50 protein-coding genes (1 of these 50 running past the window's edge) are annotated in these 57,671 nt (G+C 61.5%); 38 read left to right on the top strand and 12 right to left on the bottom strand.

What is annotated here, in order from left to right; translation table 11 throughout:
* The 3 genes from C0Z18_RS08040 to C0Z18_RS08030 all read left to right on the top strand — a co-directional run.
* On the top strand, positions 1-686 hold the 3' portion of the coding sequence (locus C0Z18_RS08040; RefSeq protein ID WP_102644879.1) for an autoinducer 2 ABC transporter substrate-binding protein. Its footprint begins 319 nt before the window's first position; 686 of the gene's 1,005 nt are visible here — the last part of the coding sequence; its start codon lies off the left edge, out of view; its stop codon occupies positions 684-686.
* A 61-nt stretch (positions 687-747) separates the two neighbouring features.
* Complete coding sequence (locus C0Z18_RS08035) at positions 748-2,283, top strand: sugar ABC transporter ATP-binding protein (RefSeq protein WP_102644878.1); 1,536 nt, start codon at positions 748-750, stop codon at positions 2,281-2,283.
* Between the two features lie 19 nt (positions 2,284-2,302).
* A complete protein-coding gene (locus C0Z18_RS08030) occupies positions 2,303-3,337 on the top strand; it encodes an ABC transporter permease (RefSeq protein ID WP_408646980.1) in 1,035 nt (344 codons plus the stop codon).
* A 20-nt stretch (positions 3,338-3,357) separates the two neighbouring features.
* Here C0Z18_RS08030 and C0Z18_RS08025 read toward each other — a convergent pair whose 3' ends face one another.
* The 3 genes from C0Z18_RS08025 to C0Z18_RS08015 all read right to left on the bottom strand — a co-directional run bounded on the left by C0Z18_RS08025 (position 3,358) and on the right by C0Z18_RS08015 (position 5,594).
* Positions 3,358-4,086 carry a DeoR/GlpR family DNA-binding transcription regulator gene (locus C0Z18_RS08025; RefSeq protein WP_102644876.1) on the bottom strand — a complete coding sequence of 243 codons (729 nt, stop codon included), beginning with the start codon at positions 4,084-4,086 and terminating at the stop codon, positions 3,358-3,360.
* 156 nt (positions 4,087-4,242) lie between these two features.
* On the bottom strand, positions 4,243-5,079 hold the full coding sequence (locus C0Z18_RS08020) for an anti-sigma factor family protein (RefSeq protein WP_102644875.1): 837 nt from the start codon (positions 5,077-5,079) through the stop codon (positions 4,243-4,245).
* Positions 5,076-5,594, bottom strand: a complete 519-nt coding sequence (locus tag C0Z18_RS08015) for a sigma-70 family RNA polymerase sigma factor (RefSeq protein ID WP_102644874.1) — start codon at positions 5,592-5,594, stop codon at positions 5,076-5,078. Before C0Z18_RS08015 ends, C0Z18_RS08020 begins: the two co-directional genes overlap by 4 nt.
* A 262-nt stretch (positions 5,595-5,856) precedes the next feature.
* Between C0Z18_RS08015 and C0Z18_RS08010 the strand changes: the two genes are divergently transcribed.
* The 5 genes from C0Z18_RS08010 to C0Z18_RS07990 all read left to right on the top strand — a co-directional run bounded on the left by C0Z18_RS08010 (position 5,857) and on the right by C0Z18_RS07990 (position 9,903).
* The gene (locus tag C0Z18_RS08010) at positions 5,857-6,198 is read left to right on the top strand and encodes a DUF305 domain-containing protein (RefSeq protein ID WP_233217249.1); all 342 of its coding nucleotides are present in this window, start codon (positions 5,857-5,859) and stop codon (positions 6,196-6,198) included.
* Between the two features lie 8 nt (positions 6,199-6,206).
* On the top strand, positions 6,207-7,676 hold the full coding sequence (locus C0Z18_RS08005) for a YncE family protein (protein ID WP_102644872.1): 1,470 nt from the start codon (positions 6,207-6,209) through the stop codon (positions 7,674-7,676).
* 268 nt (positions 7,677-7,944) lie between these two features.
* A complete protein-coding gene (locus tag C0Z18_RS08000) occupies positions 7,945-8,313 on the top strand; it encodes a response regulator (RefSeq protein WP_102644871.1) in 369 nt (122 codons plus the stop codon).
* Positions 8,306-8,935 carry a chemotaxis protein CheC gene (locus tag C0Z18_RS07995; protein ID WP_102644870.1) on the top strand — a complete coding sequence of 210 codons (630 nt, stop codon included), beginning with the start codon at positions 8,306-8,308 and terminating at the stop codon, positions 8,933-8,935. Before C0Z18_RS08000 ends, C0Z18_RS07995 begins: the two co-directional genes overlap by 8 nt.
* A 17-nt stretch (positions 8,936-8,952) precedes the next feature.
* The gene (locus C0Z18_RS07990) at positions 8,953-9,903 is read left to right on the top strand and encodes a sensor domain-containing diguanylate cyclase (RefSeq protein WP_102644869.1); all 951 of its coding nucleotides are present in this window, start codon (positions 8,953-8,955) and stop codon (positions 9,901-9,903) included.
* 86 nt (positions 9,904-9,989) lie between these two features.
* Here the strand turns inward: C0Z18_RS07990 and C0Z18_RS07985 are convergent, their stop codons facing one another.
* Both C0Z18_RS07985 and C0Z18_RS07980 read right to left on the bottom strand, forming a co-directional pair.
* A complete protein-coding gene (locus C0Z18_RS07985; RefSeq protein WP_102644868.1) occupies positions 9,990-10,520 on the bottom strand; it encodes a TIGR00645 family protein in 531 nt (176 codons plus the stop codon).
* 199 nt (positions 10,521-10,719) lie between these two features.
* Positions 10,720-12,453: a PQQ-binding-like beta-propeller repeat protein gene (locus tag C0Z18_RS07980; RefSeq protein WP_102644867.1), complete on the bottom strand. Its 1,734-nt coding sequence runs from the start codon at positions 12,451-12,453 to the stop codon at positions 10,720-10,722.
* 371 nt (positions 12,454-12,824) lie between these two features.
* Here C0Z18_RS07980 and C0Z18_RS07975 point away from each other — a divergent pair, with 371 nt between their 5' ends.
* The 6 genes from C0Z18_RS07975 (at position 12,825) to C0Z18_RS07950 (ending at position 18,532) form a co-directional block, all read left to right on the top strand.
* Positions 12,825-13,118 carry a hypothetical protein gene (locus C0Z18_RS07975; protein WP_102644866.1) on the top strand — a complete coding sequence of 98 codons (294 nt, stop codon included), beginning with the start codon at positions 12,825-12,827 and terminating at the stop codon, positions 13,116-13,118.
* Between the two features lie 251 nt (positions 13,119-13,369).
* On the top strand, positions 13,370-14,227 hold the full coding sequence (locus C0Z18_RS07970) for a M48 family metallopeptidase (protein ID WP_102644865.1): 858 nt from the start codon (positions 13,370-13,372) through the stop codon (positions 14,225-14,227).
* 83 nt (positions 14,228-14,310) lie between these two features.
* Entirely contained in the window at positions 14,311-16,065 is a 1,755-nt protein-coding gene (locus C0Z18_RS07965; protein ID WP_102644864.1) for a SulP family inorganic anion transporter, read from the top strand.
* A 126-nt stretch (positions 16,066-16,191) separates the two neighbouring features.
* The gene (locus C0Z18_RS07960; protein ID WP_102644863.1) at positions 16,192-16,731 is read left to right on the top strand and encodes a cytochrome b; all 540 of its coding nucleotides are present in this window, start codon (positions 16,192-16,194) and stop codon (positions 16,729-16,731) included.
* 143 nt (positions 16,732-16,874) lie between these two features.
* Positions 16,875-17,516 (top strand): hypothetical protein, encoded by a 642-nt coding sequence (locus C0Z18_RS07955; protein WP_102644862.1) that lies wholly within the window; start codon positions 16,875-16,877, stop codon positions 17,514-17,516.
* Positions 17,517-17,587: 71 nt separating this feature from the next.
* Positions 17,588-18,532: a cation diffusion facilitator family transporter gene (locus C0Z18_RS07950; RefSeq protein ID WP_102645051.1), complete on the top strand. Its 945-nt coding sequence runs from the start codon at positions 17,588-17,590 to the stop codon at positions 18,530-18,532.
* A 32-nt stretch (positions 18,533-18,564) separates the two neighbouring features.
* Here C0Z18_RS07950 and C0Z18_RS07945 read toward each other — a convergent pair whose 3' ends face one another.
* The 5 genes from C0Z18_RS07945 to C0Z18_RS07925 are packed head-to-tail and all read right to left on the bottom strand — an operon-like array spanning position 18,565 to position 22,264.
* Positions 18,565-19,908: an ATP-binding protein gene (locus C0Z18_RS07945; protein ID WP_102644861.1), complete on the bottom strand. Its 1,344-nt coding sequence runs from the start codon at positions 19,906-19,908 to the stop codon at positions 18,565-18,567.
* Positions 19,905-20,582: a response regulator gene (locus C0Z18_RS07940; RefSeq protein WP_102645050.1), complete on the bottom strand. Its 678-nt coding sequence runs from the start codon at positions 20,580-20,582 to the stop codon at positions 19,905-19,907. The genes C0Z18_RS07945 and C0Z18_RS07940 overlap by 4 nt, the downstream gene beginning before the upstream one ends.
* Positions 20,583-20,607: 25 nt before the next feature.
* Complete coding sequence (locus tag C0Z18_RS07935; protein ID WP_102644860.1) at positions 20,608-21,342, bottom strand: cytochrome b/b6 domain-containing protein; 735 nt, start codon at positions 21,340-21,342, stop codon at positions 20,608-20,610.
* The gene (locus C0Z18_RS07930) at positions 21,314-21,802 is read right to left on the bottom strand and encodes a diheme cytochrome c (protein ID WP_102645049.1); all 489 of its coding nucleotides are present in this window, start codon (positions 21,800-21,802) and stop codon (positions 21,314-21,316) included. Before C0Z18_RS07930 ends, C0Z18_RS07935 begins: the two co-directional genes overlap by 29 nt.
* Before the next feature lie 45 nt (positions 21,803-21,847).
* Entirely contained in the window at positions 21,848-22,264 is a 417-nt protein-coding gene (locus C0Z18_RS07925) for a DUF1924 domain-containing protein (protein WP_102644859.1), read from the bottom strand.
* Positions 22,265-22,539: 275 nt separating this feature from the next.
* On the opposite strand from C0Z18_RS07925, the gene C0Z18_RS07920 reads away from it, so the two are divergent.
* From C0Z18_RS07920 to C0Z18_RS07880, 9 genes are all read left to right on the top strand, one after another.
* The gene (locus C0Z18_RS07920) at positions 22,540-23,088 is read left to right on the top strand and encodes a YbhB/YbcL family Raf kinase inhibitor-like protein (protein WP_233217235.1); all 549 of its coding nucleotides are present in this window, start codon (positions 22,540-22,542) and stop codon (positions 23,086-23,088) included.
* A 181-nt stretch (positions 23,089-23,269) separates the two neighbouring features.
* On the top strand, positions 23,270-25,249 hold the full coding sequence (locus C0Z18_RS07915; RefSeq protein WP_102644858.1) for a sigma-54-dependent Fis family transcriptional regulator: 1,980 nt from the start codon (positions 23,270-23,272) through the stop codon (positions 25,247-25,249).
* Between the two features lie 226 nt (positions 25,250-25,475).
* Entirely contained in the window at positions 25,476-26,597 is a 1,122-nt protein-coding gene (locus C0Z18_RS07910) for an ATP-NAD kinase family protein (protein ID WP_102644857.1), read from the top strand.
* 43 nt (positions 26,598-26,640) lie between these two features.
* Positions 26,641-27,630, top strand: coding sequence for a thiamine pyrophosphate-dependent dehydrogenase E1 component subunit alpha (locus C0Z18_RS07905; RefSeq protein ID WP_102644856.1), 990 nt, complete (start codon positions 26,641-26,643; stop codon positions 27,628-27,630).
* Between the two features lie 35 nt (positions 27,631-27,665).
* On the top strand, positions 27,666-28,685 hold the full coding sequence (locus C0Z18_RS07900; protein WP_102644855.1) for an alpha-ketoacid dehydrogenase subunit beta: 1,020 nt from the start codon (positions 27,666-27,668) through the stop codon (positions 28,683-28,685).
* A complete protein-coding gene (locus C0Z18_RS07895; RefSeq protein WP_102644854.1) occupies positions 28,685-29,806 on the top strand; it encodes an acetoin dehydrogenase dihydrolipoyllysine-residue acetyltransferase subunit in 1,122 nt (373 codons plus the stop codon). The genes C0Z18_RS07900 and C0Z18_RS07895 overlap by 1 nt, the downstream gene beginning before the upstream one ends.
* Before the next feature lie 140 nt (positions 29,807-29,946).
* On the top strand, positions 29,947-31,020 hold the full coding sequence (locus C0Z18_RS07890; protein ID WP_199189416.1) for a 2,3-butanediol dehydrogenase: 1,074 nt from the start codon (positions 29,947-29,949) through the stop codon (positions 31,018-31,020).
* 22 nt (positions 31,021-31,042) lie between these two features.
* Complete coding sequence (locus tag C0Z18_RS07885; RefSeq protein ID WP_408646976.1) at positions 31,043-31,816, top strand: lipoate--protein ligase family protein; 774 nt, start codon at positions 31,043-31,045, stop codon at positions 31,814-31,816.
* A 412-nt stretch (positions 31,817-32,228) separates the two neighbouring features.
* Entirely contained in the window at positions 32,229-32,501 is a 273-nt protein-coding gene (locus C0Z18_RS07880; protein WP_102644852.1) for a type II toxin-antitoxin system TacA family antitoxin, read from the top strand.
* Positions 32,502-32,934: 433 nt separating this feature from the next.
* On the opposite strand, the gene C0Z18_RS07875 is transcribed toward C0Z18_RS07880, so the two are convergent.
* Positions 32,935-33,306, bottom strand: a complete 372-nt coding sequence (locus C0Z18_RS07875) for a hypothetical protein (protein WP_332888204.1) — start codon at positions 33,304-33,306, stop codon at positions 32,935-32,937.
* A 205-nt stretch (positions 33,307-33,511) separates the two neighbouring features.
* On the opposite strand from C0Z18_RS07875, the gene C0Z18_RS07870 reads away from it, so the two are divergent.
* The 10 genes from C0Z18_RS07870 (at position 33,512) to C0Z18_RS07820 (ending at position 47,882) form a co-directional block, all read left to right on the top strand.
* Positions 33,512-35,071, top strand: coding sequence for a class I SAM-dependent DNA methyltransferase (locus tag C0Z18_RS07870; protein ID WP_102644851.1), 1,560 nt, complete (start codon positions 33,512-33,514; stop codon positions 35,069-35,071).
* A gap of 475 nt (positions 35,072-35,546) precedes the next feature.
* Positions 35,547-36,386 carry a restriction endonuclease subunit S domain-containing protein gene (locus C0Z18_RS07865; RefSeq protein ID WP_146013971.1) on the top strand — a complete coding sequence of 280 codons (840 nt, stop codon included), beginning with the start codon at positions 35,547-35,549 and terminating at the stop codon, positions 36,384-36,386.
* A gap of 7 nt (positions 36,387-36,393) precedes the next feature.
* Entirely contained in the window at positions 36,394-39,528 is a 3,135-nt protein-coding gene (locus C0Z18_RS07860) for a type I restriction endonuclease subunit R (protein ID WP_102644849.1), read from the top strand.
* A gap of 102 nt (positions 39,529-39,630) precedes the next feature.
* Positions 39,631-40,191: a hypothetical protein gene (locus tag C0Z18_RS07855; RefSeq protein WP_102644848.1), complete on the top strand. Its 561-nt coding sequence runs from the start codon at positions 39,631-39,633 to the stop codon at positions 40,189-40,191.
* 2 nt (positions 40,192-40,193) lie between these two features.
* On the top strand, positions 40,194-41,585 hold the full coding sequence (locus tag C0Z18_RS32665) for a hypothetical protein (RefSeq protein ID WP_146013970.1): 1,392 nt from the start codon (positions 40,194-40,196) through the stop codon (positions 41,583-41,585).
* A 1-nt stretch (position 41,586) separates the two neighbouring features.
* Entirely contained in the window at positions 41,587-42,753 is a 1,167-nt protein-coding gene (locus C0Z18_RS07840; RefSeq protein WP_102644845.1) for an ImmA/IrrE family metallo-endopeptidase, read from the top strand.
* Positions 42,737-43,312 carry a hypothetical protein gene (locus C0Z18_RS07835; protein ID WP_146013969.1) on the top strand — a complete coding sequence of 192 codons (576 nt, stop codon included), beginning with the start codon at positions 42,737-42,739 and terminating at the stop codon, positions 43,310-43,312. Before C0Z18_RS07840 ends, C0Z18_RS07835 begins: the two co-directional genes overlap by 17 nt.
* Positions 43,313-43,441: 129 nt before the next feature.
* Complete coding sequence (locus tag C0Z18_RS07830; RefSeq protein ID WP_102644843.1) at positions 43,442-44,608, top strand: hypothetical protein; 1,167 nt, start codon at positions 43,442-43,444, stop codon at positions 44,606-44,608.
* A gap of 4 nt (positions 44,609-44,612) precedes the next feature.
* Positions 44,613-46,859, top strand: a complete 2,247-nt coding sequence (locus tag C0Z18_RS07825; protein WP_102644842.1) for a hypothetical protein — start codon at positions 44,613-44,615, stop codon at positions 46,857-46,859.
* A 78-nt stretch (positions 46,860-46,937) separates the two neighbouring features.
* Complete coding sequence (locus tag C0Z18_RS07820) at positions 46,938-47,882, top strand: PIN domain-containing protein (RefSeq protein WP_146013968.1); 945 nt, start codon at positions 46,938-46,940, stop codon at positions 47,880-47,882.
* Positions 47,883-47,908: 26 nt separating this feature from the next.
* On the opposite strand, the gene C0Z18_RS07815 is transcribed toward C0Z18_RS07820, so the two are convergent.
* Positions 47,909-48,586, bottom strand: a complete 678-nt coding sequence (locus C0Z18_RS07815; protein WP_146013967.1) for a hypothetical protein — start codon at positions 48,584-48,586, stop codon at positions 47,909-47,911.
* 602 nt (positions 48,587-49,188) lie between these two features.
* Between C0Z18_RS07815 and C0Z18_RS07810 the strand changes: the two genes are divergently transcribed.
* The 5 genes from C0Z18_RS07810 to C0Z18_RS07790 are packed head-to-tail and all read left to right on the top strand — an operon-like array spanning position 49,189 to position 57,623.
* A complete protein-coding gene (locus C0Z18_RS07810) occupies positions 49,189-49,371 on the top strand; it encodes a hypothetical protein (protein WP_146013966.1) in 183 nt (60 codons plus the stop codon).
* Between the two features lie 12 nt (positions 49,372-49,383).
* Positions 49,384-51,726 (top strand): anti-phage ZorAB system protein ZorA, encoded by a 2,343-nt coding sequence (gene zorA, locus C0Z18_RS07805; RefSeq protein WP_102644838.1) that lies wholly within the window; start codon positions 49,384-49,386, stop codon positions 51,724-51,726.
* Positions 51,727-52,452, top strand: coding sequence for a flagellar motor protein MotB (locus tag C0Z18_RS07800; RefSeq protein WP_102644837.1), 726 nt, complete (start codon positions 51,727-51,729; stop codon positions 52,450-52,452).
* Positions 52,452-54,269 (top strand): EH signature domain-containing protein, encoded by a 1,818-nt coding sequence (locus C0Z18_RS07795; protein WP_102644836.1) that lies wholly within the window; start codon positions 52,452-52,454, stop codon positions 54,267-54,269. The genes C0Z18_RS07800 and C0Z18_RS07795 overlap by 1 nt, the downstream gene beginning before the upstream one ends.
* An 18-nt stretch (positions 54,270-54,287) precedes the next feature.
* Positions 54,288-57,623, top strand: coding sequence for a DEAD/DEAH box helicase (locus tag C0Z18_RS07790; RefSeq protein ID WP_102644835.1), 3,336 nt, complete (start codon positions 54,288-54,290; stop codon positions 57,621-57,623).
* The last annotated feature ends 48 nt before the right edge of the window (positions 57,624-57,671 follow it).

Genomic DNA, 57,671 nt, shown 5'->3' with positions numbered 1-57,671 from the left:
CGATGGACCGCGGCATCAAGGTGGTCACGCACGAGGCCGACAACGAGAAGAACACGATGGTCGACGTGGAGGCGTTCGACAACAGTGCCTACGGCGCCGCGCTGAACGACCGCCTCGCGAGTTGCATGCACGACGAGGGTAAGTGGGCGACCTTCGTGGGCTCGCTCGGTAGCCGCTCGCAGGTGCAATGGGCCGATGGCGGCATCGACAACGCGAAGAAGAAGTTCCCGAAGATGCAGCTCGTCGAGACCAACATCGAGACGAACAACGACGGCGAGCGCGCGTACCAGCAAGCGAAGGAAGTGCTGCGCAAGCATCCGGACATCAAGGGCTTCCAAGGTTCGTCCTCGCTCGACGTGCTCGGTATCGGCCGCGCCGTGGAGGAAGCCGGTCTCGTCGGCAAGGTTTGCGTGTACGGCACCGGGTTGCCGGCCGAAGCCGGCAAGTACTTGGAAAGCGGCGCGATCGACGGCATTGCGTTCTGGGATCCGAAGCTCGCCGGCTTGGCGATGAACAAGATCGCGAAGATGCTGCTCGACGGTAAGACGGTGCACAACGGCGACAACCTCGGTTTGCCCGGCTACGAGAAGGTGACGGTGACCAAGGGACCGGGCAAGGGTGTCATCGTGCGCGGACAAGGCTGGGTCAGCGTCGACAAGTCGAACTACAAGCAGTACAACTTCTGATACGGCCGAGGGCGCGGGCGGCTTACCGCCCGCGCTTCGAGGCAGGCCTGGACGCAGAACGATGAACGACGAAGCGGTTCCGAATCCCTTGCTGCAAGTGATCGACGTGCACAAGCGCTTCACCGGCGTGTACGCGCTGCGCGGCGTGACGTTGACCTTCGCGCGCGGTCAGATTTATCACCTGCTCGGCGAAAACGGCTGCGGCAAGAGTACGCTGATCAAGATCATTTCGGGCGCGCAGCCGCCCGACGCGGGCGAGCTCGTCGTTCAAGGCGAGCGCCACGCGCGGCTGACCCCGCTCGAAGCGCTGGCGGCCGGTATCGAAACGGTCTACCAAGACCTCTCGCTGCTGCCGAACATGAGTGTCGCCGAGAACGTCGCGCTGACCTCCGAGTTGGCCGAACACGGCGGGCGCCTCGCGCGCACGTTCGACCGGCGCGAAATGGCGCGGCGCGCGGCGCGCGCACTGGAATCGGTCGGCTTGCCGTTCGATGCCGAGTTTCAAGCGACGATCGTCGAGATGCTGCCGTTGGCCACGCGGCAACTCGTGGCGATCGCGCGCGTGATCGCGAGCGAGGCGAAGTTCGTCATCATGGACGAACCGACGACCTCGCTCACGCAAAAGGAAGTCGCCAATCTGATCGCCGTCTTGACCAGCTTGCGCGCGCAGGGCGTGACGGTGCTCTTCGTGAGTCACAAGCTCGACGAATGCTATGCGATCGGCGGCGAGGTCATCGTGCTGCGCGATGGCCGCAAGGTTGCGCAAGGGCCGATCGCCGATTACACGAAAGCGCAATTGAGCGAACTGATGACGGGCCGCGAGTTGGCGCACGCACGCTACCGGACGCAAGCGCCCGAGGCCGCCGATGTGGTGCTCGCCGTGCGCGGGCTCGGCCGCGGCCGTCAATTCAAAGATGTGTCGTTCGCGCTGCGACGCGGGGAGATCGTGGGCGTCACCGGGCTACTCGACTCGGGGCGCAACGAACTCGCGCGCGCGCTTGCCGGCGTCGCGCCCGCCGATACGGGTTCGATCGCGCTCGACGGTGTGCCGATCACACTGGCCACGCCCGCGGACGCGAAGCGGCATCGGATCGGTTACGTCCCGGAAGACCGCTTGAGCGAGGGTCTTTTTCTCGACAAGTCGATCCGCGACAACGTCGTGACGGCGATGATCTCGAGCTTGCGCGACCGCTTCGGCGGATTGGATCGCAAGCGCTCGCGCGCGCTCGCCCAGAAGACGGTGACCGACCTTCAAATCGCCACCCCCGATATCGACAAGCCCGTGCAATCGCTCTCGGGCGGGAACCAGCAGCGCGTGCTCATCGGCCGGTGGCTCGCGATCGATCCGCGCGTGCTGATCCTGCACGGTCCCACGGTGGGTGTCGACGTGGGTTCGAAAGACATCATCTATCGGATCATGCAGTCGCTGTCCGAGCGCGGCATCGGCATCGTGCTGATCAGCGACGACTTACCCGAGTTGCTGCAAAACTGCGATCGAATCTTGATGATGAGCAAAGGGCGCGTGACGGGCGAATACGCCGCGCCCGGTCTCACCGAAGCCGACTTGTATCGTGCGCTGCTCGCGCAAGCCGCTTGAATCGAAGGGCATGACTGAGATGAATCAGACGATGAGTTCAACCGATTCCGTCGACGTGGCCGGCCGGCGCCGGTCCCCCGACTGGCGCGCGAAGCTCGCGCGCCGCCCCGAGTGGCTGCCCGCCGGCTTGATCCTAATTTCGTGCGTCGTCATCGCGGCGATCAATCCGCGCTTTCTTCAATGGGCGACGCTGTTCGATCTGCTCCATTCGGCGACGACGACGTCGCTGTTCGCGCTCGGCACGCTGGTGGTGCTGGCATCGGGCGGCATCGACGTGTCGTTCACCGCGATCGCGGCATTGACGATGTATTCGATTACGAAGGCCGTGTTCGCCTGGTGGCCCGATGCGCCGTTCGGGTTGATCCTGCTCACGGGCGCGGTCGGGGGCGTGGTGCTCGGCGTCATCAACGGGTTGCTCGTGCATCGGCTCAAGGCGCCCTCGCTGATCGTGACGATCGGCACGCAATACCTGTATCGCGGCATCTTGTTGACGTTCGTCGGCACGACCTTCTTCATGAACATCCCGCACAGCATGGACCGCTTCGGACGCATTCCGCTACTCGCCTATCGCACCGTGGATGGTCTCGACGCCGTGCTGCCCGTGTCGGTGCTCGCGCTGGCGGCGGCGGCCGTGACGACTTGGTGGCTGCTCAACCGGACGATGATGGGGCGCGCGGTGTATGCGATGGGCGGCAGCCTCACGATCGCGCAGCGGCTCGGCTACAACGTGCGCGCTGTGCATTTGTTCGTGTTCGGCTATACGGGCTTGCTGGCCGGTATCGCGGGCATCTTGCACGTGTCGACCAATCGGCTCGCGAATCCGTTCGATCTCGTGGGCTCGGAGCTCGACGTGATTGCCGCCGTGATCCTGGGCGGCGCGCGCATCACGGGCGGCAGCGGGACCGTGCTCGGCACGCTGCTCGGCGTGGCGCTCGTGACGCTGGTCGATAACACGCTGATTCTGGTCGGCGTGCCCAGCACGTGGCAGAAAGTGATCGTGGGCGCCTTTATTCTCGTGGCGGGCGTGCTGTTCGCCTTGCGCCGGCGCGGCTGATCGGGGTTTATCGAGAAAGATCAAGCGCCGCGCTTGCGGGGCTCTTGCCCCTTCTCGGTGATGACCGAGTCGAACGCGTCGACCTGCGAGAACCGCACGGCTTTGACGACACCGAACTTGCTCGTATCGGCGACGAGGTGACTCTCGACGGCGTTCGCCATCGCCGCTTGCTTGATCGCCACCTCGTGGAAATTCCAGCACGTGACGCCACGCGCGCTATCGATGCCGCCCGCCGAGATGAATGCCTTGTTGATCCCCATGCGCCTGAGCATCTCGAGGCTTTCGTCGCCCGTGAACGAATCGGACGACGGCACATAGACGCCGCCCAGCAGGATCATCCGCACGTTGGGCATGCGGCGCAAAATCTCCGCGATATTGAGCGAATAGCAGACGACGGTGATTTGCATGTCCGCCGGGATCAGGCGTGCGAGCGTCGTGAGCGTCGTGCCGCAATCGATGAAGATCGTTTCGTTATCGACGATCAGTTGCGCCGCGTGCGCCGACGCCTGCGCTTTCGCCTGGGCGAAGTGATCTTCCTCTTGCTCGAGCGAATAGCCGGCCGCGTTGGGGACGTTGGCCGCGCTCACGATGTAGCCGCCGAGATAGGTGAACCGCTCGGGATTGGCCGTGATGTCGCGCCGGACGGTCATCTCCGATACGCCCAGTAGCGCGGCGGCATCGCGCAAGCGCATGACGCTGTGTTTGGCGAGCGCATCGGCAAGGGCGTGCAGGCGATCGGTTTTGAGCATCGATTCTGTGAGGGAGCGCCGCGAAGCGTGGAGGGGCCGCGTATCGAGTACGTTACATTTATAGCGGAAAGATGATCGGATTATAACAAGCGGCGACGCGGCTGCGCAAAGGAATCGGCTATGCCGCACGCAGGGGGCGTGCCGCCGGCGCGCGATCTATCCGGCCGTGCCGGCCGCCAATTGCGCGTGGACGGTGCGGGCGAGCCCGAGCAAGACGTTGCGATCGATACCGCCCGAGACCGCGTAGCCGAAGTCGCCGTCGATCCAATAAAACACGTTGACGGGTCCGTCGCGATAGAGCTTGAAGGCTGTCGCCGGCGTGCTGGGCTTGCGGTGCGAGATGCATAGCGTGACACGCTCGCCTTGCTGATCGCGATACATGAAGAGCGCGGTCGGCCCGTCGGCGCCAGGCAGCAGGCGGCCACCGGTCAGCTCGAAGCCCGCGCGCGACAGCAGCGGCGGATGGATATTCGTTCCCAGGCGATCGGTGAGCCAGCGCATGAACTGCCGCTCGTCTTGTTCGGCGGCGCCGGGCGGCCGATCCACGGCGGGCATGTAGACCACGTGCGCGACGGCCGCCTGCCGGGCAAAGCCGGCGCCGGTCCCCGCGGCGACGAAACGCGCGGCGCCGTTCTCGGTCAGCGCGAAGCCGCCGTCGGCGAAGCGGCGCGCGCCGGAATCGACTCCGGCGCCGATGCCGATGCCGAGCACGAGCGTCGCGGCAAGTGCGATCCATCGATGCCGATGCAGCAGCAAGCCTCGCTCGTCGCGATGCAAAGCGGTCTGCAAACGGGCGGGGATCGGCTCGTCCAACACGCGGTCGTAGCGCTCGTGCAACAGCGCATCGAGCGAACGGTAATGCGCCACACGCTCGGCCAGTTCCGGGTGCCGGGCCATGAGCGCATCGATCTCGATGCGCCGGGCATCCGGCAATGCGCCGTCCGCATAAGCATGCAATTCGTCATCGTCGATTGCGTTCGTCTCGTCTCTCACTTGACCACCCGTAGCTTTTCGATGGGGCGTGCGCCCGTCATCAACACTCTGAGCTTCTCGCGGCCGCGCGATAGGCGCGACATCACGGTACCGATCGGCACGCCGAGCGTCAGCGCGACCTCGGCGTAGCTCATTTCCTCCAACCCGACGAGCAGCACGACGGCGCGCTGCTCGTCGGGCAGGCGCTGCAACGCGGCGTCCAGATCTCTCACTTCGAGCGAACGCGTTTGCGATGCCGCGACGGCGAACTCGCGCTCGTCGAGGTACTCGTCGTCGACGCTCACATGCACGCCGCGCACGTGGGCGCGCCGCGCCTGATTGGCGAACAGGTTGTGCATGATCGTAAAGAGCCAAGCGCGCAAGTCCGTGCCGGGCGTGAAGAGCGCGGCGCGCGCAAGCGCCCGCTCGAGCGTGTCCTGCACGAGATCGTCGGCGAGTTCCCGGTTGTGCAGCAAGGCTCTCGCATAGCGGCGCAGTCGCGGGACGTGCGCCGCCAAGTCGTTCCGGATATCCATTCGTCTACCAAGCGCGTGCCGGCGCGGCGCCGGGATGGCGCGCGCACGCTCACTTTCCCGATGCGAACACGCGTGGCGCGAGTTTATTCCACCCGAAATGCCCCGGCCTACTCACGCATCTTTCTTCTGCCGGCGCGGGAATACTGCCGGCGAAGCCGTGTTCGCCTCGACAGTGCAGTTCCATTCTCGACACGGAGGCTCGATGAAGTGCCGTATTTTCCGCCGATCGCGCGTGCTCGCCGCCGGCATTGCCTTGAGTTGCATGAGCGCCGTGAGCGCCCCGGCGTGGGCGGGCAGCGGCGCCGCCGACGAGCGCGAGGCCGCGTTCCTCGCGGAGAACGACGAGGCCATGACGGCCATGATGACCGGAATGGAGGCGAAGCCGAGCGGAGATGTCGATCGAGATTTCGTTGCCATGATGGTCCCGCACCATCAAGGCGCGATCGACATGGCCCAGGCCGAATTGCGTTACGGCCGAAATGAAACGCTGCGCCGCATCGCGCAGGAAATCATTGTCGAGCAGCAGCAGGAAATATCGGCGATGCATTTCGCGCTAGGGCAGCCGTTGCCGCCGGCGCGGCCCGCTCCGGATCAATTTAATTAGGAATACTAATGAAAATCACACCCAAGATTTCGTTCCGGGCGGCGCTCGCCGCTTTCGCTATCGCCGCCGCGCCGCTCGCTTTCGCCGGGCAGGCTCCCGGTGCGGCCGCTGCGCCCGATATCGCCGTCAGTCATCGCGATCGCGTCTACGCCGCGGAACAGTTCTCCAATACGGTCTCGGTCATCGATCCGGCCGACAACCGGTTGCTCGGGGTCATCCGTCTCGGCGATCCGGCGCCGGCCAATTTCAGCCCGCTCTACAAAGGGCAGTTGCTCGTGCACGGCATGGGCTTTTCACCCGACCACCGGACGCTCGCGGTCGTATCGATCGGCTCGAACTCGGTGGCGTTCATCGATACGCAGACCAATACGGTCAAACACGTCACCTACGTCGGCCGCTCGCCGCACGAGGCGTTTTTCACGCCCGACGGCAGGCAGGTGTGGGTGACGGTGCGCGGCGAAGACTACGTGGCGGTGCTCGACGCGAGCACGTTCGAGGAGAAGACACGCATCAAAGTCCCGGCCGGCCCCGGCATGCAAATCTTTTCTCCGGACGGACGCTACGGGTATGTGTGTTCATCGTTCAATCCCGAAACCGAAGTGATCTCCGTTGCGGATCATAAGATCGTCGGCAAAATCGCGCAGGCCAGTCCGTTTTGCCCGAACATCGCGGCGACGCCCGACGGCAAGCAAGTGTGGTTCACGTTGAAAGACGTGGGCAAGACGCAAGTGTTCGAGGCGCGGCCGCCGTTCGCGTTGCTGAAGACGATCGACACGGGCCCCATTACGAACCACGTCAATATCGTGCGCAACGCGAAAGGACAGTTCGCTTACGTGACGGTCGGCGGGTTGAATGAAGTGAAGGTGTTCAATACCGGCGACTTCAGCCAAGTCGCCACGATCGCGGTGGGCAGCTTGCCGCATGGGCTCTGGCCGTCGGGCGATGGCAGCCGAGTGTACGTCGGCCTCGAAAACGCGGACGCGATGGCGGTCATCGACACGCTGTCCAACACCCTCTCGGCGAGCGTGCCGATCGGGCAAGCGCCGCAGGCGGTCGCCTATGTGCCCGAAGCGGTGCCGGAAGGCGACGGCACCGCGAACCTGCAGCCGCTCGGGGTGGCGGGGCGCGCGGCGCAGATCGTCCTCGTGCCGCGCGAGGGGGGCGGCGACACGCGCACGAGCGTCACCCTGTTCGACCAAGGGCTGCTGCAGGTGATGCAAGCGGCGGTGGCAGGGCTCCAACCGAAGCGGCCTTATATCCTAGGGCTTGCCGGCCATGCCGACGGTAGCGGTCCGATCGACGTGCTCTCACGTTTCATGACCAATCCCGCCGGTGCGGCGATCGTGAACGCGCTGGGCCAAATCCGCCAAGCGGTATCGGCTCCGTCCGGGGCGGGCGCCAATGAGCGCCGCTATCTCGTCATCGCCCCGGAAACCGATGGAAAGGTCGGCGAGCCGGTGCAAACGCAGGCGCTCTGAGCCAGCTCGACGCGGGGGCGGAAGGGTCGTGGAGTGACGATCGAATCCGCCCTTTTTCATTGCATCGTAGGCTGCCGTCATCTAACTTTATTTGGCAGTGCTTAATAAAATTTACCATGGGCCGAACGCGAGGAACGGCTGCAAAAACAAACGTTTACGACAACGTTTGCGCGTGATGTAAACGTTTTCTACGTTGGGGTTTGTGAGTACTTCAGATTCGGGGGAGGCGGCCGTTATATCAGACAGGTTTTGAAGGAATAACCGAAAAATGGGATTGCCTGTACTGGTGGTGGACGATTCGACGCTCGCCCGCCGACTGCTGATCAACGCCTTGCCTGAGGCGTGGGACGTCGAAATCACTCAGGCGGCCAACGGCACGGACGCGCTCGCGGCCTACCGGGAAGGACGCGCCTCGGTGATGTTTCTCGATTTGACGATGCCCGGCATGACCGGTTTCGACGTGCTCGAAACCGTGCGTGCCGAGGGGCTCGATAGCTTCGTGATCGTCGTGTCCGCCGATATTCAACCCGAAGCGAAAGCTCGCGTGAAGGCGCTCGGCGCCGTCGCTTTCATCGACAAGCCGGTGACGAGCGCAAAGCTGTTGCCCGTCTTGAAAGAGTACGGATTGTATGAGTGAGCCTATTCTCACCGAAGACCAGCGCGACGCGCTCCAAGAGATCGCGAACATTGGCATGGGCCAAGCGGGCGCGCGCCTTGCCGCGCTGCTCGGACGCTTCGTGCATCTTTCGGTGCCGCGCATCCGTATGGTGGATACCGATACGCTGCCGACGGCCGTGCGCGACATGCTCGACTTCACGGAGCCCGTGACCGCGCTGCGTCAGAGCTTTCGCTGCGATATCGCCGGCGAGGCGATCTCGCTGTTCGACAGCCGTAGTGCCGAGCATATGAAGGTGGTGTTTCGTTCCGACGATATGCATGCCGAGCAGGGCGAAGAAGAGATGTCGGACGCCGAAGCGTTGTCCGACGTCGCAAACTTGATCGCCGGGGCGTGCTTGACGGGATTGTTCGAACAGCTCGGCCAGTTGCCGACGTTTACGCCGCCGCGCGTGATCGGCGTGCAACTGAACCTCGAGGATGTCTTGCATCCGTCGAAACTGCCTTGGGATCGCGCGTTGTTGCTCGAAGTCAATTTGCAGACGGAAGACGGCGTATTCGGCTCGCACCTGCTCACGCTGATGACGGCCAAGGCGGTGCAGTCGCTCGTGACGGCGCTCGAAGGATTTCTCGCGAACCTCTGAATTTATCGTAGCTGCAGATGGACATCCCTGGTACCGCTCGCCTGAGCGAGCTCGCACTGGAACGCGTGGGACTCGGCATTTTCGCCGTGGACCGCGACTACCGGATCGTGCTCTGGAATCGCTTCATGGACGAGCACAGCGGCGTGAGCACGGCCGACGCGATCGGGCGCAGTTTCTTCGATTGCTTTCCCGACTTGCCGCGGGCGTGGCTCAAGCGCAAGTTCGATACGGTCTTTTTGCTGCACAGCGGCTCGTTTTCGTCGTGGCAGCACCGGCCCTGGCTGATGCCGTTCGAACACGATTGCCCGATCACGGGCTCGCTCGATCTGATGCAGCAAGATTGTTCGTTCATGCCCCTGATCGAAAACGGAGAGGTCGTGGCCGTATGCGTCACGATCGCGGACGTGACCGAACTCGCGGTGGCCTGGAAGGAGCGCGAGGCCGCGCTCGAGGCGCTGCGCGACTCTTCCGAGCGCGATGCGCTCACGGGGCTGTACAACCGGCGCCACGTCGATCGTCGTCTGCTAGCGGAGTACAACAGTTGGACGCGTCATCACGACTCGTTCGCCGTGCTGCTGTTCGACATCGACCATTTCAAGCGCATCAACGACACGTACGGTCACCCGACCGGCGATGCCGTGCTGCGCAAGATCGCCGCGACCGTGTCGCCGCAACTGCGCAACAGCGATATTCTCGGCCGTTACGGCGGCGAGGAGTTCATGGTGGTGCTGCCGCATTGCGATGAGTCGGGGGCCGCGGTCGTGGCCGAAAAGATTCGCCATGCCATCGAGGCCGATGCGCTCGAGGTGAGTTCCGGACCGCTCAAAGTGACGGTGAGCGTGGGCGGCTGTGCCGCGGCGCCGGGTTTGACCGGTGTCGCCGCGCTCGTGGCCGAGGCCGATCAAGCGCTATACGACGCGAAGCACGCGGGCCGCAACCAGGTGTGCATCGTCGAGCATCACGCTTGAGCGTGACTCGAGCCTGACTCAAATGAAACGCCGCCGGCGCGTAGCTACGCGAACCGGCGGCGTTCTTCATTGGGGCCGTCTTATTCTCAGTGACTTTCCGAACGGGCTGCAATCCAGTCCATCGCCGCGAACAGCACGCCCGACACGATGAACGTCAGATGCAAGATGACGAGCCAGCGCACGCGCGCTTCGTCGAGCGGGATGTCTTGTTCGGTCAGGCTCATGAACGCGCGCAACAGCGAAATCGCCGAGATCGCGACGATCGAGCCGATCAGCTTCATCTTCAAGCCCGAGAAATCGAGCGTGCCCATCCAGCTCGGGCGGTCTTCGCTATCGCCCGTATCGATCTTCGAAATGAAGTTTTCGTAGCCTGAAAAAATCACGATGACGACGAGATTGGCCGCGAGCGAAAGGTCGATCAGCGAAAGCGTCGCGAGAATGATCTGCTCGGGCGAGGCATGCAGCACGCCCCCCAGTGCATGCACGAGCTCTTGCACGAATGCGACCAACAGCATGACGAGCGAGAAGGCGAGACCGACGTAAAACGGCGCGAGCAGCCAGCGCGATTTGAAGAGAGAAAACTCGAGCAGTTTTTCCAAAGGGTTGCGTTGATGCATGGGGTGTCGTTCCTGTTTTGTTCCCGGTAGCGCGCGGGCATCGATCGACGCACCGCGCCTTTTACCGCGCGAACCGGCAATTTTACAGTTTCCTTGCGAACGCTCCACCGGCATCGACCAGGTTGCTCGCATGGTTCAGTGCGACGGAGCGAAAGCGGCTGATCGAGATCGTCGGGTGATGGGACGGAAGTCGATGATTCTACTGTCCCAGCAACCCGAAAACCGCCACACCGTTCGTCGCGCCGACGTACACGTGACCCTGCGCGATCATCGGCGTAATGAATTTATTGCCCGGGCCGAACGTATCGCGCGATCCGGCCTGATTGCTGTTATAGAGCTCTTGCCCGAGGTTGCTCGCGTTGAACGCGTGCAGCGCACCGACGCTGCCATTCTCCGCGGCCCAGACGATGGCGTTTTGCGTGCCGTTCGCGGAGACGCTCGGCGTCGTGCCCGGATAGGGGAACGTCTTCGCGCTGCTCGAGCCCGGCCTCGTCGCCAAGCGCGCCGAGGCGATCGGAAACGCTTTGAGGTGATCGCCGACGGCGCCGTAGTAGACGACGTTGCCGTAATAGGCCGGCATGCCGAACACGCCGCCGGTGAGTTGTCCGTCGATCTCCTGCCATATCGCGTTTTTGGTGCTGTTGAACTTGCCCATCGCATCGCGATCGACGACGTAGATATTGGAATCCTTGCCCGCGCCCACGGCTAGGTGCCGCGTCGTGCCGGTTGTGTCGGCCAGATCGGGCAGGACCAGCGCGCCGCCCGAGCCGAGATCCACATCTTGATTCGACTGCGCGACCGTATTCATCGGGGCGAAGTAATCGGCGACAGATAGTTTCGGCGAGGTGGCCAACTTAAGGAACGTATTGCCGTAGTCGCCGTTCACGGGGAAGCCGCTGCTATCGAGTGTCGAGTCGAACGTGCCGTTGGCGTCGAGCAAATAAAGGGCGCTGCCGTCGGACGCCATGCCCGCTCCGCTCATCCAAACGGAGCCTTCGCTGCCGTTCGGCGTGAGATCGATTGCGCTCGTTTGCGCGAGCGTATCGGCGTTATAGGCCATGACCCAGCCGCCGTAGGCGCCTTCATCGCAATGCGACGTCCAGGCGAGATACAGGTTGCCGTTCACGAGCGTCAGCGCTTGCCGCTCGGCATACTGCGCCGGATTGAACGTGGCGACGCCGTTCGCGCTGATCGCACCGTTGCCGGGGAAGCTCGCGGCGATTTCGACCGGGCCGCCGAACATCTCGTTTCCCGAGGACAGATCGAGGGCGTGCAGGCGCTGGTGATAGGCACCGTTCGCGTCCTTGCTCATCGCCACCGCGTAGAGCACGCCGTTCGCGCCGCGCGAGCGATCAATGACCGGTGTGGACGTAATGCCTATCTCGGGCGTGATCTGACTGCAGCTACGGTTGTCGCTCGTTGTCTCGCCGCTGCCTAGCAGCGAGCGCTTCCATAGCATCGAACGGGTATCGGCGTCGAACGCATAGACGCTGTCGTGCTCGGTGACGACGAAAACGACATTGTGAGCCGCGCCGCCCATCGAAACCTTGCCCGCGTAGAGCGGCTCGGCGTCGACTTTGCCGTCGGCCGAAAGGAAGCCGACTTTGCCGAATTGCGTGGAATTGACGTTGGCCTGCGTAAGGATGGTTTCCGCTAGATAGTGTCCGGTGCGGGCCAGGTCGTTGTGATAGGTCAGCACGTCGGATGCCGATGCCATGCCGGCTCCGCTTCCCGCGCCGCTTCCGGTGCCGCTTCCAGTGCTGCTTCCCGCACCGCCGCCCGAGCCGCCCGCGCTGCCGCTGGGAGCCGTGCCGCTCGAACTGCTTCCGCCTCCGCCTCCGCTACAAGACGAACACAGCGCCCCCAAGATGCATATCAGTGCGCCATACTCGATGGCTCTCGACGCGAGGTGAGGGGTGTGCGTGCGGTCCATGAGCGTCTCCGAAACGCGGATAGGCTCGATACTTAGCATTTCTCGTACCGAAGCGGGGACGGGATAGGCGAGCGGTAATGCGATTGACGCGTCCCGCCGATTTGAAGAAAGTTACTTCCTAATCGCAATTTAGACGAGGACGTATTGCCGTTCCTGGACGCCACCGAAAGCGCCGGATTCCGATTCGACCGCAATGCCGCGGGCGGATGGCGTCCGAATGCTAGCTATCGCTTTAGCCGCGCGATCGTTATCGCTAGATCGATCTTGCGTCGTTCCATGCGGCGTATATGCTGACCGAATAAGAGGGTGATACGGACCATCCCCAAACCCAAAGCCCGGCAGGTCTTGGAAATGCTCGAAGGAGGTGCGCCATGTCTTCGAATCGCTGGTTCAAGCCGTTGTGGATCGCCGGGTTGGTTTCGATCGCCTGCGCTTGCACGCCGATGGGCGCGGGCGCCCCGTCGGGTAACGCAGCCAATGCAGCCAATACGGGCGTCTCTGTCGGCGCCGGTTGCCGGGCGCCCGACGGCAGCATGGTGGCCGACGGTACCATCGTGTCCAAGTGCACGCTGCCGAATCAACCGATCAGCCGGTGTCCCAGCTATACCTGCCAACGTTGCACCAGCGGCCAATGGGGTGGCGAGTATTCATGCCGGCTCCAGTAAGCGCATTCATTTTCACCGGCGGCTACGTGCAATTTCGCTTGCCTTGGGTAATGGGCCGCATACTGAGGCGAAAGACGATTGAATTGAATACGGCATCTGGCGCAAACCGCATTCCCCCTGTAATGTAACGCCGCCGGCGATTTCGGCAATCGGCGGCGAAAAGGATAGCGGGTTTATCCGCTTGCGGCCGCGCCGCGGCCGATTTTATAAAACGACGTTAAGTATTCATTGAACACAACGAGGGGAAAGTAATGTCCAAGTTAGCAGGTTCGCTGCGTCACAAGGGCGAGCGGCGATACCACTTCATGATGCTCGTGCTCGGCCCGATCCTTTGGGCGCTCGTGCTTTCATGGGTATGGAAGTATTGGGACGCTCCGAAGCTAGGGCACTATGTCCAGCTCTACGTCGCGTATTTCGTCGGCTTCACGGTCTTCATGTTGCTGATGAGCGCCGCGTACCGCGCTTCGGCATTCGGGAACATGGTCCTCGTCGGGCCGAACCAATTCCCCGAGCTGCATCAAATGGTGGTCGACGGTTCGCGGGAGATCGGCTTGAGCAAGGCGCCGACAACGTTCATCTACAACTCGAACGGCCTATTCAACGCGTTTGCGCGGCGTCTGTTGGGCGGGCGGTACGTGTTTCTCACGTCGGCGCTGGTCGAAGCGAACAACGATGCCCAGGTGCGCTTCGTGATCGGCCATGAACTCGGGCACCATGCGGCCGGCCACTTGAACCCTTGGCTCAATACGCTGAAGCTGCCCGCGCATATCGTGCCGTTTCTCGGAAAGGCCTATTCGCGATCGCGCGAATACACGTGCGACACCATCGGCGCGTACCTGTCGAAGGATGCGCATGCTTCGCGCGGCGCGTTGCAGATGCTCGGGTGCGGCTGCCGGCGCTTGAACCCTCAGATGAACTGCGAGGCATTTGCCGCGCAGGAAGCCATGGTGCCTCCGATCTTCGGCTTTCTGACCGAGATCAACCGCACGCACCCGCGCTTGACGCGTCGCGTCGCCGCGATCGGCGCGGGCGTGACGCAAGCGCAAAGCGGTATGCCGGAGTTCATCGGGGACGCCGAACCGCGATTCATGCGCAGCACCGGCCGCTAAGGAAGCCGGAACGATCGCGCGGGTCGTGAGACACTGCGGGGGCACATGTTAGCCCGCATACGGGCGACGAAATCCAATCGATCATGGCCAAGCCCGTGCCCAAGCCGCCCGAACGCAAGACCCCGCGCTTCGATCTCGCGCATTGGGTGCCCGCGATCTCGATGTTGCGAGACTATCGGCGCGCCTGGCTTGCCAAGGATCTATTCGCCGGGCTCGTGCTCACCGCGATGCTGGTGCCGGTCGGGATGAGTTATGCGGAGGCAGCCGGCTTGCCGGTCCTCACGGGGCTTTATGCCTCGATCGCGGCATTGATCGGGTACGCGGTTTTCGGTCCGAGCCGGATTCTCGTGTTGGGCCCGGATTCGGCGCTCGCCGCGCTGATCGCCGCCACGGTATTGCCGCTCTCGTCGACAGGCGCGGCCCACACCGTCGCGCTCGCATCGATGCTGGCCACCATGGCCGGTGCCGCATGCGCGCTGTTCGGCCTCATGAAACTCGGCTTTGTTTCCGATCTGCTCTCCGACCCGATCCGGTACGGATACCTGAACGGCATCGCCGTCACATTGGCGGCGGGCCAGTTGCCCCAACTGCTCGGGTTTTCGGGGGGCGGCGGGAGTTTCCTCGGCGATGTGTTGAACGCTTATCAGGCCCTGCTCACCGGCCAAATTCAAGTCGCGACCGCCGCGATCGGCTTGGCCTGCGTCGCCGTGATCCTGGCGCTACGCACGCTCGCACCGGGCCTGCCGGGAATATTCATCGTATTCGTCATCGCGGCGGGCGCCGGTTGGTGGCTGCGCCACGCGTATCAGGTGCTCGTACCGGTGATCGGCGCGATTCCTTCTGGATTGACGTTGCCACGCCTACCGAGCGTGTCCTGGCCTGAGATTCGCCGCTTATCCGGCGGCGCGGTGGCCATCGCGCTGGTCTCGTTCGCCGACATCAGCGTTTTATCGCGCGTATTCGCGTCGCGCGCGGATCGGAATGCCGACCGGAACCAGGAACTCATCGCGCTCGGGGCGGCGAATCTGCTAGCAGGCTTTTTGCAGGGGTGCCCGGTGACCAGCAGTTCCTCTCGTACGCCCGTTGCGCAAGCCGCCGGTGCGCAAACACAGGTGACCGGCATCGTGTCGGCCCTGTGCATCGCGGCGCTCCTGCTCTTCGCGCCCAGCCTCCTCGCGCATGTCCCGCATGCGGCATTGGCGGCCGTCGTCATCTGCGCATCGATCGCCGTCATGCAAATTCGGAATGTGGCGCGGCTGTATCGCCGAAGACGCAGCGAGTTTGCGATTTCGCTGTTGTGTCTTCTGGGCGTGGTTCTGCTCGGTGTGGTGCAAGGCATCTTCCTCGCAGTGGGGCTGGCGCTGCTCTCGTTCGTCTGGCGCGCCTGGCATCCCTACGACGCCGTACTCGGCCGAGTGACCGGTGTGCGCGGCTATCACGATGTCACGCGCCATCCGGATGCCCGCCAAATGCCGGGGCTCGTGCTGTTTCGCTGGGATGCGCCGCTGTTTTTCGCCAACGCGAACATCTTCTCCGACCATCTACGGCGCGCCATCGCGCAAGCGCCAAGCGAAGTGCAATGGGCGATCGTGGCGGCCGAGCCCATTACGGATATCGACGTGACGGCGGCGGACGTGCTCGACGTTTTGCACGACGAATTACGTGCCGAAGGCGTTCGGCTGTGCTTCGCGGAGATGAAGGGGCCAGTCAAAGACCTGTTGCGCCAATACGGACTATTTCAAAAATTCAGCAATACCGCGCCGTTTTTTGCGACGGTCGGCGAAGCCGTCGAACATTGTGTCGCCTCGCGCGGTAGCCCGCGCTCGCCTAAGCGTTGACCGAGCGTTGACCGAGGGCGGTCTCGATATGTGATACGAATTGCCGGCGAATTGCGCCCTTCTTAAGCTGGAGATAAGGCGGCTCGGGCAAGATCCACGCGTTCATTTCTCTTCAGGGAGTAGCTAATGTCCGCCGTCGCACGATATGACAGCGAGACCTACGGGCGGGTCGCGCGTTTTCTTCATTGGTTGGTCGTGGTACTGATCGCGGCGCAATTTGTCGTGGGATGGACCATGCCCGACATTCACCGGGACACCCAGCCGGTCGGCCTGATCGCATGGCATTTGATCATCGGCACGGCCCTGATTTTGGCCATGGCCGTTCGCGTCGTCTGGCGCCTCACGCATCGGCCGCCTCCGGGCGATTTGCCGCCGCTGCTCGATACGGTTTCGCGCGCCACGCACTTCCTGCTTTATGCCGCGCTGATCGTGGTGCCGCTGCTGGGCTGGGCCAATGCGTCCTCGCGGGACTGGGCGTCGACGCTTTCCGGTGCGCTGCCGTTGCCACCGATCGCGGCCACCGGCTCGAACGTGGCGCATGAGATGGGCGACGTTCATGGCGTCCTCGCTTGGGTGCTGCTCGCGCTGATCGTCATGCACGTCGGCGCGGCGCTGTTCCATCGCTTCGTGCGCAAAGACAAGGTTCTCGAGCGAATGATGGGGTGACGTGCCGCAGGCGCGCGGGCTCGACGTTCTTTGGCTCGCGCGCATGCGGATGCGGCGCTAGGCATGGCGGCGGCGCTTGACGTGCGTCAAGCGCTGCCGGCCCGCCCACAGCACAATGAAAGGCTGAAGGCGGGAGGTCCATCGTGGCGACGCTCGCGATCTTGTTCGTCGTGGTGCTGCTGATCAATTTAATGCCGGCGTTCGCGCCCCCCACATGGATGGCCATGTCGTGGATGGGGTTCAACGTGCCGGCGGGCAAGCCGTTCGTTTTTGCTTTGGTCGCCGCCGGCGCGGCGACGATCGGCCGGATCATTTTGGCCACGTTTGCCCGCGCGCTCGTGCGCGGGCATTGGATGCGCGATTCCGATCGGCAAAATATCGACGTCGTCAAAGCTTGGCTCGAGCGGCATAAGCGCCTCACCGTCGGCGCGTTTTTCGTTTATTCGCTGAGCCCCTTTCCCTCGAACTATTTGTTTATCGCTTATGGCCTTTCGGGCTTGCCGCTTATCAATATCGCGGCGGCTTTTTTCGTGGGCCGCACAGCGAGCTATACGGTGTGGGCCTATCTCGGTCGATTCGTTTCCGCGCGCATCGACCCGGAGACGCAATTCGAAGGCGGCTATTTGAGTGGGTATTTCATCGTCACCCAGTTGATTTTGCTCGGGCTCGTGTATCTGCTGACCAAGGTGGATTGGAAGGTGCTCTTCGACGAGCGGAAGCTGGCGTGGCGGCGCTCGGTCAAACTCACCGCGCATGCCGCGCGCGGCCGGACCACGCGACGGTGAGTTCAACGGCCAAACAACGCGTGGGAGCCGGCGCGTAGCCGGTGACGACCATTTACCGTACGGAAGTTCAGATGAAGACCGAACCCCTCTTCGACGATGCGGAGCATACCGAGCATTCTCCGGCCGAGCGTGCCGCGGCAGCGTCCCGCAGCACTTGGGTCAGCGTCGCCGTCAATCTTTGTCTGACCTTCGGCCAGGTGGCGGCGGGGATCGTCTCGGGCTCGCAGGGCCTCGTCGCCGACGGCATCCACTCGCTGTCGGATCTCGTGGCCGACTTCGTCGTCCTGTTCGCCAGTCATCACGCCAGAAAGGGCGCGGATGAAGCGCATCCATACGGTCATCAACGTTTCGAAACGGCCGCATCGCTTGCGCTAGGCGTCATCTTGGCCGCGGTGGGTATCGGCATGCTATGGGCGGCGCTGCGCAAACTGGCCGATCCGGGATCGGTCGAGCGCGTTCACATGGCGGCGCTATGGATTGCGATCGGTGCGCTCATCGCGAAGGAGCTGCTGTTTCGTTACATGCTGGCGGTCGCCAAGCTCGTGAAGTCGAGCATGCTCGTGGCCAACGCGTGGCATGCCAGGTCGGACGCCGCCTCCTCGCTGGTCGTGGGTGTGGGCATCGTCGGCAACCTCGCGGGCTTTCCCATCCTCGATCCGATCGCGGCGCTGATCGTGGGCCTGCTCGTGCTGAAGATGGGGTGGAGCTTCGGCGTGGACGCGCTGCACGATCTGATGGACCGCTCGGCCGACGAGCAAGAGGTGAACGCGATCCGGCAAACGCTGCTCGCGACGCCCGGCGTCATCGGCGTACACGATCTGCGCACGCGCAAGATGGGCGACATGATCGTCGCCGACGTCCATATCGAGGTGGACGCCGCGATTTCCGTGGAAGCCGGGCACGACATCGCGGTGGCGGCGCGTCAACATGTCTTGACGCGCCATCGCGTGCTCAATGTCATGACGCACGTGGACCCGCGCAGGCGCGGCGTCAGCGAGGCGGCCGCCGCCGTTTAGGACCTTTACATCCGTTTACACCGCTTCATGCTCTAGAGAGTTGGCCAGTCGACGTCGACCTTCAACCCGCCTAGCGCATCGGATCGACGAACCTCGAGCGAGGCGCCATGCACGCGGGCAATGCGCCGCACGATCGACCACCCAAGCCCACTGCCGCTTTCGCCGCTGCCCGGTGCACGGAAGAAGCGGTCTCCGAGTCGGCGCATGTCGGCGTCCGATAGGCCCGGTCCACTGTCTTGTACGGTCATGACGACGTGGCCGCTGCGATCTCGGATCGACACCGAAATGCGTGCCCCGGCGGGGCTATAACGCAGTGCATTGTCGACGAGGTTGCGAATGAGCGAGGCAAGCAGCACCGCGTTGCCCATCACGACACATCGCTCGGGCGCGTCGAGTTCGAGCTGCTGCGATTTGCGGATTGCGCCGGGCGCGAGGTCTGCGAGAACCTGCTTGGCCAGCGCGCCAACATCGACATCCACCGCGCCTTCCGTCGTTGCACCCGCATCGAGCCGAGACAACAGCAACAATTGCTCGACGAGGTGCACCGCGCGGTCGCAGCCTTCCAGCACGGCCGAGAGCGCGTGCCGGCGAAGCGCCGCGTTGTTTTCGCACAGGGCCACTTGCGCCTGCGCTTTGATTGCCGCGATCGGCGTGCGCAGTTCATGCGCCGCGTCGGCCGTGAACCGCCGCTCCGCATCGAGTACGGCGCGAATGCGATCGAACAAGCGGTTCAGTGCATCGAGCATCGGCGCCATTTCCTTTGGCGCGCGGTCCATGCGCACCGGGTCCAACGCACGCGGATCGCGCCATGTCAGTAAGCGCCCCAGGTCCCGCAACGGTGCGGTGCCGCGTCTGACCGCCCACCAGATCGCGAGCGCCAGAACCGGCAGTGCGCCGGCCATCGGCCAGAAGGCGCTGCGCATCACCGCGAGCAGTATCGACGTGCGCGTATCGAGCCGCTCGCCCACGAACACTTCGGTGTCATGCTGCGTCCCGGGCGTGGCAAACACCCGCCAGGCTTCGCCGCCGATCTCGACGGTCCAAAATCCCGGCGCGCGCGCGGCATCGGCGGGCACCATCGGTTGCGCGGGGGCGTTGGCGGAATGGATGCCGAGGTGGCCTTCGTGAAAAACCTGGAAGACGACCTTGGGCGCATACGGGTGCAAGATCGGCGCGTCGAGTGCTTCGTCGCTGTCCGCCGCTTGTGCCTGTTGCATGACGAGCAGCGCGGCCGCTTGCGCGAGATGACTATCGAGCAGCCGATCGATTTCGCGCCTCGAGTCGTGCCAGGTGAGTCCGCTCGCCAGCAGCCAGACGATCGCGATACCCGCCGTTACGAGTACCAGCAGGCGTCCTTGCAGTGAGCGGGGCATCATCGTGTTTCGCCGCTGCATTCCGGCAGCAGCACGTAGCCGACGCCGCGCACGGTGCGGATCAGGTCGCTGCCCAGCTTCGTACGTAGGCGATGCACGTGAACTTCGACCGCGTTGCTTTCGACTTCCTGCCCCCAGCTATACAAGTGCTGCTCGATGACTTCGCGCGACAGCACGCGGCCCGCATTGAGCATGAGCACGTGCAGTAGGTCGAACTCGCGCGTCGAAAGCGGGACGGGTACGCCTGCGCGGTACACCGTCCGCGATGCCGGCTCCAGCACGACGTCCTGCGCTTCGAGCCGCTCGGTGGGCTGACCGTGCGCGCGGCGCACGAGGGCACGTAGCCGCGCGCCGAGTTCGTGCAAATCGATCGGTTTGACAACGTAATCGTCCGCGCCGATATCGAGCCCCTGGATGCGATCGGCGATAGTGTCGCGTGCCGTGAGTACGAGGATCGGAAGCTCGACCCCGGCGCGGCGCACGTGACGCAATACGTCGAGACCGTCCAAGCGCGGCAGGCCGAGGTCGAGGACCGCCGCCGCGTAAGGCTGCGCGCGCAACTCGCGCTGCGCGGCTTCGCCGTCGCGCACCCAGTCGACTTGAAAGCCTTGTTGACGCAAGCTGGCCCGTACGCCGTCGCCTAGCAAAGCGTCGTCTTCGACAAGCAGTATCCGCACGACCAATGTGTCCTATCGTTTGAACTCAGTCGTCGCGGTCGGCGTTGGTCCGCCGGTCCGTCACGGCGCCCGTGGACGAATTGCTGGCCGGCGCCTGCGGGGCCGATTGCCATTGCGTCCACCACCAGGCGATCACGCCCGCGACTAAGAGTGCGGCGACCCCCCAGCGCGCGGAACGAACCCCTTCGTTCGTCTCGCCCGACTTGTAACCGGTGATCATCGGCCGGACGAGGTTTTCGCGGTGCACGACGCTGCTACCCAAGACCGCGGCGACGTGAAGCGCGACCAGCGCGAGCATTGCGTTGGCAACGCCCTCATGCAGTTCCTCGAACCATTCCCCACCGGCGCCGTTATAGACCGCCCACCCGGTCGAGCCGATCGCCAATGTCATGAGCAGCATGGCGAGAATCGCGATGGCGCCGGCCGGATTGTGACCGACGTAGCGTTCGGGCTGGTGTTTGAGCAGGCTCGTGAGGTAGCGGACCACGGCGGCCGGCGAGCGCACGAACGTGGAGAAGCGCGCGTACCGTGTGCCCATAAGGCCCCAGATCACGCGAAAGCCCACGAGTCCCACCATCGTGTAGCCCAGCGTCACGTGCAGCAGACGCCATCGCTCGCTTTCCGCCGTCAGCCAGGCCCCCGCGAACGAGGCGACCATGAGCCAATGGAAGACGCGCACCGGGGCGTCCCACACGAGAATTCTCACCGTAGCGGTTGTGCGCGCCTCGTGTTCAGCGCGGGATGCGGACGTATCGTTCATCGAAGTTTCCTTGATCGGCGCGGGTATGACAGGCGGCGCAGTTCGACGCGCTCTTGATGGAGGCGCGTTGCCATGTCGACGCGGATACTTCTTCGTGCGTCGCGATGAACCACGAGGAACGCGTAATGCGATCCTGCGGCGGCGCGCTCGCCGCACGCCCCGTGCTCGCGGCGTGCGCGGTGAGCCAGCCTTCGAGCTGCTTCACGGAAGCAGCGTCCAACGACGCATTGGTGCCGAAGTGATGGTCGAGGTTATTGAGGATGCGCCGCCACGATTGCGCGGGCAGCATGCCCGGCGGATACGCGACGTGACAAGCGGCGCACTCCTGCCGGTAGAGCGGATGGGGCGTAACGGCGGCGGCGGCCGGGTGCTCTTCGTCGGCCAGCGTTAGGCTTGGCAGAGCGGCCACGGCGAGCACGGAGAACGCGAATCCAACCACGCGAGCAAGTCCGGTGTTCATCTGACGTTCCTTCACGAGTGCGGTGAGTTCGGGCGCTTTTGCGCGCTATCGTTTGAGCGTGATGAGCCAGCTCAGAACGTCGGCCTTTTCCGGCGCCGAGCATTCGCGGCCGACGACGTCCATGCAATTGCGTCGAAACCACTTTTCGACCTTGGCGGATTGCGTGAAGCGCGCGGGGTTGAAGGCCGGGGCCAACGGCTCGATCGCCTTGCCGGTGGCCGCGTGTTTTCCGGTGCCGGTCGGCGTGGCGCCGTGACACGTCGCACAGGCCCACTCGCGGCCGTGCCGATTGGTGAAGAATTGTTGGCCGCGCGCGGGGTCGGGCGCTGCGCCCGATTGGGCCGCATAGCCGCTCAAGATTTGCTCGGGAGATTGCGCATAAGCGAGCGAAACGCCGGCGGTTGCAATCAAACCGCCAACGCACAGAGCGCGAAGTGCGCGCAGGCGCGCGAACGTGAGCATCGTGAATCCCCCAATCCGAATGAATGCTCTCCATATTTGGGCCGCTTGCTTACCGGATTCTTAACGCCGATACCTCGATCATTTTCGGCCGCCGGTGGGGGCGAGCGTTGACTTGCGTCAAGGTGGGACCGCCGCCGCGTCGGCGCCGTTGCCGCAGCGATTCGTGTGAGGAAAACGATGGTGGCGGCGATACTAGTACCGCCGCTAGCCTTGTTACGTCTGGCGGCCGCGAGAACAATGCGTGCACGACTTTCTTGTTCTCCGAGGCATTCAACATGAAGAAAAAAGCAGTGGGACTCATGCTTGGCATGGCGTTGCTCGCAACGGGCAACGCGAAGGCGCAGGGCCTTACGATCGATCGTGTTCAACTGACGAACGATTCGTTCGACAACGCCCAAGTATCGGGCCAATTCGGCTGCCACGGCCAGAACGTTTCACCGTCGATTCGGTGGTCGGGCGAGCCGGACGGAACACGGAGCTACCTGCTGACGATGCGCGATGCCGACGCGCCGACCGGCTCGGGCTTTTGGCACTGGGTGGTGGCGGATATTCCCGCATCCGTTCACGCCATCGCCACCGGTGCGGGTAACGATGCGTCGCAGTTGCCCGAGGGGGCGCTTGCCGTCAAAAACGATCTCGGCCATGCGGGCTATCTCGGGCCGTGCCCGCCGCAAGGCGAAACGCATCGCTATATCGTCACGCTCACGGCGTTGAAGATCGCGAAGCTGCCGGTGGATGCGAACGCGACGCCGGCTGTCGTTGGATTTGTCGCGCACTATCAGGCGCTTGCGCAAGCAACGGCGACGATCCGCATGAAGCGATAGCGCGGTTGGCAAGCGCAGGCGTTGCAGCCGGGCGCGTCTGAACTCTTCTCGCGGCGATGGTACATTAGGGGCCCAACTCGAAAACATCGGGCGCGCAGCGCATTGCCGCCCGATAGGCGACCGGTTCGCAAGCCGGCGCCGTTGTGTCCAGCAATGCACGTCCCGGACACAGGAGACAAACATGGACGTCCGGCAGCGCGATCACATCGAAACGGTGGTCCTGACGACCACCGGCCAGCCCCCGGTAGCCGCGCGGATGCACGATGCGGTGATCCAGAGCTCGTGGCACCGGTGCGTGCACGAGTACGGTCTCGATCCGACTCGGATGCAGGAGGCGCGCATCGTTCCCGCCCAACGCCTGCGCGAGCATCAGCAGCGCATCGACGATTTCGCGCGCATCGCGCGCTACGGCCTCGAAACGCTGTACGGCCAAGTGGCCGGGACGGGGTACGTCGTGCTGTTGACGGATGTCGATGGCGTTGCCGTCGACTACCTGGGCGACGACGGCGCGGACGCGGGATTGCGCCGGGCCGGCCTTTACCTGGGCGCCCAATGGAGCGAGAAAGGCGCGGGTACTTGCGCCGTCGGCACTGCGCTCGCGACCGGCCACGCGTTGACCGTCCATCGGGCCGATCATTTCGATGCCACCCATATTCCTTTGACTTGCACCGCCGCGCCGCTCTTCGATTCGCAGGGGCGGCTCCATGCGATCTTGGACATCTCCGCGTTGAGCTCGCCGCTCACGAAGGACAGCCAGACGTTCGCGCTGTACCTCGTGCGGACCTACGCGAGCCGAATCGAGGACGCGTATTTCCTGCGGCGCCACCGGCGCGACTGGATCCTCAAGCTGAGCCCCGCGCCCGAGTTCATCGACGTCGCGCCCGAGTATCTGATCGCCCTCGATGAGAACGGCTGTCTCGTCGGCCACAACCGCCGAGCACAGCAAATGTTGATGGCCGAAGCCGGGTTCGACTCGATGCAATCGTCGCTGCTCGGCATGCGATTCGACGCATTGTTCGCGTTGGCCCCGGAGCAACTGGGACGCTTCGTGTATTCGCGTCCGAGCGAGGAGCGCGTCGTGCGCTTGAGCCGCAGCGCAAAGCGCCTCTATCTGAGCGCCATGCCGCCGATGGTGCCGTTGCAAGCAGACACGGTCAGCAACCGGCAAGCGTCGTTGCCGGCCGAACTGGCATCGCTATCGGGCGGCGACGAGGCGTTGCAGCGGCAATTGCACCTAGCGGCGAGGCTCGTGGACGCGCCCATCAATCTGCTCATCAACGGAGAAACGGGCAGCGGCAAGGAGTACTTCGCGCGTGCCCTGCATCGAGCCAGCGCGCGTCGCAATGGCCCCTTCGTCGCGGTCAATTGCGCGGCGATCCCGGAAACGCTGATCGAGAGCGAACTGTTCGGGCACTTGCCCAACAGCTTCTCGGGGGCAGGGCCGAAAGCCAAGCGCGGGTTGATCCAGGAGGCCGATGGGGGAACGCTATTCCTCGACGAGATCGGCGACATGCCGAGGGAACTGCAATCGCGCTTGCTCCGCGTACTGGCCGAAGGCGAAGTGCTCGCGATCGGTGCTTCGCGTCCCGTGCCGGTCGATGTGCGTGTGATCTCGGCCACGCACCATCCGCTCGACGCATTGATCGGGGACGGACGCTTTCGCGAGGATCTCTATTACCGCTTGAACGGCGCGCGGCTCGTATTGCCGCCGCTGCGCGAGCGTAGCGACCTCGATTGGCTGATCGACAAATTCCTCGTGCCGGGCTTTACCGTGTCCGATTCGGCTAGAGCGCAACTACGCCGCCATCGCTGGACGGGCAACTTGCGCGAACTGCGCAATGCCATCGAGTACGCGCGCGCGGTCTGCAATGACGGACAGATCGAAGCGCGCGATCTGCCCGAAGGTATCGGCGGGCAGGGGGCCGATTCCGCTGACGCCGCCCGTCTCACTCCTTCCACTCCCGAAGCGGGCCCCGTCGAACGCGACGCGCTCGACGCCGAGTGCGCGCTTCTCACCCAACACCTGCGCGCCCATGGCTGGAACCTGAGCGCCGTCGCGCGCGAACTCGGAATCAGCCGCATGACGTTGTACCGGCGTATGGCGCGTCACGGTATTCAATCGCCGAACCGTACCGATGCGGTCTCCGTGCGCCGAGAGTGACGCGCAGCGCCGATCGCGGCGCGACCACGCGAGCGCGCTAGCGATACGCCTGTCAATCGCGATACATCTGATGCTGTGACACCTGTCACGCCCACAGCGTCGGGCGCGCGTTTTTGCGCTCTGTCTTGGGGGTAATCCCGGAGGTTTTCGCGCCTCGATGGCAGGGATGCGCATGGCATACCTATTGCATTTGAGCCTGTCGATACCAATACATTAGGAGACAGGCATGCGCGAACCCTCACCGGTTCGTCCGCCCGTGGTCGGCATCATTGCGAACCCCGTTTCGGCCCGCGATATCCGCCGTGTCGTGGCCAACGCCAACAGTCTGCAATTGGCCGACCGAGTCAACATCGTGCTGCGCGCGATGGCGGCGCTGGGCGCGTGCGGCGTGACGCGCGTATCGATGATGCCCGATCGCGAAGGCTTGATGCCGATGCTCGAGCGGCATTTGAAGCGCGAACGAGCGGCATCGGCGAGCGATCAAGTCTGGCCGCGATTGGAGTGGCTCGCGATGCCCGCGGCGGGGCGCGTCGACGATACGCTGCGTGCCGCCCGCATGATGCGCGAGGCCGCGGTCTCCGCCATCGTCGTGCTCGGTGGCGACGGTACCCATCGCGCCGTGGTGCGCGAGTGCGGACAAATTCCCATCGCCGGTTTATCGACCGGTACCAACAATGCCTATCCCGAGCTGCGCGAGGCCACCTTGGCGGGGCTCGCGGTGGGACTGTATGCGATGGGCCGCATCGCGCCCGATACGGCGCTCGCCTACAACAAGCGATTGGACGTCAGGCTCAATGCGCGCGACGCAGCCGTGCGGCATGACATCGCATTGGTCGACATCGCCATCGCGCATGAACACTATATCGGCGCCAAAGCGTTGTGGCGAACCGATTCGCTCGCCGACGTTTACATGGCCTTTGCCGAGCCCGAGGCGATCGGCTTATCGGCCATCGGCGGCATGCTCGCGCCCGTGGGCCGGCGTGAGAGCGGCGGTCTGCACGTACAAGTGGCGCCGTCCGAGCCGGGCGCGATTCGATCCGAGGCGGCCGAGCCTTTATTTCATCTGCATGCGCCGATCGCGCCGGGCTTGATCCAGCCCGTGCCTGTATACGGCTGGCATCGCCTCGTCGATGGCGAGCCGGTGACCGTGCGCCGGCGCGGAGGCGTAATCGCGTTGGACGGCGAGCGCGAGATCACGTTCGGTCCGAACGATCGATTGACGATCACGTTACGCGAACGCGCGTTCCGCAGCATCGCGGTAGCCGATTGCCTGCGCTATGCCGCCACGCATGGATTGTTGCGCGCGCAACTTTCAGCGCCGATCGGCGCGAGCGCCGCGGCCCTCTGACTTCTTCCACACCCTGAAACGACAACCATCAAAGGAGACACGCATGACAGCGAAACCCGCAGCCCTACCGCTGGGCCGTTCAGAATTGCTCGACTGTTATCGCAGGATGCGCACGATTCGCGACTTCGAGGAGCGGCTGCACGTCGACTTCTCTCGCGGCGACATCCCCGGCTTCGTGCATTTATACGCCGGCGAGGAAGCGGCCGGCGTCGGCATCTTGCACCATCTGCACGACGGCGACCGCATCGCCAGTACGCACCGAGGCCACGGCCACTGCATCGCCAAGGGCGTGGATGTGATCGGCATGATGAAGGAGATCTACGGCAAGACCGGCGGCTCTTGTAACGGCAAGGGCGGCTCGATGCACATCGCCGATCTATCGAAAGGAATGATGGGGGCCAACGGCATTTTGGGCGCCGGTGCGCCGTTGGTCTGCGGCGCCGCGCTGGCCGCGAAATTCCGCGGCAAGGGAGAGGTGGGCATCACCTTCGCGGGCGATGGCGCTTCCAACCAAGGCACCTTCCTCGAAAGCCTGAACTTGGCCGCGGTCTGGAATCTACCCGTCATCTTCGTCATCGAAAACAACGGCTATGCCGAGGCGACCGCGCGCGAGTACGGCACGGCCGTCGATAGTTATGTCGATCGTGCGGCGGGATTCGGCATTCCGGGTGTCACCGTGGACGGTACCGACTTTTTCGCCGTGCACGAGGCCGCCGGCGAAGTGATTCGACGCGCCCGCGAAGGCGGCGGCCCGTCGCTGCTCGAATGCAAGATGGTTCGCTTTTACGGCCACTTCGAAGGCGACGCTCAGACCTACCGGGCGCCCGGCGAGCTCGACGAGATTCGCGCGCATCGCGACTGCTTGAAGATTTTCGCGGCGCGCGTCACCGAAACCGGCGTGCTCACGCGGGGCGAACTCGACGATATCGATCACGAGGTAGCGGCGCTGATCGAGCGCGCCGTGCAAGAGGCGAAGGCGGCCGAACATCCGAAGCCGGCCGATCTGCTGACCGACGTCTACGTGAAGTACTGAACAGCGAACCCGACGAATCAAAGGAAATACGCATCATGGCCCGCAAACTCAGCATGAAGATGGCGATCAACGAAGCGATCGACCAGGAAATGACGCGCGACCCGAGTGTGATCATGCTCGGCGAAGACATCGTAGGCGGCGCCGGCGCCGAGGGCGAGAAAGACGCCTGGGGCGGCGTGCTCGGTGTGACCAAGGGCTTGTACGCCAAGCACGGCGACCGGCTGCTCGATACGCCGCTCAGCGAAAGCGCCTACGTGGGCGCGGCGATCGGTGCCGCGGCGTGCGGAATGCGCCCGATCGCCGAACTGATGTTCATCGATTTCATGGGCGTGTGCTTCGACCAGATCTTCAATCAGGCGGCGAAGTTCCGCTATATGTTCGGCGGCAAGGCCGAAACGCCCGTGGTGATCCGCTGCATGGTGGGCGCGGGCTTCCGTGCGGCCGCGCAGCATTCGCAGATGTTGACCCCGCTGTTCACGCACATCCCCGGGTTGAAGGTGGTATGCCCCAGCACGCCGTACGACACGAAGGGGTTGCTGATTCAATCGATCCGCGACAACGACCCCGTGATCTTTTGCGAGCACAAGAACCTCTACGGATTCGAGGGCGACGTGCCGGAGAACTCGTATGCGATTCCGTTCGGCGAGGCCAATGTCGTGCGCGACGGCAAGCACGTATCGATCGTCACGTACGGGCTGATGGTGCACCGTGCGCTCGACGCTGCCGCACAGCTTGCCAAGGAAGGTATCGAAGCGGAAGTGATCGATTTGCGTACGCTCTCGCCGCTCGATATCGACACGGTGCTCGAATCGGTCGAGAACACCGGTCATCTCGTGGTGGTGGACGAAGCGAGCCCGCGCTGCAATATCGCCACGGACATCTCGGCGCAAGTGGCGCAACGCATTTTCGGCGCGCTCAAGGGGCCGATCGAGATGGTGGCGCCGCCCCACGTGCCGGTCCCGTTCTCGCCGACGCTCGAGGATCTGTACATCCCGAGCAGCGCGCAGATCGCCGAGGCTGCGCGTCGTACGCTGGGCAAGGGAGGGAAGCACTGATGGGCGCACAGATCATCCCTATCGTCATGCCCAAGTGGGGCTTGGAGATGCGCGAAGGCACCGTGCAGGATTGGCTCGTGAAGGAGGGCCGGCGCATCGAAGTGGGCGAGGCGCTGGTGGACGTCGAGACCGACAAGATCTCGAATGCCGTCGAAGCGACCGATGCCGGGTTGCTGCGCCGGATCGTCGGGCAAAGCGGCGAGACGCTGCCCGTGAAGGCGCTGCTCGGTGTGCTCGCCGAGAGCGAGGTGAGCGATGCGGAAATCGAGGCCTACATCGCCGCCTATGAAGTGCCGGCCGCCGGCGGCGACGAAGGCGAAGCGGGGCCGTCGTTCGAGTATGCGGACGTCGACGGCATTCGCGTTCGCTATGCAAGGCGAGGACCGGAGCAGGGTACGCCGGTGCTGTTCATTCACGGCTTCGGCGGCGATTTGAACAATTGGTTGTTCAACCTCGATGCGATCGCCGAGAAGCACCCGGTCATCGCACTCGATCTGCCCGCGCACGGCCAGAGCCAAGCGAAATTGCCCGGTGCGTCGATAGCCGCGTTAGCCGAGTTCGTCCTGAAGTTCCTGCGCGCCGCCGAGGTGACGGGACCCGCGCATCTCGTGGGGCACTCGATGGGGGGCGCGATTGCGATCCAGATGGCGGTGAGCGCACCGGCGCGCGTGGCCAGTTTGGCGCTCGTCAGCCCGGCCGGACTCGATACGGCGATCAACAGCGGTTATACCGACGGCTTCGTGCAGGCGCAATCGCGGCGCGAATTGAAGCCGTTGCTGGAGCAGCTCTTTGCCGATCCGGAGTTGGTGAGCCGACAGATGGTCGACGACATGCTCAAGTTCAAACGTATGGACGGCGTCGAACCGTTGCTCGCGGAACTGGGCACGGCGTTGTTCGGCGGCGGCAGGCAATCGGCGATGCTCGCGGACGAGCTCGCGGCACTCGATAAGCCGATGCTCGTGTTGTGGGGGAACGAGGATCGGGTGATTTCATCGACGCAGGCAGCGAATGCGCCGCCCCATGCCAAGGTGATTCGATTCGATGCGACGGGTCACATGGCCATGCTCGAAAAAGCCAGCGAAGTGAATGCCGCTTTGCAACGTCATCTGTCCGGCGGTTGATGCTTGGCGTTCCCGGCCGCTTGAATGCGGCCGGCCCTTGAATCGCTTCTTCACGCTTTTTTCTCGGCGATTCGTTTGTGCCGTTACAAAACCTATGGAGACACGTCATGACCTCTTCGACCGCTACTCGCCGCGGCACGATGCGCGCGGCCGTCTGGCACGGCCGGCACGACATTCGCGTCGAAACCGTTCCGCTGCCCGATGCGCCGCCCGAGGGCTGGGTGCAGATTCGCGTGCATTGGTGTGGGATCTGCGGTTCGGATTTGCATGAGTATCTGGCTGGCCCGGTGTTTATTCCCGTGGATACGCCGCATCCGCTGACGGGCATTCAAGGCCAATGCATTCTCGGTCACGAGTTCTGCGGCGAGATCGCGGCGTTGGGTCCCGGCGTACAAGGCTTTACCGTCGGCGAACGCGTGGCCGCCGACGCATGCCAGCACTGCGGCCATTGCTATTACTGCACGCATGGGATGTACAACATTTGCGAGAACCTTGCGTTCACGGGACTCATGAACAACGGTGCGTTCGCGGAGCTCGTCAACGTGCCGGCCAATTTGCTCTACAAGCTGCCCGATAACTTTCCGACCGAGGCGGGCGCGCTCATCGAGCCGTTGGCCGTCGGCATGCATGCCGTGAGGAAGGCGGGTAACCTGCTGGGACAGAACGTGGTCGTGGTAGGGGCCGGCACGATCGGTCTATGCACGATTGCTTGCGCACGCGCGGCCGGGGCTGCGCAGGTGGTCGCGCTCGAGATGTCGGCGGCCCGCAAGGCGCGCGCGAAAGCGGTGGGCGCGAGTCATGTGATCGATCCGTCCGCTTGCGACGCGTTGGCGGAGATCCGCCGTTTGACCGGTGGACTCGGTGCGGATGTCGGTTTCGAATGCATCGGCTACAAGGACACGGCGATGCTGGCGATCGATACCATCCGTAAAGCGGGTACCTGCGTGATGGTCGGCATTTTCGAGGAGCCGAGCAGCTTTAATTTCTTCGATCTCGTGTCGACTGAGAAGCATGTGATCGGCTCGCTTGCGTATAACGGGGAATTCGCCGACGTGATCGCATTCATCGCCGACGGCCGTATCGATGTCACGCCGTTCATCACCGGCAGGATTCAGTTGGAGGACATCGTGGACAAGGGCTTCGAACAGTTGGTCCACCACAAGGAGAACAACGTGAAGATCATCGTGTCGCCGGGAGAGAGGGCTGCGGCCTGACGATCGTTGGAGAGGCCTTTCGATGCAGATGCACGAGCCGTTCGATATTGTCGATTTCGAGGTGGGCGCCGACGATCCTCTCGCCGCGGAGCAGGCGTTGTTGTCGTTGGCGGCACAAGGCCGGCGCGTCGCTCACCTTTGGGAGGCGCCTCTTTCGCTCGTGGTGCCGCGCAGCTACCAACGCTACCCGGCACTCGAGGATGCGCGGGCGGAGTTCGCTAGGCGCGGCTGTCCGGTGTATCTGCGCATGTCGGGCGGAGGTTTGGTGCCGCAGGGTCCGGGGATCTTGAATTTGAGCTTGGCGTATCCGGTCCGCGGCACCGTGGGCGATTTTTCCGAGGCCGTTTATCGACACTTGTGCGAGCTATTGCGCAAGGCGCTCGGGACGCTGGGCGTGGAGACGCATTGGCAGACGGTGGAGGGCTCGTTCTGCGATGGGCGTTTCAACCTGGCGTGGGGACCACCGGACGACGCGCGCAAGATCGCCGGCACCGCGCAATATTGGCGTCGGCTGGAGGCGGCGTCGGAGGGGGCGTCGGCGCCGCTGCATGCAGTGCTCGCGCACGCGGTTTTGTTGGTCAGCGCCGATCCCGAGGAAATCAATCGGCGCGCCAATGCGTTCGAAGAGGCTATCGGTAGCGGGAAGCGGTATCTGGCTGGGCGAGTAGTGAGCGTCGAGCAGGCGCTGCGTGAAGCGGGGCGTGGTGAGATCCCGGCCGATCGGCTTGGACGGGCGGTGGTGGAGGCGTTACGGGTGGGATTATCGGCGAGGGATGGCGGCCCGCAGTCCCGTTGACGGCGGAATCGACCTTTGAGCGCAGCGCTCGGGCGGACGTTCGCAGGTGGTCGTCGGGGCTGCCCTCGAACCCGGACGAATACCAGAAATAGGTCGTGGCGCCTGCGGATACCCTTAACGAACCGGCTTGCTACTCGCGATGCGGTGTAGTCGAGAATGGTGCGCCAAGGTGATCGAGCCGACACCATAAACGGAGTGATAAGCTTATCGAAAGCTTATCACTCGACTGATAAGATTGTCGGCGGCGTGATTTGAGAAAGTGCGACGAAGCGGTGGCCTGGTTACGCAAGGCAGCGGGGTGCGGTTTTGGTAGACGACGAATGGCCGCCCGGCGGTTTCAGCCCTGGTGTTGACGACGGCTACACGCGAATCTGCAAAATCTATCTGGCGTGGACATCAAGGGGGAAGGTACATGCGTGACGCCGCCATCGACTTGCGTGCGTTTCCCGAGGAGCGCGACTTAATCGACCGTGCTGCCGGTCTGCTGGGCAAGAGTCGCTCAGATTTCATAGTGGAAACTGCGTGCGAGTGCGCGAAAGCCATTGTGCTGAACCAGGTCTTGTTCAGCCTTGATGAGGATAGTTTCCGGCAGTTTTCGGCATTGCTCGATGCGCCGGAAGGCGGTAACCATGGCCTTGACCGCCTGATGGCTATCGAGGCGCCTTGGAACACAGGCAGGGCATAAGCATGCGGTAGTCGACACCGCAGCCGCTCGCCGCAACGGATCAGCACTTTGGAAACCGCGTACGGCGACCCAGTGGCGCTCTCCGCAGGTAGAGCCGTGGGGAGGACGAGTCCAGAGACAAAAAAGCCGCTGAACCTTGCGGAACAGCGGCTTTTTCTTGAAGCTGGTGGCGAATCAGGGAGGGGCCTTCTGCACCCGACCCCATTGACGCTTCCCTTATAAATCAAAGGTTTGCAAAAATTGCCGTGCCGCGCTTTGTACCGGGCTTTTGTACCAGAATCGGTGTTGCGCCGCAAGTCAAATGACACGGTGTCGCGCCGTAAGCGGGGGCTGCTACCCCGAATTTGGCTGCGGAGGCCGAAGCCTATCGGGCGTGGTGAAATTGCCCAAGGTCGCTTACGGAGAATGGGGAATCGACTGCTAAGCCGCGAGCCTATCCCCCTGACGCCCGTGGACGGTCAGAGCGCGCCCTCAACGCTTCATAGAGCTGGGCCGGCCCGAGCAAAATGTCCTTAAGTCCCTCGCGCACCCGCTCAGAGCCCAACGCCTGCGTGCTCATGGTGTTGTGCGCCTCGAGTGCGTCCAGGATTGCGTGTAGCAGCGCGTCCTTCAGGTCCGGCGAGCTAGCGAATTGCTTCTTGCTGTTGCTCATCGCCTGCTGGACGAGCATTTCGTTCCCAAGCAGCTTACCATTCAGCACGCCTCTCACGTACACGAACTGGTCGTCATCGGTCGAGTCTCCTTCGGGCAGTCCATTCGCTTCCTCGATGATTTCATTCAGATAGGCCTTCGTCCCGAACAGCACCGCTGCCGACGTCGTTCATCGGCGACAGCTTGGGAGATTCGTCGACCTTCACGTTCGTCGGATACCGCCCGACGTTACGTAGGCTTTGGTGCGGTCGACTGAACCATTGCGCATCTCAGCATTTGTAAGTCCGCGTTGCGATGCGACGAGTAAAATCAGCCCATCAATTCACATCAGCACCATCACATTCTTACAAAATCGCTACATGAACCAAGACCTGAAAAGGACTCTTTGGGCGACCGCCGACAAGCTGCGCGCAAATATGGACGCGGCCGAATACAAGCATCTTGTCCTTGGCCTCATCTTCCTCAAATACATTTCCGACACCTTCGCCGCCCGCCGGGCCGAGCTGACCAGCCGCTTTGCCGACGAGGCCGACGAGTACTTCCTCCACGACTCCGACGACGAACTGCTCGCACAGGAACTGGAAGACCGCGACTACTACAAGGAAGTCAACGTTTTCTGGGTGCCCGAGTCAGCCCGTTGGGAGAACCTGCGCGGCGCGGCAAAGCAGACCGACATCGGAAAGCGTATCGACGAGGCGCTTGCCGAAATCGAGGGGGAGAACCCCAAGCTCAAGGGCATCCTCGACAAGCGCTACGCCCGGGCGCAGCTGCCCGATGGCAAGCTCGGGGAACTGGTCGACCTGATTTCCACCATCGGCTTTGGCGAGAATGCCAGCCAGGCTCGGGACGTACTCGGCCAAGTCTATGAATACTTCCTTGGCCAGTTCGCTAGTGCGGAAGGCAAGAAGGGGGGCCAGTTCTACACGCCGGCTTCAATCGTCAAGACGTTGGTCGCCGTGCTCGCGCCTCATCATGGCAAGGTCTATGACCCTTGCTGCGGGTCCGGTGGCATGTTTGTCCAGTCGGAGAAGTTCATTGAGGCCCATGGCGGCAAACTCGGCGACGTATCCATCTACGGGCAAGAGTCCAACCCCACCACGTGGCGACTGGCGGCCATGAACCTGGCCATCCGGGGCATCGATTACAACCTGGGCCTGGAGCCGGCGGACACGTTTGTGCGCAACCAGCATCCGGACCTGCGCGCCGATTTCATCCTGGCCAATCCGCCGTTCAACGTTAGCGACTGGTGGCACGGCAGCCTGGAGGGAGACCCGCGCTGGGTCTACGGCACGCCGCCGCAGGGCAATGCGAATTATGCCTGGCTGCAGCATATGCTGTATCACCTGAAGCTCAACGGCCGGGCCGGCATTGTGCTCGCCAACGGCTCCATGAGCTCTAGTCAGAATAGCGAAGGGGATATCCGGCGGGCTATGGTGGACGCTGACGTGGTGGAAGTCATGGTCGCTTTGCCGGGGCAGCTTTTCTTCAACACCCAGATTCCAGCCTGCCTGTGGTTCTTGGCCAAGCAGAAGACGGCGCGCAGGGGCGAAGTGCTCTTCATCGATGCCCGCAAGCTGGGCATCATGATTAGCCGGGTTCAGGCTGAGCTGACTGACCAAACCATCGACAGGATTGCCAACACCGTCGCCGCTTGGCGTGGTGAGGCTGGTGAAGGCATCGGCGAGTACGAGGACATTCCCGGCTATTGTCGTAGCGTGAAGTTGGCGGAGATTGCCGAGCACGGTCACGTGCTGACTCCGGGGCGCTATGTCGGCGCCGAAGAAGTCGAAGATGACGATGAAGCCTTCGCCGAGAAGATGCAGAAGCTCACGGAGAAATTGGGCGAGCAGATGGCGAAGGGAGCCGAACTGGACCAATTGATTCGGCAGAAACTGGGGGGGCTGGGGTATGAAGTCTGAACACCTCCGGCCCAGTGTGGGGGATGTTGTCTCCCTTCAACGTGGCAACACGTATAAGAGCGCAATGCTCGGTTTGCCAGGCCCGGTCCTGCTTGGGCTCGGAACGATTCAACGCGACGGCGGTTTTCGTGGCGATTCGCTTAGAACGTACGGGGGAGAGTCAGCCGAGAAACTGCTTGTACACCCTGGCGAGTTGTATGTATCTCTTAAGGACGTTACACAATCGGGTGACCTCCTTGGCGCTGTAGCAAGAGTGCCTCGCACGGTAACTTTGGGCCGCCTTACGCAGGATACAGTCAAGCTCGTGGTAGAAAACGCGGATTATCCGTTGTCACTGCTTTACTGGGCCCTTCGTTCTCCGCAGTATCGAGCGTATTGCCGAGAACGAGGCACAGGAACGACAAACTTGGCTCTTAGTCGCGAGGACTTCCTGTCATTTGTTTTGCCTGGGCCAACCCCGGGGCGGGTGGCTCTGGTGACCTTGCTTGAGCATCTTGAGGAGCGTATCACCCTCCTGCACGAAACCAGTGCCACGCTGGAAGCTGTCGCCCAAGCCCTGTTTAAGTCCTGGTTCGTCGATTTCGACCCCGTCCGCGCCAAGCAGGAGGGACGTGTACCGGAAGGGATGAGCGATGCTGCCGCTGCGCTGTTTCCGGAGGCGTTTGAGGAATCGAAATTGGGGTTGGTGCCGAGCGGGTGGGGTGTAAAGCCCGTGAACGAAATGGTCGAGGGTATTTATGATGGCCCGCATGCCACGCCGCCAGAGGCAAGCGATGGCCCCATCTTTCTTGGTATCAAAAACCTCACGGGAACTTGCCTAGATTTCTCTGACGTCCGGCATATTGATGAGAAAAACTGGGCACAATGGACTCGTCGGGTAATTCCCCAGGTTGGTGACATCGTATTTAGCTATGAGGCGACTCTCGGCTTCTTTGCTCTGATTCCGCCTGATATGCGTTGCTGTTTAGGTCGAAGGTTGGCTCTTGTTCGACCACTGGCGACGGGTGGTTGTGCTCATTTCTGGTTTCACCAGTTTGTCGCAACACCGTTTCAGCGCTTGCTTGATAAGCACACCGTCCACGGAGCTACGGTAAACCGAATAGCCCTCAAGGAATTTCCGACTTTTGAGGTGTTGGTGCCGAGCGAAGAGTTGCGTGTTTTGTTCGACGGAGCCGTGGCCCCCCTGTGGGCCAAGATACACGCTAACCAGAAACAGGTTGAAGCTCTATCGGGCCTTCGGGATGCGCTTCTCCCTTGCCTGATTTCTGGTCAACTTAGCCTCGGTGAGGTAGAAGCAGAAACCCTCGCAGCCTGAAGCCACCATGACAGAAGACCAACTGGAACAGGAAACGCTCGGCTGGCTCTCCGAAGTCGGCTACGACTGCCTCTTCGGTCCTGACCTCGCTCCCGATGGAGCGGACGCCGAGCGCACCGACTACCGTCAAGTCCTGTTGGTCGAGCGCCTGCGTGGCGCCATCGCTCGCCTGAATCCAAACATCCCCTTGGCTGCCCGAGAAGACGCCCTGCGTCAGGTCCAAGACCTGGGCATCCCCGTCCAGCTCTCCGCAAACCGGCGCTTCCATCAAATCCTGGTCGGTGGTGTGCCGGTCGAATACCAGAAGGACGGCGAAACCCGAGGCGATTTTGTCCGCCTCATCGATTGGGCCAATCCGGCGGCCAACAAGTGGCTGGCCGTCAACCAGTACTCCATCAAGGGTCCGCGTCACACCCGGCGGCCTGACATCATCCTATTCGTCAACGGCTTGCCGTTGGTGCTGCTGGAACTCAAGAACCCCGCCGACGAGAACGCTGATATCTGGAAGGCCTACGACCAGATTCAGACATACAAGGACCAGATTCCCGACATCTTTCAGTATAACGAAATCCTTGTCATCAGCGACGGTTCCCAAGCCCGCATGGGCTCGCTCTCGGCCAATGCCGAGCGCTACATGCAGTGGCGAACCATCGATGGTGTCACCCTGGACCCGCTCGGTCAGTTTAACGAGTTGCAAACGCTCGTCCAAGGCGTGCTAGCGCCAGCATACTTGCTGGACTACCTGCGTTTCTTCGTCCTGTTCGAGGACGACGGCACGCTCGTCAAGAAAATCGCCGGCTATCACCAGTTCCACGCCGTTCGTGCCGCCATTCAGCAGGTGGTATTCGCCTCCCGGCCCGGCGGCAGTCACAAAGGCGGCGTGGTCTGGCACACGCAGGGCAGCGGCAAGAGCATCACTATGACGTGCTTTGCCGCCCGAGTGATGCAGGAAGCGGCGATGGAGAACCCCACTATCGTCGTCATCACCGACCGTAATGACCTCGACGGGCAACTGTTCGGCGTGTTTTCGCTGGCGCAGGATTTGTTGCGCGAGCAGCCAGTGCAGGCGGCTACCCGGCAGGACTTGCGCGCCAAGCTGGCCAACCGGCCTTCCGGCGGCATCGTCTTCGCCACCATCCAGAAGTTCATGCCAGGGGAGGATGAAGATGCCTTCCCCATGCTCTCGGACCGGCACAACATCGTGGTCATCGCCGACGAAGCTCACCGGACCCAGTACGGCTTCGAAGCGAAGCTCACGACGTTGAACGTGCCGAAAGCCGTCGCCAATGATGACTCGGACCTGCTGGTAGCCGAGCCACGAGCGGTTTATCAGGTCGGCTATGCCCAGCACCTGCGCGATGCGCTACCGAATGCCACGTTTGTGGCCTTTACTGGCACCCCGGTATCGAGCGAGGACCGCGACACGCGTGCCGTCTTCGGCGACTATATCCATGTCTACGACATGCAGCAGGCCAAGGAAGATGGCGCCACCGTGGCCATCTACTTCGAGTCTCGCCTCGCCAAGCTCTCGCTCAAGGCTGATGAGCTGCCCCACATCGACGAGGAGGTCGATGAACTCGCCGAGGACGAGGAGGAAAGCCAGCAGGCGAAACTGAAGACTCGCTGGGCCGCCCTGGAAAAGGTCGTCGGCGCGGAACCTCGCGTGGCAGCCGTCGCAGCCGACCTCGTGGCCCACTTCGAGGAGCGCAACAAGACACAGAGCGGCAAGGCCATGGTGGTCGCCATGAGCCGCGAGATTTGCGTTCACCTGTACAACGAAATCGTCAAGCTGCGCCCCAACTGGCATGACCTCGACCCAGAGAAGGGCGTTATCAAAATTGTCATGACGGGTTCGGCCAGCGATAAAGCGCTGCTGCGGCCTCACATTTACAGCGGCCAGGTCAAGAAACGCTTGGAAAAGCGTTTCAAGGACCCTGCCGACCCGCTGCGCTTGGTCGTCGTGCGGGATATGTGGCTAACTGGCTTCGACGCGCCCTGCGTCCATACCCTGTACGTGGACAAGCCCATGAAGGGCCACAACCTGATGCAGGCCATCGCCCGCGTCAACCGCGTATTCAAGGATAAGCAGGGCGGCCTGGTGGTCGATTACATCGGCATTGCCAATGAGCTCAAGAGTGCGCTCAAGGAATATACGGCGAGCAAGGGGCGTGGCCGCCCCACCGTCGATGCGGCCGAGGCTTACGCCGTCCTGGAGGAGAAGCTGGACATCCTGCGCGGCATGCTCCACGGCTACGACTATAGCGATTTCCTTACGGCGGGCCACAAGCGCTTGGCCGGCGCTGCTAACCACGTGCTGGGTCTCAAGGACGGCAAGAAGCGTTTCGCAGATTCGGCGCTTGCCATGAGCAAGGCCTTCACACTGTGCTGCACGCTGGACGAAGCCAAGGTTGTCCGGGAAGAGGTCGCCTTCATGCAGGCGGTCAAGGTCATCCTGACCAAGCGGGAACTCAGCGAGAAGAAACGTACGGACGAGGAGCGAGAATTCGCCATCCGGCAAATCATTGGCTCTGCGGTGGTTTCCGAACAGGTGGTGGACGTCTTCGGGGCGGTGGGCCTCGACAAGCCCAACATCGGCATCCTCGATGACGCTTTCCTAGCAGAAGTGCGCAACCTGCCGGAACGGAACCTGGCGGTGGAACTGCTGGAGCGGTTGCTGGAAGGTGAAATCAAGAGCCGATTCGCAGGGAACGTCGTTCAGGAGAAAAAATTCTCCGAGATGCTCGCCAATGTGGTGAAGCGCTACCAGAACCGGGCCATTGAAACCGCCCAGGTTATCGAAGAGCTCATCGACATGGCCAAGAAGTTCCGGGCTGCTGCCAGCCGGGGCGAGGAACTGGGACTGACCGATGATGAGGTGCGCTTCTATGACGCCTTGGCCAACAACGAGTCCGCAGTCCGCGAACTGAGCGACGAGACGCTGAAGAAGATTGCGCACGAATTGACCGAGAATCTACGGCAGAACATCACCGTGGACTGGTCGGCGCGAGAAAGCGTGCGGGCCAAGCTGCGGCTGATGGTCAAACGGATTTTGCGGAAATACAAGTATCCGCCGGACCAGCAGGAGGGGGCGGTGGAATTGGTGCTGCAGCAGGCAGAGGCTTTGGGTGAGGCGTGGCTGTAGGGCTTTGCTGTGACTGACATTGTCAGGAAATTGTGTGGTTTATTCTTGACTTTGTCAGTGCATCGACTAAACTGCCTCTGACATTGTTGGAGGAAAGTCGATATGCGCGACGACCTGCACAAGACGGTCCCATTGTCTCGCTCTTGGGGGCGAGTGCTTCGACGTCTGTCGAAAGACCGTTGGTCTCCGCAGGAACTCGCGCCACTAATTGTCGCTACGGTACAACGTGACCTTGCAATCGGCGACGACACCGGCCTTCAGGCTCTCGACAATGTTCTAAGTGAAAGTTGCGCCGACCTCTTCGACGATGGGAACGAGAAGATGCAACTGGCGTTGCATCGAATTCAAGATAGTCCGCTCTCTGTTGCGGCACGTACGACTTGCGAAATCGCTCTTGGGGTGTTGGCGACGGACGGCATGTCGGAAAGCTTTCGAAGCCTCGTAACCAGGGCGGTGGGGGAACAACACGCTCGCGACGAATTCGAACACATTGTTTCGCGAGTTACCGCGACACATGATATGGCGGAGGGAAGGCAAGTGCGCAGACTACTGGAGCAGGCGTTCGCGTTGTGCGATTTCTCCATCATAGTTGGCCGCCTTCCCCGACGCGCGAGCAAGTCCCTCGACGAACTCTTAGCTACTGAACTGCCGCTAGGAGCGTGAGTGTGGGTCAAAAATTCTCGCCCTCGACCGAAGGCTCTGTCACTGTCGTCGAATCCGGTCCGGCTCTCTCGGAGGGCGACCATTCACAGGTCATCATTGGTGATGGTCTGGCCATCCTGACCGGATTATTGCATGAGGTTTGCTTTACGGAGGTAAGTCCCCTCTCGCATGACTTGTCGGTGCTGTTCGGCGCGGTCAAGTATGCCGATAGATTCGTCCGCCGCAAGCATGGCAATGGTTGGGCACGTCAACTCCGATTGACGGTCCCGGTTTACGAGCTTGCTACTTGGCGGCGCGATGAGGTTGCGTCTGCCTTAGTGGGCGCCCTTCAGTATCTGACTGGCGATATTTGGCAAGTTTCCTTTGTGAAGAGGAGAAGGAAATCGGCTCCCTCCGGGCAAGTACCGTTGCTTGAAGCACCCGATAGACGCCGCGTCTTCATTCCGTTTAGCCATGGGCTGGATAGTTTCGCACAAAGTCAGTTGCTCAAGGCGAGCGATATGCGAATGGATGTCATTCCTGTCCATTTGCGGTCCGGCAGCGGAGATAGCACGATGAAGTCGCTCGGTCGGCGCGCCAAGCATAAGCTCGTGCCAATCCCGGTCTCAGCGAGCGTGAATGAGCCTAGCCACTCTGAACAGAGCTTCCGTACGCGGCCGTTCTTGTACGACGGGCTTGCAGCTTATGCGGCGGTATTGTCAGGTGGCGGGGAAGTTGTTATTCCAGAGAACGGTCAGGGCAGCTTGGGCGGTTCTTTGGTCAGATTGGGAGCAGAGGCTCCCCACAGGAGCTGCCATCCTGGTTTCACGACGCGCCTTGGACGGTTTTTCAAATGCCTGACCGGACGCGAAGTAACGTTCGCTCATCCGGCGCTGTTCCAGACGAAAGGGCAGGTGCTCCGGCAACTGTCGCTGGTCGAACCGAATAGTGAGGGGTGGCTGGCCGAACATCCCTCCTGCTCATATGACGCTCGTCATGCGAATCGAAATCGAAAGCAGGTGCATTGTGGTGTTTGTGGGAATTGCCTGCTGCGGCGGATGTCATTATTTGCTGCAGGTATCACGGACACGACCGATTACAAGGTGAACGATTTGCATGCGAAGTCGCTCGAGGAGGCCCTGGTTGACGGCGACAAGTTGCTCACTCGAGCTTCATACAACGATATCGCACGCAATGCGGCCAGAAGTATGCAGCGATTGGCCGACCTTGTCGGTGCTACCACACAATATCGTGTGGCTTCGGAGGCGGTCGGTCTGGCCGAATATTTGGGACGTTCGGGAAGCGAAGTGCGGGGCGCGCTCGACGAAATGCTTAAACAACACAGCCACGAATGGGCGGGCTTTCTCGAATACAGCGGGAAGTCGTCCTGGGTGGCACAACTCGCACGAGAATGAGATGGAATTCGAACTGAAAGTTCGACCTGAAGTGCTTGGCGCACGTTTGAAGTCAGCGCGAACGATGAATCGTTTGACGCAGGAGGCCGCTGCCAATGCACTCGGTATGGCAAGAACGACTGTTGTTGCCATTGAGGCAGGCAAGCGTCAAGTCAATACCGATGAACTGCGTGCCATGGCAGAATTGTATGGTGCGTCAGAGATTGATTTGCTTGACGATGGGACTGCTCCCGTGGAGATGCAGGTCCAGTTCCGAAGCAGTGCTCCGCAACGTGGCGAGATAGATGACGAGGCGCTCGTGGCCTCGATGCTCAACAGGCTGGCCACGTCGGTCGTTCAGTTGGAGGCATTGGTGGGAATGCCTCCACCGAGGGTTGACATCCCCTTTGTACCGCTGTCTCGAGAAGAGCCGATAGAACAGCAGGCGGAGGATGCCGCTCTTGCTGTCCGAGCTAGGCTTGGCCTCGGGATGGGCCCGATTCAAGACCTAAACGCATTGCTGGAGTCGGAACTTGGACTCCGAGTATTCGAGAGACCTCTTCCTTCGCGTGTCAGTGGGGCCATGGCGTTTTCGGAGGCGGCCGGTGGTTTTGTTCTCATCAACCTGAAGCATCCAATTTACAGGCGGCGCGTTACGGCAGCTCATGAGCTAGCCCATGCCGCACTAAGGAAAACGGGCCTTACGGTGCATTTCGAGGATGAGTCGTTTGAAGACCGCGAAGAGCGATTCTGCGACATCTTCGGCAGCTGCTTGCTCATGCCGGCAGTGGCCGTGCGCAAGAAGGCTGCCGAGCTAAAAAAGCTCGTGGGCCGATTCACTGTGCGCGAACTGCTGACGATGACGTTGTACTTCAACGTCTCAATGGAAGCGCTGGTTCGACGCATGGTCTCCCTGAAATTGCTACCCCAAGGTACGTATGAGCGACTCAGGGCGGACGGACTCAGTCTAAAGCACCAAGCCGCAGTGAGAGACGAGCTTGGTCTCACGCCCGAGCCGCCAAGCTTCACCGCTCGCACGATGTTACTGGCTGCAGCTGCCCATGCGCGTGAACTGCTCACGGAACAGCAGATTGCATCCATGCTGGAACTTGACTTACTGACTGTGCGAAAAGCATTGGACGAGGGCCATCGGGACGGAAATGGAGAAACGCTTGAGCTGGTTTCGTGACCACCTGCCCGACGGGAAACTCATTCTGGACGCGAGCGTTCTCATCAATCTGCTTGGATGTCGCGCCGCTGCAGAGGTTTTTAGTGTGCTCGAGCCGCCCTGCCTGGTCGAGGACAAGGTTTTCGGTGAAATATCTCGGCATCCGGTTCCTGGGCTATGTCACGTCGAGGAACTGCAGGCACTCCAGGACGCCGGCTTCATTGAAAGGGTTCGGATGGAGAAGCAAGAGTATTCGAAGTACCTCGAGCTGATTCAGGCGCCATTGGGTCAACGGCTCGACGTCGGTGAGAGCGCGACATTGGCGGTGGCGCAGCAGAGAGCTCTGTCCGTGGTCATCGACGAAAACAAGGCACGGTCCTTCGTCAGGAGTCAAATGTCTCAACTGACCATGGTGAGTACGCTGAGCATGCTAATTTCTGCGACCGTTCGTCTCGGAAAAGACGTGGCACATCTCCAACGTCTCGTCATGGCTGCGCGAGAGAACGCTAAAATGGGCGTGCCGAAAGACGAAAGAGATTTGTTGTCCGAGGTGCTCGCGAGCGGTTGCAGGCAGGGATGAGCACTCACAAAATGCTTACTACCCATGTTTGGGCTGTCATCGGGCCGGTTCACCGTCACTCAATCCTACGGTCGGTTGCGGAAAGCGCGCCGCGAACCATGCGATTAATCCATCTGCAGCAGACTCAAAATGGTTGAGCCGCAATTGTTGGCTTTTCAGTTACCGTTCGACCTGCTAGACGAACGTCGAGGGCAAGATGTCGCGGCCCACAACGCCAGTGTCACTATCATCGTTCCGGACAGCTATGCGAACGAAATGTCGGCGGGGATGGCGCAGTCCGAGGTACTGGCTATCCAGCGCTTGTTGACACTGAGTCGGCACAACGACATCAAGGTTCGATGGCAGCAACATATCGCTTCGCGTGTGCTTGCATCGCCAACGATTTTTCCCCTCCTTGCAGTTCTCATTGTCCTTGAAAACGCGACTCACGACATCGAGGGGTTCGACAATGTGCAAGCGGCGGATTCTCTGGATGCCGGTCGCCGTAAATTGTTTAAAGAGCGATTGAAGGTTGATTTTTTTTCCGACACGCAAGTGGTGATTTGCGCCGATAGCCGAGGGCGGGGAACTCCACCCGATTTGTACGGTTCCGACGGCCGGATGATTGCACGGGAAGACTTCGAGGCAATCATCGAAGAGCTGGTCACACATCAAGCTGGCACCAACTTGTCTACCTCCTCTGCGGTGCATTGGAGTTCGGCGCTCGCAACAATCGTTTCGGAACTCTTCGAGAATGCAGACACGCATGGCAAGACAGAGCTCTCAGGGTTACCTATTCGAAAGAATGGAGTCCGGGGGTTGATATTGAAGCGCACGACGGTCGGCCGGGGAAGGACGAGGGACACTGGTAACGCCGCGAGTCGACCAATCGAGGCGTTCGAACTGTCCGTTTTTGATTCGGGACCGGGCTTCTTTGCTTCGTTCATGCGAGAGCAAATTCAACTGCATGTTGACATCGGCCTCGAATGGAAGGTAGTGCATTCGTGCCTTGAGCGTCACTACGATTCCGGACTGACTGATGTACGTCAAGGACATCGCGGGATGGGCTTGTACGAGGTGCTACGTGCTTTGCAGTTACTCCGGGGGGCCATCGAGGTTCGGACGGGGCGCATATATGGGTACCGTACATTTATGGAAGGCGAATTCAAATTCAAGATGGAGCCTTCGACTTCTCCCACTCGACCGGGGATGCCCAAACCCCAGTTGCTCGACTTTGAACGCCGATTTGTCGCAGTGCCGTCCGAACATGAATTGTTGGTCGGGTCTTCAATCCGTGTAATCGTTCCTCTGAACTAACAGCATGAGCGCGCTTCGCCTAACAACGAGATTCCGACAAGACGCGTATGAGGGGGAGGCTAGCCTACTTGTTTACGACGAGTACGAATTCACCGAATCGACGCTGAGCGAGGACGTTCGACATATCTTCGACCAACGCCCTGCGACGGCGAATATCTACGTGCTCGCACCGTTTGCGGACGAGGCGACCCTCGTTAATGCCATTGCAAGCGGCGTTGCCGTAAAGCGCGCCCGCCGGTACTTTGAGGGCATTGGGGGGAGGGTGCGCCTGCTCGGAATCGAGCAGGGTGACGGAGAGAAGCGCCGAGTCTCGGCAATCCCGTTCGAATATGCCGGGGATGAGGTGCGGCCGGGTAGACGGGAAGCGCTTGATAGCCGCTTGTGTAGTGGGTGGCTATTTGACCTTTTCCATCGTGGCAGTGGTTTGGTTGAAGCGCCGGCGGGTGTTCATTTCGGAAAAGTGTCCGGACGGCATTCCAATAAATTTCTGCGCGCAAGTGGCCCCCTCCTTAGCTCCGAGGCGTGCGCGGCAGTAGCGTTTTTCGCGTTCGCGGCCGCATCGGGCATGGCCCCATCGCGGATTTTCGTCGATACGGCACCTATCATTGCTGTCGCTTTCGCGATGGCGCGAATGGCTATCGCGCAAGGCCTTTGGGACAAGCACCCTCCCGTCAAATCGTTTAGCTCCTACGGCGGGGTCGAAAAGCTTCCACGTAGACGACCGACGGACTTCTATCTCATCTCCGCTTCGACGTCCGGTGGCTTGGCAAGAAGACTCGTCAACAGTCAGGTAGATAAAAGCAGAATCGTCACCCTGTTTTACCTTGGGTCAGGAGCGGCGGAGTACGACGGGAGTGTGGTCTGTAATCTGACTTATCGAAATGACGGTTTGTTCGGATATCCACCGGTTAGCAACTACCCGGCTCAGGACTGTCCCTTCTGCAAAGAAGGGTACTTCCTTGCCCAATTGGAGGGTGACCAGTTTCTCCTGGAGAGGCGTGCCATCAAACGTCTTGCAGTGAGGAGTGCGGCGCAGCCCAAAGACGCTCGAGAGGCCGTCGAAAGGCTTGCTCGAACTGGCTGCCTAGATGTCACACTTTTCAAATCCGCCGTTCGACCGGCGGGCGTCGCACTCGACGCCGAATCGCTGCTAGACGCAGACGCTCATCTCCGAGGGGACTTCATACGGATGCTGCGACGGTTTACGCCCGCTCCGCTAAACTACGTCGCATTGGTGGGTCTATCTGAAGAAAAATTTTTTGAATTGGTCAAAGAGGCTGGGCTTGAAACCATCGTAGCCAATTCCGCGATAACCACCGATGGTCTTGAAGGTCTTAAGAGTGTTCCAAACGGGACGGCACTGGTCGTATTCGGTTGTTTATGCAACCATGCGCACGCCCGCGAAATCAATGCAAGAATGCGCACGCTCGTGCCGGGCGGTTCGGTCGCTTATTTGTCGGCTGTCACTATTGCAGAGACTGCCCAAGCACTCGCCGAACTGGACATGTTTTTGAGCTTCGGTGAACGAGGGCGTGACACCTTCACATTCCGTTCAGCCCTCCAGTTCATGCTCCCCGCGCCGGTGCCTGGCGATACCTCGTGGGAGGCCGAGCATGAGAAATTGTTGCTTATGAGGGAAAAGAAAGCATTGGCGCCGGAGCTTCAATCCCGGTTGGACACCCTTAACGCTTCTGCCCACAGTTCCAACCAGCTATTCTTCAGTGGCTGTCGCCCTTCGCTTGAAATTGCACGTGATTTCGTTTACCTGGATACGAAGGACCGCCGTCACGAAATCTCGCAAGCAGACGTCTTTGCGGTCGTTGTAAATATTCTTGCTTGTGCTCGGGCTGAGAATCACGGGCTCGCCGGTAAGCCGAGCCGTAGCGGCGTGACTGCATGGTCCTCAAGCGTGTACGGGCACGTGTTGGTGTGTCCTTCGAACTTTGCGATTTATAACGACGCGGTGCTACGTGCGGCATTTTTGCGGGCCGCGAGCCCTTCTGAACTCCTGTATTCGATGGATGAAGAATGCAGTACGGAGATGCTCAATGTCATACTTGCTGAGGCCGACGCGTGGGGCAAAGGCGGTGGCGACGCATTGCCGGAATTCTTGCTGGCACTGGCCATCGGTAGAATGCGTTTGGCGCGCGGGCATTGCGAGGAACTCTGTGCGAGGCTCAATGAGGGGCAACTGCCTGAGTACCTTCGAGACCTTGCGCGAGAGATAGAGGCCTTGCAACACCCGTATTAATTGGGCCCGCAGCACCGTTTCCTCACAGTGTTGCGACATGATTTCAATCGGCACACGAACCGAGCTGGCGAATTCCCTGTGCAGGACTATCGAATACCATCGGATGAGTTGGCAACCCTGCGGGACCTCTACAACGAAGGGGGCGCCATGGCGGCTTTGGGAGCTCTCTTTCAGATTGACTTGATTCTTGACGCCAATGTCATTATCGGCGAGCTCCGCTGGGTCACAAAGCATCGAGTAAAACCCGATGCGCGGTCCGCCTTGCTGGAAGTCATGGAGGCTGGAACCCTCAAGGCCTGGGCGCCGACGTTTCTTGAGAGCGAGGTTGAGAAGCACATTGCTACGTTGGTGGACGCCGGGTCGTCTGAATCAGAGGTTGCTGCTCACTGGCAACGGCTGCGGCCACATATCAACTTTGTTGACGTTGGAGGTGCCCCCGAGAACGGGGAGGACTTCCTCGACCCTAAAGATGTACCTTACTTGCGTCTGCAGAAATTGATTGAGGCCGGGATACTTTCGAAAGACCACCATATAAACGCTATGGGAGGTCGGGCGATTCATCCTTTCAGAATTCTAGCTGCCTTGCGAGCATATTCGCGCGCATCCGCCGTACACGTCACAATCCAGGTCAATGGTTACAGAGTCGGCGCGTTTAGCCTAATGGCGATTGCAGAACTGATTGGACTCGCTTCACGTAGCCTAAAACGGGTGGTCGGCGCTGCCCCCCGACACGTTCTGTTGGTTGTAGTGCTGCTTGCGACCGTTGCGATGGCGATTCCGGACGTACGGGCGTGGTTTCGTACTCAGGCGTCCAAAGTGTTCCAGTCGGCCGCAGGTACCTGGGATGTTCTGCTGGAACTGGGGCAATGCTTCGCCACGGAATATCAGCGTATTAAGTCAATGTCCGACGAGGCGCACATCTCTGTCCTCGAACTTATCGAGGGCGGCGGGCACGCTGAAGACGAAGAGACCGGCCTCCCGGCGTGCGCAGTCAGGGGCAGGCCAGGTGGCCCTGTCGGCTGACCGGCACCACTCGGCTCGATATCTTCTCACCAGCCAGGCCCGGAACTTTGTGTTGGAGGAGATGGTCTCATCGCGCGGCGGCGACCTTGAAACCAATCGTACAGTAATCTAAGCGACCCGAATTCGATGAAGTCGCAGTCCCCGGAGTCTTCGTCTCCTACAAGGAGTTCCAGCTGGGAAGCACTGCTGCCCCCCAGGCTACAAAGCCATTCAACATACACTTCGAAGTCATCGATGGACAGCGTTCTGGTGGTCGGCTCTTCGAAGAACGAACGCGCAAACTCAACTGCGCTTAGACGCGACGTTGCAGTTGGGGATTCAGCTTGGAGGCCGCAATCGCGCCCGAGGATTTGGCAATTACATATCTCGTGTCGGTAGACGTTGAGGTTAGCGCGACGCGCTGGAAGTTGCATCCAAGCGATGAAATGACAAAGGTCGTGACGAGAACGCATAGCCCCGTCACGCGCCAACTCCTTGCAAAGGAGCGACACCTTCCTCTTCTTTTCCTCATCCAGAAGTTGAGACAGCGTGTACTTGAACTCGACAAGTGTGAACGTCGACTCGTTTGTCAATATGTAGTCGGCCAGGACGTGGCGGTCCTGACCATCCAGCGCGATGTGCCGAAAGTTTCGGCGGCGACTGCGTGCCTCAGTGTGCATGAATGCATTGAAGACATCGATTACAGCCTGTTCGTGACGTGGCATGGTCGTTCCGTAGCGTTTAAAAATCAGCGAGTACGGGGACTCGGGATGTCGCTGGTTTCTTGCCAGAGATAGTGTGAGTGCTGCTGCAGTAGCCTGGTCAACGGGAGTCGCTGGTTTCCATGCGGCTTATAGCGCCGAATCCGCTCGCGGTCATGAGCATTCGCTTGGGTGATGGTCCTGTGACACGGCTTCGAATAAGGCAGAGATAGTTCCATCCCACTAGCGCGGGCTCGTTGGGGTGCCGAAGCCTTTTAGCGAAACAACACCTGTTATCGTGCTATCGGCACTGTTAGCTGAGACTTTAGCAGGCAAGCGCTATATCGAAACTTATACGGGGAATGAGTTTACTGTGGCACCAAAAATTTACAACAAGCTTGCGCCGACTGTCCGGCAGGAGGACGTAGAGCGGCCGAAAAGTATGGCTTGAACAGCCATGTTTTTAAAAAAATTCCTCGTGATTGCCGTTCATCGCACGCGGCCCTGCTGTGGGATATCTGGAAAGCATAAACCGCGAGAGGCAAAGTAAACTCCGATTGCATTGCGGATTGCAATACACCTACTATGCGGGACCAAAGACGAACCAAATGGCCGACGGGGTTGCCATGAAAGAGCGAAAAGACACGCCAATGAGCTTTCGGGCGTCCGCGCGGTTCAAGACTGCGCTGGCGCGAGCGGCTCAGCACGAAAACCGGAGTCAGGCCAACCTGCTCGAGACGCTCGTCTTCGAGTTTTGCCGCCTGAAAGGTATCGAGGTGCCTGATACGCCGGCCAATCAACAAGATTAAGCGGATACTTCAATGATTGAGACCATCCTTGAAGCGCCCCTTGTGGCAAAGGTGTGTGCGCTCTTCATCCTTTTGTTTGTCGGCTGGTTTTTCGTCCGGTTTGTCCCGCGTGCCATGGGGCGCTGGCGTGACCTGAACAGCATCATTGCGGGGCTTACCCGTCTCAAGGGTTCCGGCGGCGACCCGACGTCGCTCTTTGCCCGAAAGCAGGACCTGGCGCACCTGTGGAGTGAGTTCCGCAAGAGCCTCTTCGACCCGAAATCGTTTGACTCCGCATCCGGTGAATACGTCCCGGAAACGTCCCGACGGACGGTGCCAGCCGAGCAGATTTTTAACGCGCAGGTCGTCGTCGATAGCCGTGTGGGCGCGGAGTTTTTCAGGCACCTGCCGGGCATCCTGACGGGTATCGGGATTATAGGCACCTTCGCGGGACTGATGCACGGTCTGTACGCCTTCATCATCTCCGATAACACCCAGGTGGTCCGTGCCAGCCTGAGCGCGCTGCTGCATAGCGTTGCCGAAGCTTTTCTCGTCTCGGCTTCCGCGATTTTCTTCGCGATGGTGATAACGGTCATTGAGAAGTTCTTCATCTCCCGGCTTTACCAGAAGACCGAAGAGGTCGCGTGTCTTCTCGACAGCCTCTACAAGGCGGGCGCAGGCGAGGAGATGCTCGAAGAGCTGCTTCACTCCTCAAAAGAATATGTCTCCAACAGCAAGACGCTGAAGGACGCCCTTGTCCAGGACCTGAAGGGCATCCTCACGTCGCTGACCGAGAGCCAGATTCAGGCGCAGCAGAAAATCATCGACGAGCAAATCAGGGCGCATAACCAGACGAGCGAAGAACTCGGCCGGCAGATTGGCCAGCACATCACTGACGGCCTGAAAGCGGCACTCGAAGAACCGATGAAGGCGGTGCAACAAGCCGTCCAGAGTGCAACGGGCGACCGTACAGGTGCCGTACATACGCTGCTCACGGAAGTGGTGCAGGGGCTGAACCAGAGCCTGAAGGACCTGTTTGGCGACCAGATTGCCGGCATCAACACCATGCAGCAGCAGACGATTTCTGCGTTGCAAACCGCTGTGGCCCGCATGGAGCAGATGTCCTCATCCCTGGAAACCGCCGGCACGCGCGCAACGGACACCATGGCCGCGAAACTGGGCGAAGCCCTCACCGGCATGGAGGCGCGCCAGGAAATGATGGCCCGCCAGATGGCGCAGATTGTCGAAGACATGAAGGCAACCGTTGCCAGCTCGCAGACCGAGACCAACAGCCGGTTGCAGGAAACGCTGGCAGGGGTGAGCGCCACTATCGAATCCCTCATTTCGTCGCTGTCCCAGTCCGTCGCGACGTCCCAGGACACGACCAACGAAAAGCTTCAGGGCGCACTGAACCGGGTGACCCAATCGGTCGAGGCACTTATCAGCTCCCTGTCGCAGACCGTGGCCACCTCCCAGTCCGAAGTCAGCACGAAGCTTCAGGACACGCTTACTAACGTCAGCAATGCGGTCGAGAGCCTGGTGACAAACCTGTCGCAGTCAGTGGCGGTATCCCAGGCGCAAAGTAACGACCGCTTGCAGGAGACCGTCTCGAGCGTGGGCCAGACCGTCAATACGCTCGTCTCCGACCTGACCCAGCAGGCCGCTTCGGCGGATGCGGAGCATCGGGAGCGGCAGGCGCAGCTCGTTGCGCATGCAGAAGCCGCCGCTTCGGGTGTGAAGAGCGCCGTGGAGGCGCTGACCGCCGAAATGCGTACTCTCGTGGCCGGCACCCGCAGCGCGGTCGATACCATGCGTGCGAGCGTCGACTCCCTGCGGACCGTCACAACCGACGCGGTCACCCGGATGAATTCAGGTGCGGAGACGCTCTACGTCGCATCCAGCGAATTCGGTAAGGCGGGAGCGGCTGTAACCGGTGTGCTCCAGCAGGCGACCGGCACCACCGACAAGCTGGCTGCTGCTGCCGCCTCTGTCAGCACGGCCGCCCAGACCATGCAGGGCGTCGTCACGGACTATCGGGCAACGCGTGACCAGCTTGCGCAGATGCTCACGGAGCTGACCCGGGTCGTAGATAACGCGCGGACCAACGCATCGCTCACCAGCGATGTGTTGAGCCGGATTGAAGCCTCCACCCAGGCGCTGAATGTCGCGCAGCGCAGCGCCGAGGAATTCCTCGAGGGCGTGGGCGACGTCATGACGGAATCCTTGACTTCGTTCCAGCAGCGGCTGGCGGACTCGATGACGGAGGTCAACAAGGAGCTCGTCAACAAGACGGGGGCGGTCACGAGCCTCCTCAAGCAGACGATTGCAAACCTCGCCCAGGCTATCGAGCTGGTCGTACCGAATCCGGAGGCTTAAGTGCTAGGCACACGCATCGTCATCAAGCGTGGCGCCCGGTCAGAGGCCGAAAAGCCTTTCTGGATTAGCTACGCCGACCTGATGACCGCCCTTATGGTGCTCTTCCTTGTGACTGTGTCGGTCGCGCTGCTCGCGGTGACCAAGCAGGTCAGTGAAGCCGAGCGCCTCAAGGCACAGCGCGACCGGGACATCAGTGCACTGATGCATCGGGTTGAGGTGGCCGCGAGCAAATATCCCGGCGTCAAGGTCGACCGTTCGCGCAACGTCATCGACTTCGGCGACAAGGCCCACTTCGACAAGAACAGCTATGGCCTGAAGCCGGACCAGCAGCGGCTCCTTCGCGCGTTCGTACCTGAAGTGCTGGCTATCGCGCGCGACCCGCTCGGCAAGAAGTGGCTCAAGCAGATTGTGGTTGAAGGATTCTCCAGCCCCGAGGGCGATTACCTCTATAACCTCAACCTGAGTCTTGAGCGCAGCCAGCGTGTCCTGTGTGTCCTGCTTAGCAAGCCCTATCCGGACGAGCGTGCCATGAGCGAGGACGAACTGGAACAGGTGCAGGACCTGTTCCTCGTTGGCGGGTATTCGTTCAATGCGGCCAAAGCGTCGTACGAGGACAGCCGGCGCGTTGAGCTACGGCTCGAATTTCTCGGAATCGGCGAAGTGCGTCCGCCCGTATCCGACGCCGCCCGGGGCAATTTCGGGTCCTGCGCACTGGGAGCTTCGTGATGGACCTCCTTGACGAGATGCGCCGCAAGCTTGCGCGCGGTCCCAAGCCCATCGTCGGGGAATCTCCGCTCACTGAGCTGGACCACCAGGAACGAGAACTGGCGAAGCAGATACGGGAAAAGCGCCCCGTGCCGCCTCCGATAGACTTGGTCATCGAAGCCATCGAGCTTTTCCGTGAAACGCGACGGCTTGCCAATTCCCGGCAGGCCCGGCTTGTTGCGCTCGGCTGCGCCGAACCGGTCGGCAGGATGCGCTACCGCCTGATTGAGGATGGGGAGTGCTTTGGCTACGTACTCAAGGGCGTGGAAAACTTCCGCAATCACCGTGAGACCTTTCGCAACTGCTATCAGGGCCTCCTGGATGCGTACCTTGACTACCATCCGGATAACAAGGGGAGTCTGCCAGAAGGTCGCCCAAACTGGGAGGCGCTGCGGCGCTGGCTTGAAGGCAACATTTCGGATATTCGCGAGCGCAACGGTATCGACGAGGACTGGGTGACGGAAGTGGCCGCGCACCCGGATGTCTTCTCCGAATCACCCGTTGCACGGTTCGGGGAGGAAGCCCTTCGCGGCCATCAGGAATCCTTTCTGCTTTTCAGGAAGGCGCTGGGTATCAAGGACTCGTCGTGGATTATCGACCAGCTCGTCCTGGAGCAGGTGCATGCAGCGGGGCGCTCCAGCGGTTCCGAATTCCGGCACTACCTGCCCGGGCTTATCCGCTTGCTGGGAACGGTCAGCGCCGACAACAAAACGCTTTTCAACAAGGCGCTCGCGCAGATTCTGACGTATTACCACGCAAAGCCACCGCTTGCCGCGCACAAGGCTTTGCAGGACTTCACGGTATTGCATTGGGGCAATCCATGGCTCAAGCGGAATAACAGCGGCTGGGTACTTGTGTCGGAGCCCGTCCGCACCATGGTGTCGTCGTGGCTCAAGCTCCATTACATCCAGCACTTCTTCAGCGTCCTCGCACAGGAGGGCAAAAGCGACCCTCGACGTCTGAAGTTCTGGGAAAAGTACTATGAGGCAGTCGGTACCGTAACGTTCGCACTGGGCCCGCAGACCCGCTGGAGCACCGACCCGGACATGGTCCATGCCCGCAAGCTCATGGACGGTCTGATTGTCGACCTCGTCGGCAACGGCGCCTCGAACAACAACGCGTTCATCATGCAGTTCGGCGAGTGGGTGGTCGTGGAGTTCGGCCAGAAGGGCAATGCCTGTTTCTTCTTCAAGGCGTCGGACCTTCCGTTCGAGCTGACTCGCGACGTGTCTGTTCAGGCCGTGAAGAATCACATCCAGAGCGACTCAGACCGCCGATGGGACGCCGTCCGACGCGAGCACCGGGACCGCAACAGGGCAGATTGGGAAACCACCTTTGAACGAGTACTGGGCGCGCGCGACATTTTCCCGGGCAAGCCGACAGTGGCGGGTCAACCGGCTGGGCCGAGTTCAGCTCCCGGCACCGTGCGACAGGTCGAGACGCGTCCGGGCACCACCCAGCATGACGTGTCTCGCATACACCAGCTGGCAGCAGGGACCACGCAGCCCCAGAACACCGCGAATGGTACGAATGTGCAGGCGGGCAGCGCGGCCCCCGTATCGCGGGTGCAGGCGCACCGGTTGACGCCCCAGCAGGAAGCGGGCGTCAAGGCCCTTTGCGGAAGACTCGGCATCGCATGCGAGGACCTGCGCGGCAATAACGGCAATTTGTGGGTCCTTCACGACTGGCCGCGCGATTCACGCGTTACGCCCCAGCTAACCGAGTGGGGCTTTCGCTACCGCCCCGGGAAGGGCTGGTGGTACAGGGACCCGGCATAACAACAAAGGAATTGGACCATGTTGAAGTGGCTCAAACGCACAGGCGCTGCCCGCAACGAGGAGACGCCCGCCGAGGTATGGCGCCACCTGGATAGCCAGGGCCTGCTGCTCGGCACCTTCGAATCGGTCGGCGCCATTCCTGGGGCAATGCCACTAGCATCGCCCATGATGCCGGCAATGATTACGCAGCTGCACGACGAAGGCTATGCGGTCGCCGAGGAAGACAGTGCGCGCCTGTCATGGGAGTCGCTGTACAACCTGCTGGAAGACCCGGCCTATGCGAAAAGCCTCGAGCTGCTCGAGCTTCCTCCTGCCTGTGACTACGTCCCGGAACTGAAAAGCCAGAACAGTCTGACTAGCTCGGACTTTTCCATCGGCGTGACCCGCTGGCGGGATGGAAGCGGTCGTGTCCTGGACGGTGCGGCGCGAACCGGGGCGCTTATCCAGGTTGCGGGACAGTCTCATCTGCTTTCGCGCTGTGTGTGGGACACGGCTGAACAGGTCGCTCGCTTTCACAACCGGCCTGAGTCTGAGCGGGATGACGTTTCGCAGCGACTGCGTTGGGGGCAGATTCGACGCTCCGCCATGGCGGCCAAGGCGCGCATGGACGAGTTTCTCTACAAAAGCGTCGTTCTCACGCCCGACACCATCGATATCCGACTGCGCAAGACGGACGTCGGCGGTACGAAAGTCGTTGAAATCATGCCCGGATTCGAGGGGGCGCCCGAAAACTGGCTTGAAGTCTTCGATTCGTACCGGAACAGCGTGCCTCAACGGTATGACATCAACACGGACAAAGGCATTGTCCAAGTGCTCATCACGCCCGAGGTCCGCACGGTCCTCGACAACATTCGCCGCCTGCCCGGACGTTTGGTCGCAGGCTCCCGAGCGGAAGCGTTCCTTCTGAACCCCTTCGCAACGCTTGGCGAGGATGCCAGCGCGGTCATTGATGAGGCGCAGTTCGAGCGCGCCCGCGTCGAAGCCGATATCTTCTTTGACCACTTCACGGCGCTCATTGTGCGGGACGCCCTTGGATTCCCCGAGAAGATTGCGCTCGCCATTGAGACACCGGGTCCGAACGCGGTGTCTGCGGAAGAACGGTTCTTTTCAGACGAAGCCGAGCTGGAGGACTTTATCCGGGGCGCGGAGCGGGCGCTGGCGTCTGACAAGCAGTTGTACGGATGGCAGGGTTACGACTTCGAGCTGCTGGGCGACAGCGCCGCACAGGTCGAGCTGCTCAAGGCGGCGCTCGCGGAGCGGCAGCAGCCCCGCATTCTCGTGCGCTATGAGGACGTCTACGACCTGAGCGCGTATACCTCGCGCATCAATGATATCGGCATCGAGCAGCCTTACTACTCGCCGTACATCGCCAAGAAGGGCGAGGAATGGTGGCCGGAGAACCTGGTCAATGTCATCGTCTACACGCCCGAAGACAGTACCGAACCGGTAGCCGTGCCCGTCACTGACGCAGTGCGCGATGAATTGCAGGCAAAGGTCGACCAGGCTCAGGCAACGGGGCAGTCGTCCGTTGAGCTGCCGGGCTTTCCCAAGCCGCTACCGGTGACCGAGGCGCGGGACATCCTCGACGCGTTCGAGCAGTTCGGCAAGAGTGTTCGTGACGGGCATGACAAGCCTCCGAAGTCGCGCGACGCCGAGGGAGAGCGCAACGCGCGACCCAAGGCGAAGCAGCTGCTCATCAAGCCCAATGTCAATGCCGTCGACTACGAGGAAATCCGTCACGACATCTTGACGACGTTCTCTCCGGTGCCCGCGCTGCCGGCCGGCTTCTTGTCCACAACCCAACTGCTGCCGCACCAGGACGCCGGCGTCGCATGGTTGCAGCACCTCTCCCGCCACGCACCCAACCATTGTCGGGGAGCCGTGGTGGCCGATGACATGGGGCTCGGCAAAACCCTGCAACTGCTCACCTTCATGGCGCGCGCGTTCGAGGACGACCCGACGCTGCCGCCCGCGCTCGTGGTGGCACCCGTGTCGCTCCTGGAGAACTGGGCGGAAGAAATCGGTAAGTTCTTCAAGCCGGGCACCTTCCGGCCGCTCATCGCATATGGGGACAATCTGTCTTCGTTGCGGGTGCCTCGCGCCGCCATCGACGAAGAACTGCGCAGCGAGAACCTGATTCGGTTCCTCCGCCCGGACTGGGTTGGCGACGCCAATATCGTACTGACCACCTACGAGACCCTGCGCGACCTGGAGTTTTCGTTCGCCGCACAGAAGTGGTCCGTCATGGCGTGCGACGAAGCGCAGAAAATCAAGAACCCGAATGCGATGGTGACACGCGCTGCGAAGAAGCAGAACGTGATGTTCAAGATTGCCTGCACCGGGACGCCAGTCGAAAACACATTGGTGGACCTGTGGTGCCTGTTCGACCTCGTTCAGGCCGGGTACCTCGGCGCGCTCAACGAATTTGGAAAGCGGTATCGCAAGCCGATTGAAGCGGAGACGGACGAAGAGAAGGCGCGCGTGGAAGAGTTGCGCCGACTTATCGAGCCACAGATTCTGCGGCGAATGAAGACGGATGTCGCCTCGCTCCCGCCCAAGCATCTTGTTCCCGCATTCGTGCCGATATCGAACCTTCAGCGCACCTACTACACTAACGCAGTCAACACATTCAGGGCCAGCAAGGACCCGGACAGCAAGGAGACGGTAGTCTCGCCCTTCAAAAACCATCTCGGGCTGCTTCAGTACCTGCGCTCCATCTGCACGATGCCGCACGCCCCGGGTCAAGGTCGCTTCAAGCCCCAAGCTCTTGAACAGGCCCGCAATGAGGCTCCCAAGCTCGCGTGGCTGATTGATGCGCTCGAGCAGATTCGCGCCAAGGGCGAAAAGGCCATCGTGTTCGCGGAGTTCCGTGAAACCCAACAGATGCTCGCGTACTACATCAAGGAGGTGTTCGGATTCTCCCCGGACATCATCAACGGCGATGTGACGGCAGCGGCGAAGCACGTCGCGAGCCGTCAGAAGCGCATCAAGGCGTTCCAGTCCAAGCCTGGATTTGGGGTCATCATTCTCTCGCCGGTCGCCGTCGGCTTCGGCGTGAACGTGCAGGAAGCCAATCACGTCATCCATTACACCCGTAACTGGAACCCTGCGAAGGAAGACCAGGCGACCGACCGGGCTTACCGTATCGGGCAGAAGCGGGAAGTGTGGGTTTATCTCCCGATTCTGAGTGCGTCCGACTTCACCACGTTCGAAGTGCGTCTCAACGAGCTGCTCGAAGCCAAACGCAAACTCGCGAGCGACATGCTCAACGGTACTGAAGCGCCCCGGATTTTGTGGAGGCTCCAACTCTTGAGAGAATGGAGCTATGAACAAGCCGAACAAATTTTCCGCTGAAGTCCGTGAACGTGCTGTGCGCATGGTGCGCGAGCATCGCGACGAGTA

This window comes from Trinickia dabaoshanensis (assembly GCF_002879885.1).
Classification (GTDB): Bacteria; Pseudomonadota; Gammaproteobacteria; order Burkholderiales; family Burkholderiaceae; genus Trinickia; species Trinickia dabaoshanensis.
This window is presented reverse-complemented; position numbering and strand designations above follow the sequence as displayed.

What these genes read in the sequence shown, in the direction of transcription:
- C0Z18_RS07910 (WP_102644857.1), top strand. Translation starts at nt 25,476, where the DNA reads ATGCGCGAACCCTCACCGGTTCGTCCGCCCGTGGTCGGCATCATTGCG.
- C0Z18_RS07995 (WP_102644870.1), top strand. Translation starts at nt 8,306, where the DNA reads ATGAGTGAGCCTATTCTCACCGAAGACCAGCGCGACGCGCTCCAAGAG.
- C0Z18_RS07935 (WP_102644860.1), bottom strand. Translation starts at nt 21,342, where the DNA reads ATGAACGATACGTCCGCATCCCGCGCTGAACACGAGGCGCGCACAACC.
- C0Z18_RS07980 (WP_102644867.1), bottom strand. Translation starts at nt 12,453, where the DNA reads ATGGACCGCACGCACACCCCTCACCTCGCGTCGAGAGCCATCGAGTAT.
- C0Z18_RS07830 (WP_102644843.1), top strand. Translation starts at nt 43,442, where the DNA reads ATGGTTGAGCCGCAATTGTTGGCTTTTCAGTTACCGTTCGACCTGCTA.
- C0Z18_RS07930 (WP_102645049.1), bottom strand. Translation starts at nt 21,802, where the DNA reads ATGAACACCGGACTTGCTCGCGTGGTTGGATTCGCGTTCTCCGTGCTC.
- C0Z18_RS07960 (WP_102644863.1), top strand. Translation starts at nt 16,192, where the DNA reads ATGTCCGCCGTCGCACGATATGACAGCGAGACCTACGGGCGGGTCGCG.
- C0Z18_RS07880 (WP_102644852.1), top strand. Translation starts at nt 32,229, where the DNA reads ATGCGTGACGCCGCCATCGACTTGCGTGCGTTTCCCGAGGAGCGCGAC.
- C0Z18_RS07825 (WP_102644842.1), top strand. Translation starts at nt 44,613, where the DNA reads ATGAGCGCGCTTCGCCTAACAACGAGATTCCGACAAGACGCGTATGAG.
- C0Z18_RS08010 (WP_233217249.1), top strand. Translation starts at nt 5,857, where the DNA reads ATGAGCGCCGTGAGCGCCCCGGCGTGGGCGGGCAGCGGCGCCGCCGAC.
- C0Z18_RS07795 (WP_102644836.1), top strand. Translation starts at nt 52,452, where the DNA reads ATGGACCTCCTTGACGAGATGCGCCGCAAGCTTGCGCGCGGTCCCAAG.
- C0Z18_RS07970 (WP_102644865.1), top strand. Translation starts at nt 13,370, where the DNA reads ATGTCCAAGTTAGCAGGTTCGCTGCGTCACAAGGGCGAGCGGCGATAC.
- C0Z18_RS07990 (WP_102644869.1), top strand. Translation starts at nt 8,953, where the DNA reads ATGGACATCCCTGGTACCGCTCGCCTGAGCGAGCTCGCACTGGAACGC.
- C0Z18_RS08035 (WP_102644878.1), top strand. Translation starts at nt 748, where the DNA reads ATGAACGACGAAGCGGTTCCGAATCCCTTGCTGCAAGTGATCGACGTG.
- C0Z18_RS07860 (WP_102644849.1), top strand. Translation starts at nt 36,394, where the DNA reads ATGACAGAAGACCAACTGGAACAGGAAACGCTCGGCTGGCTCTCCGAA.
- C0Z18_RS07915 (WP_102644858.1), top strand. Translation starts at nt 23,270, where the DNA reads ATGGACGTCCGGCAGCGCGATCACATCGAAACGGTGGTCCTGACGACC.
- C0Z18_RS07945 (WP_102644861.1), bottom strand. Translation starts at nt 19,908, where the DNA reads ATGATGCCCCGCTCACTGCAAGGACGCCTGCTGGTACTCGTAACGGCG.
- C0Z18_RS07905 (WP_102644856.1), top strand. Translation starts at nt 26,641, where the DNA reads ATGACAGCGAAACCCGCAGCCCTACCGCTGGGCCGTTCAGAATTGCTC.
- C0Z18_RS07985 (WP_102644868.1), bottom strand. Translation starts at nt 10,520, where the DNA reads ATGCATCAACGCAACCCTTTGGAAAAACTGCTCGAGTTTTCTCTCTTC.
- C0Z18_RS07855 (WP_102644848.1), top strand. Translation starts at nt 39,631, where the DNA reads ATGCGCGACGACCTGCACAAGACGGTCCCATTGTCTCGCTCTTGGGGG.
- C0Z18_RS07885 (WP_408646976.1), top strand. Translation starts at nt 31,043, where the DNA reads ATGCAGATGCACGAGCCGTTCGATATTGTCGATTTCGAGGTGGGCGCC.
- C0Z18_RS07890 (WP_199189416.1), top strand. Translation starts at nt 29,947, where the DNA reads ATGCGCGCGGCCGTCTGGCACGGCCGGCACGACATTCGCGTCGAAACC.
- zorA (WP_102644838.1), top strand. Translation starts at nt 49,384, where the DNA reads ATGATTGAGACCATCCTTGAAGCGCCCCTTGTGGCAAAGGTGTGTGCG.
- C0Z18_RS07920 (WP_233217235.1), top strand. Translation starts at nt 22,540, where the DNA reads ATGAAGAAAAAAGCAGTGGGACTCATGCTTGGCATGGCGTTGCTCGCA.
- C0Z18_RS08015 (WP_102644874.1), bottom strand. Translation starts at nt 5,594, where the DNA reads ATGGATATCCGGAACGACTTGGCGGCGCACGTCCCGCGACTGCGCCGC.
- C0Z18_RS07925 (WP_102644859.1), bottom strand. Translation starts at nt 22,264, where the DNA reads ATGCTCACGTTCGCGCGCCTGCGCGCACTTCGCGCTCTGTGCGTTGGC.
- C0Z18_RS07810 (WP_146013966.1), top strand. Translation starts at nt 49,189, where the DNA reads ATGAAAGAGCGAAAAGACACGCCAATGAGCTTTCGGGCGTCCGCGCGG.
- C0Z18_RS07950 (WP_102645051.1), top strand. Translation starts at nt 17,588, where the DNA reads ATGAAGACCGAACCCCTCTTCGACGATGCGGAGCATACCGAGCATTCT.
- C0Z18_RS08025 (WP_102644876.1), bottom strand. Translation starts at nt 4,086, where the DNA reads ATGCTCAAAACCGATCGCCTGCACGCCCTTGCCGATGCGCTCGCCAAA.
- C0Z18_RS07965 (WP_102644864.1), top strand. Translation starts at nt 14,311, where the DNA reads ATGGCCAAGCCCGTGCCCAAGCCGCCCGAACGCAAGACCCCGCGCTTC.
- C0Z18_RS07975 (WP_102644866.1), top strand. Translation starts at nt 12,825, where the DNA reads ATGTCTTCGAATCGCTGGTTCAAGCCGTTGTGGATCGCCGGGTTGGTT.
- C0Z18_RS07790 (WP_102644835.1), top strand. Translation starts at nt 54,288, where the DNA reads ATGTTGAAGTGGCTCAAACGCACAGGCGCTGCCCGCAACGAGGAGACG.
- C0Z18_RS08005 (WP_102644872.1), top strand. Translation starts at nt 6,207, where the DNA reads ATGAAAATCACACCCAAGATTTCGTTCCGGGCGGCGCTCGCCGCTTTC.
- C0Z18_RS07895 (WP_102644854.1), top strand. Translation starts at nt 28,685, where the DNA reads ATGGGCGCACAGATCATCCCTATCGTCATGCCCAAGTGGGGCTTGGAG.
- C0Z18_RS07900 (WP_102644855.1), top strand. Translation starts at nt 27,666, where the DNA reads ATGGCCCGCAAACTCAGCATGAAGATGGCGATCAACGAAGCGATCGAC.
- C0Z18_RS08000 (WP_102644871.1), top strand. Translation starts at nt 7,945, where the DNA reads ATGGGATTGCCTGTACTGGTGGTGGACGATTCGACGCTCGCCCGCCGA.
- C0Z18_RS07815 (WP_146013967.1), bottom strand. Translation starts at nt 48,586, where the DNA reads ATGCCACGTCACGAACAGGCTGTAATCGATGTCTTCAATGCATTCATG.
- C0Z18_RS07870 (WP_102644851.1), top strand. Translation starts at nt 33,512, where the DNA reads ATGAACCAAGACCTGAAAAGGACTCTTTGGGCGACCGCCGACAAGCTG.
- C0Z18_RS08030 (WP_408646980.1), top strand. Translation starts at nt 2,303, where the DNA reads ATGAATCAGACGATGAGTTCAACCGATTCCGTCGACGTGGCCGGCCGG.
- C0Z18_RS07840 (WP_102644845.1), top strand. Translation starts at nt 41,587, where the DNA reads ATGGAATTCGAACTGAAAGTTCGACCTGAAGTGCTTGGCGCACGTTTG.